The organism is Neolewinella persica DSM 23188 (assembly GCF_000373105.1).
GTDB lineage: Bacteria > Bacteroidota > Bacteroidia > Chitinophagales > Saprospiraceae > Neolewinella > Neolewinella persica.
The window spans coordinates 57,672-115,342 of sequence record NZ_KB890497.1; the positions used below are offsets into that span (position 1 = coordinate 57,672).

Annotated in this window: 54 protein-coding genes (2 of these 54 cut by a window edge); 35 read left to right on the plus strand and 19 right to left on the minus strand. The window is 51.5% G+C overall.

Annotation, left to right across the window (positions count from 1 at the left end; genetic code table 11):
• Positions 1-936: the 5' portion of a S8 family serine peptidase gene (locus tag B036_RS0126895; protein ID WP_020571827.1), read on the minus strand. The gene continues 462 nt to the left of window position 1, outside the view; 936 of the gene's 1,398 nt are visible here — the first part of the coding sequence; its start codon is at positions 934-936; its stop codon lies off the left edge, out of view.
• Positions 937-1,130: 194 nt separating this feature from the next.
• Positions 1,131-1,604: a shikimate kinase gene (locus B036_RS31335; protein WP_020571828.1), complete on the minus strand. Its 474-nt coding sequence runs from the start codon at positions 1,602-1,604 to the stop codon at positions 1,131-1,133.
• A gap of 190 nt (positions 1,605-1,794) precedes the next feature.
• Between B036_RS31335 and B036_RS31340 the strand changes: the two genes are divergently transcribed.
• From B036_RS31340 to B036_RS0126920, 4 genes are all read left to right on the plus strand, one after another.
• Positions 1,795-2,520, plus strand: coding sequence for an inorganic pyrophosphatase (locus B036_RS31340; RefSeq protein ID WP_020571829.1), 726 nt, complete (start codon positions 1,795-1,797; stop codon positions 2,518-2,520).
• 554 nt (positions 2,521-3,074) lie between these two features.
• Entirely contained in the window at positions 3,075-3,572 is a 498-nt protein-coding gene (locus B036_RS0126910; RefSeq protein ID WP_020571830.1) for a DUF1573 domain-containing protein, read from the plus strand.
• Positions 3,573-3,574: 2 nt separating this feature from the next.
• Complete coding sequence (gene yajC / locus B036_RS0126915) at positions 3,575-3,889, plus strand: preprotein translocase subunit YajC (RefSeq protein ID WP_026232385.1); 315 nt, start codon at positions 3,575-3,577, stop codon at positions 3,887-3,889.
• Positions 3,858-4,826 carry a YbbR-like domain-containing protein gene (locus B036_RS0126920; RefSeq protein WP_157472500.1) on the plus strand — a complete coding sequence of 323 codons (969 nt, stop codon included), beginning with the start codon at positions 3,858-3,860 and terminating at the stop codon, positions 4,824-4,826. Before yajC ends, B036_RS0126920 begins: the two co-directional genes overlap by 32 nt.
• Positions 4,827-4,931: 105 nt before the next feature.
• Here the strand turns inward: B036_RS0126920 and B036_RS0126925 are convergent, their stop codons facing one another.
• Positions 4,932-6,599: a caspase family protein gene (locus tag B036_RS0126925; protein ID WP_020571833.1), complete on the minus strand. Its 1,668-nt coding sequence runs from the start codon at positions 6,597-6,599 to the stop codon at positions 4,932-4,934.
• Between the two features lie 643 nt (positions 6,600-7,242).
• Here B036_RS0126925 and B036_RS31345 point away from each other — a divergent pair.
• From B036_RS31345 to B036_RS0126960, 7 genes are all read left to right on the plus strand, one after another.
• Positions 7,243-8,082 carry an ABC transporter ATP-binding protein gene (locus B036_RS31345; RefSeq protein ID WP_020571834.1) on the plus strand — a complete coding sequence of 280 codons (840 nt, stop codon included), beginning with the start codon at positions 7,243-7,245 and terminating at the stop codon, positions 8,080-8,082.
• 4 nt (positions 8,083-8,086) lie between these two features.
• A complete protein-coding gene (locus B036_RS0126935) occupies positions 8,087-8,902 on the plus strand; it encodes a hypothetical protein (RefSeq protein ID WP_026232386.1) in 816 nt (271 codons plus the stop codon).
• 3 nt (positions 8,903-8,905) lie between these two features.
• Positions 8,906-9,280: a GntR family transcriptional regulator gene (locus B036_RS0126940; RefSeq protein WP_020571836.1), complete on the plus strand. Its 375-nt coding sequence runs from the start codon at positions 8,906-8,908 to the stop codon at positions 9,278-9,280.
• Entirely contained in the window at positions 9,277-9,981 is a 705-nt protein-coding gene (locus B036_RS0126945; protein WP_020571837.1) for a hypothetical protein, read from the plus strand. The genes B036_RS0126940 and B036_RS0126945 overlap by 4 nt, the downstream gene beginning before the upstream one ends.
• Before the next feature lie 273 nt (positions 9,982-10,254).
• The gene (locus B036_RS0126950; RefSeq protein WP_020571838.1) at positions 10,255-11,880 is read left to right on the plus strand and encodes a serine hydrolase domain-containing protein; all 1,626 of its coding nucleotides are present in this window, start codon (positions 10,255-10,257) and stop codon (positions 11,878-11,880) included.
• 213 nt (positions 11,881-12,093) lie between these two features.
• Positions 12,094-13,332: a DEAD/DEAH box helicase gene (locus B036_RS0126955; RefSeq protein ID WP_026232387.1), complete on the plus strand. Its 1,239-nt coding sequence runs from the start codon at positions 12,094-12,096 to the stop codon at positions 13,330-13,332.
• Positions 13,333-13,376: 44 nt separating this feature from the next.
• Positions 13,377-15,377, plus strand: coding sequence for an FG-GAP-like repeat-containing protein (locus tag B036_RS0126960; protein WP_026232388.1), 2,001 nt, complete (start codon positions 13,377-13,379; stop codon positions 15,375-15,377).
• A gap of 30 nt (positions 15,378-15,407) precedes the next feature.
• Here the strand turns inward: B036_RS0126960 and B036_RS0126965 are convergent, their stop codons facing one another.
• The 5 genes from B036_RS0126965 to B036_RS0126985 all read right to left on the minus strand — a co-directional run bounded on the left by B036_RS0126965 (position 15,408) and on the right by B036_RS0126985 (position 21,119).
• Entirely contained in the window at positions 15,408-16,751 is a 1,344-nt protein-coding gene (locus B036_RS0126965) for an MFS transporter (RefSeq protein ID WP_026232389.1), read from the minus strand.
• A gap of 44 nt (positions 16,752-16,795) precedes the next feature.
• On the minus strand, positions 16,796-18,514 hold the full coding sequence (locus B036_RS0126970; protein ID WP_020571842.1) for a UvrD-helicase domain-containing protein: 1,719 nt from the start codon (positions 18,512-18,514) through the stop codon (positions 16,796-16,798).
• A gap of 326 nt (positions 18,515-18,840) precedes the next feature.
• On the minus strand, positions 18,841-19,500 hold the full coding sequence (locus tag B036_RS31350) for a DUF6624 domain-containing protein (protein WP_020571843.1): 660 nt from the start codon (positions 19,498-19,500) through the stop codon (positions 18,841-18,843).
• A gap of 78 nt (positions 19,501-19,578) precedes the next feature.
• Complete coding sequence (locus B036_RS0126980; RefSeq protein WP_020571844.1) at positions 19,579-20,451, minus strand: DUF4846 domain-containing protein; 873 nt, start codon at positions 20,449-20,451, stop codon at positions 19,579-19,581.
• 89 nt (positions 20,452-20,540) lie between these two features.
• Positions 20,541-21,119 carry a Uma2 family endonuclease gene (locus B036_RS0126985; protein WP_020571845.1) on the minus strand — a complete coding sequence of 193 codons (579 nt, stop codon included), beginning with the start codon at positions 21,117-21,119 and terminating at the stop codon, positions 20,541-20,543.
• 57 nt (positions 21,120-21,176) lie between these two features.
• On the opposite strand from B036_RS0126985, the gene B036_RS0126990 reads away from it, so the two are divergent.
• The 4 genes from B036_RS0126990 to B036_RS31365 all read left to right on the plus strand — a co-directional run bounded on the left by B036_RS0126990 (position 21,177) and on the right by B036_RS31365 (position 26,075).
• Entirely contained in the window at positions 21,177-22,334 is a 1,158-nt protein-coding gene (locus B036_RS0126990; protein ID WP_020571846.1) for an LLM class flavin-dependent oxidoreductase, read from the plus strand.
• Positions 22,335-22,767: 433 nt separating this feature from the next.
• Positions 22,768-24,045, plus strand: a complete 1,278-nt coding sequence (locus B036_RS31355) for a S28 family serine protease (RefSeq protein ID WP_020571847.1) — start codon at positions 22,768-22,770, stop codon at positions 24,043-24,045.
• 185 nt (positions 24,046-24,230) lie between these two features.
• Positions 24,231-24,863 carry a hypothetical protein gene (locus B036_RS32760; RefSeq protein WP_020571849.1) on the plus strand — a complete coding sequence of 211 codons (633 nt, stop codon included), beginning with the start codon at positions 24,231-24,233 and terminating at the stop codon, positions 24,861-24,863.
• 321 nt (positions 24,864-25,184) lie between these two features.
• Complete coding sequence (locus B036_RS31365) at positions 25,185-26,075, plus strand: hypothetical protein (protein WP_020571850.1); 891 nt, start codon at positions 25,185-25,187, stop codon at positions 26,073-26,075.
• Between the two features lie 44 nt (positions 26,076-26,119).
• Here the strand turns inward: B036_RS31365 and B036_RS0127010 are convergent, their stop codons facing one another.
• Together B036_RS0127010 and trxA are read right to left on the minus strand one after the other, a co-directional pair.
• Positions 26,120-27,232: a hypothetical protein gene (locus B036_RS0127010; RefSeq protein ID WP_020571851.1), complete on the minus strand. Its 1,113-nt coding sequence runs from the start codon at positions 27,230-27,232 to the stop codon at positions 26,120-26,122.
• 380 nt (positions 27,233-27,612) lie between these two features.
• Positions 27,613-27,939: a thioredoxin gene (gene trxA, locus B036_RS34055; RefSeq protein ID WP_020571852.1), complete on the minus strand. Its 327-nt coding sequence runs from the start codon at positions 27,937-27,939 to the stop codon at positions 27,613-27,615.
• 156 nt (positions 27,940-28,095) lie between these two features.
• Between trxA and B036_RS0127020 the strand changes: the two genes are divergently transcribed.
• The 12 genes from B036_RS0127020 to B036_RS0127075 all read left to right on the plus strand — a co-directional run bounded on the left by B036_RS0127020 (position 28,096) and on the right by B036_RS0127075 (position 37,043).
• On the plus strand, positions 28,096-29,139 hold the full coding sequence (locus B036_RS0127020) for a DUF3810 family protein (protein WP_245557521.1): 1,044 nt from the start codon (positions 28,096-28,098) through the stop codon (positions 29,137-29,139).
• Between the two features lie 135 nt (positions 29,140-29,274).
• Positions 29,275-29,652 (plus strand): DoxX-like family protein, encoded by a 378-nt coding sequence (locus B036_RS0127025; RefSeq protein WP_020571854.1) that lies wholly within the window; start codon positions 29,275-29,277, stop codon positions 29,650-29,652.
• Positions 29,639-30,415 (plus strand): DUF2071 domain-containing protein, encoded by a 777-nt coding sequence (locus B036_RS0127030; protein WP_020571855.1) that lies wholly within the window; start codon positions 29,639-29,641, stop codon positions 30,413-30,415. The genes B036_RS0127025 and B036_RS0127030 overlap by 14 nt, the downstream gene beginning before the upstream one ends.
• Positions 30,412-31,161, plus strand: a complete 750-nt coding sequence (locus B036_RS0127035) for a class I SAM-dependent methyltransferase (RefSeq protein WP_020571856.1) — start codon at positions 30,412-30,414, stop codon at positions 31,159-31,161. Before B036_RS0127030 ends, B036_RS0127035 begins: the two co-directional genes overlap by 4 nt.
• Positions 31,145-31,546, plus strand: coding sequence for a hypothetical protein (locus tag B036_RS0127040; RefSeq protein WP_020571857.1), 402 nt, complete (start codon positions 31,145-31,147; stop codon positions 31,544-31,546). Before B036_RS0127035 ends, B036_RS0127040 begins: the two co-directional genes overlap by 17 nt.
• A gap of 160 nt (positions 31,547-31,706) precedes the next feature.
• Positions 31,707-32,273 (plus strand): hypothetical protein, encoded by a 567-nt coding sequence (locus B036_RS0127045; RefSeq protein WP_026232393.1) that lies wholly within the window; start codon positions 31,707-31,709, stop codon positions 32,271-32,273.
• A 174-nt stretch (positions 32,274-32,447) separates the two neighbouring features.
• Positions 32,448-33,011 (plus strand): hypothetical protein, encoded by a 564-nt coding sequence (locus B036_RS0127050; protein ID WP_020571859.1) that lies wholly within the window; start codon positions 32,448-32,450, stop codon positions 33,009-33,011.
• A gap of 189 nt (positions 33,012-33,200) precedes the next feature.
• Positions 33,201-33,632: a Dabb family protein gene (locus B036_RS31370; protein WP_052334011.1), complete on the plus strand. Its 432-nt coding sequence runs from the start codon at positions 33,201-33,203 to the stop codon at positions 33,630-33,632.
• A gap of 169 nt (positions 33,633-33,801) precedes the next feature.
• Positions 33,802-34,578 carry a sulfite exporter TauE/SafE family protein gene (locus B036_RS0127060; protein ID WP_026232394.1) on the plus strand — a complete coding sequence of 259 codons (777 nt, stop codon included), beginning with the start codon at positions 33,802-33,804 and terminating at the stop codon, positions 34,576-34,578.
• 215 nt (positions 34,579-34,793) lie between these two features.
• Entirely contained in the window at positions 34,794-35,483 is a 690-nt protein-coding gene (rpsP, locus tag B036_RS34680) for a 30S ribosomal protein S16 (RefSeq protein ID WP_020571862.1), read from the plus strand.
• A gap of 275 nt (positions 35,484-35,758) precedes the next feature.
• Positions 35,759-36,664, plus strand: a complete 906-nt coding sequence (locus tag B036_RS0127070) for a histone deacetylase family protein (RefSeq protein WP_020571863.1) — start codon at positions 35,759-35,761, stop codon at positions 36,662-36,664.
• A gap of 88 nt (positions 36,665-36,752) precedes the next feature.
• On the plus strand, positions 36,753-37,043 hold the full coding sequence (locus B036_RS0127075) for a hypothetical protein (protein WP_157472503.1): 291 nt from the start codon (positions 36,753-36,755) through the stop codon (positions 37,041-37,043).
• A 91-nt stretch (positions 37,044-37,134) separates the two neighbouring features.
• On the opposite strand, the gene B036_RS0127080 is transcribed toward B036_RS0127075, so the two are convergent.
• The 3 genes from B036_RS0127080 to B036_RS0127090 all read right to left on the minus strand — a co-directional run bounded on the left by B036_RS0127080 (position 37,135) and on the right by B036_RS0127090 (position 39,628).
• Positions 37,135-37,824: a hypothetical protein gene (locus B036_RS0127080; protein WP_020571865.1), complete on the minus strand. Its 690-nt coding sequence runs from the start codon at positions 37,822-37,824 to the stop codon at positions 37,135-37,137.
• 49 nt (positions 37,825-37,873) lie between these two features.
• Entirely contained in the window at positions 37,874-38,521 is a 648-nt protein-coding gene (locus B036_RS0127085; protein ID WP_020571866.1) for a hypothetical protein, read from the minus strand.
• 357 nt (positions 38,522-38,878) lie between these two features.
• Entirely contained in the window at positions 38,879-39,628 is a 750-nt protein-coding gene (locus B036_RS0127090; RefSeq protein ID WP_020571867.1) for a LytR/AlgR family response regulator transcription factor, read from the minus strand.
• A 199-nt stretch (positions 39,629-39,827) separates the two neighbouring features.
• Between B036_RS0127090 and B036_RS0127095 the strand changes: the two genes are divergently transcribed.
• From B036_RS0127095 to B036_RS33835, 4 genes are all read left to right on the plus strand, one after another.
• A complete protein-coding gene (locus B036_RS0127095) occupies positions 39,828-40,187 on the plus strand; it encodes a BlaI/MecI/CopY family transcriptional regulator (RefSeq protein ID WP_020571868.1) in 360 nt (119 codons plus the stop codon).
• A 104-nt stretch (positions 40,188-40,291) separates the two neighbouring features.
• On the plus strand, positions 40,292-42,265 hold the full coding sequence (locus tag B036_RS0127100) for a M56 family metallopeptidase (RefSeq protein WP_020571869.1): 1,974 nt from the start codon (positions 40,292-40,294) through the stop codon (positions 42,263-42,265).
• A gap of 150 nt (positions 42,266-42,415) precedes the next feature.
• On the plus strand, positions 42,416-44,986 hold the full coding sequence (locus B036_RS0127105; protein ID WP_020571870.1) for a M56 family metallopeptidase: 2,571 nt from the start codon (positions 42,416-42,418) through the stop codon (positions 44,984-44,986).
• Between the two features lie 35 nt (positions 44,987-45,021).
• A complete protein-coding gene (locus tag B036_RS33835; RefSeq protein WP_026232396.1) occupies positions 45,022-45,306 on the plus strand; it encodes a hypothetical protein in 285 nt (94 codons plus the stop codon).
• Positions 45,307-45,570: 264 nt separating this feature from the next.
• On the opposite strand, the gene B036_RS0127115 is transcribed toward B036_RS33835, so the two are convergent.
• From B036_RS0127115 to B036_RS0127130, 4 genes are all read right to left on the minus strand, one after another.
• Positions 45,571-46,932 (minus strand): gluconate:H+ symporter, encoded by a 1,362-nt coding sequence (locus B036_RS0127115; protein WP_020571872.1) that lies wholly within the window; start codon positions 46,930-46,932, stop codon positions 45,571-45,573.
• 90 nt (positions 46,933-47,022) lie between these two features.
• Positions 47,023-47,337 (minus strand): DUF4286 family protein, encoded by a 315-nt coding sequence (locus B036_RS0127120; protein ID WP_020571873.1) that lies wholly within the window; start codon positions 47,335-47,337, stop codon positions 47,023-47,025.
• Positions 47,338-47,445: 108 nt separating this feature from the next.
• The gene (gene murA / locus B036_RS0127125; RefSeq protein ID WP_026232397.1) at positions 47,446-48,759 is read right to left on the minus strand and encodes a UDP-N-acetylglucosamine 1-carboxyvinyltransferase; all 1,314 of its coding nucleotides are present in this window, start codon (positions 48,757-48,759) and stop codon (positions 47,446-47,448) included.
• Between the two features lie 136 nt (positions 48,760-48,895).
• Positions 48,896-49,615 (minus strand): SH3 domain-containing protein, encoded by a 720-nt coding sequence (locus B036_RS0127130; RefSeq protein WP_020571875.1) that lies wholly within the window; start codon positions 49,613-49,615, stop codon positions 48,896-48,898.
• 269 nt (positions 49,616-49,884) lie between these two features.
• On the opposite strand from B036_RS0127130, the gene B036_RS32765 reads away from it, so the two are divergent.
• The 4 genes from B036_RS32765 to B036_RS0127150 all read left to right on the plus strand — a co-directional run bounded on the left by B036_RS32765 (position 49,885) and on the right by B036_RS0127150 (position 53,276).
• Positions 49,885-50,574 carry a DUF6304 family protein gene (locus B036_RS32765; RefSeq protein ID WP_020571876.1) on the plus strand — a complete coding sequence of 230 codons (690 nt, stop codon included), beginning with the start codon at positions 49,885-49,887 and terminating at the stop codon, positions 50,572-50,574.
• A 354-nt stretch (positions 50,575-50,928) separates the two neighbouring features.
• Positions 50,929-51,462: an RNA polymerase sigma factor gene (locus B036_RS0127140; protein ID WP_020571877.1), complete on the plus strand. Its 534-nt coding sequence runs from the start codon at positions 50,929-50,931 to the stop codon at positions 51,460-51,462.
• On the plus strand, positions 51,455-51,997 hold the full coding sequence (locus B036_RS0127145; protein ID WP_020571878.1) for a hypothetical protein: 543 nt from the start codon (positions 51,455-51,457) through the stop codon (positions 51,995-51,997). The genes B036_RS0127140 and B036_RS0127145 overlap by 8 nt, the downstream gene beginning before the upstream one ends.
• Positions 51,966-53,276 (plus strand): hypothetical protein, encoded by a 1,311-nt coding sequence (locus B036_RS0127150; RefSeq protein ID WP_026232398.1) that lies wholly within the window; start codon positions 51,966-51,968, stop codon positions 53,274-53,276. The genes B036_RS0127145 and B036_RS0127150 overlap by 32 nt, the downstream gene beginning before the upstream one ends.
• Before the next feature lie 66 nt (positions 53,277-53,342).
• Here B036_RS0127150 and B036_RS31390 read toward each other — a convergent pair whose 3' ends face one another.
• Together B036_RS31390 and B036_RS32770 are read right to left on the minus strand one after the other, a co-directional pair.
• Complete coding sequence (locus tag B036_RS31390; protein WP_020571880.1) at positions 53,343-56,756, minus strand: ThuA domain-containing protein; 3,414 nt, start codon at positions 56,754-56,756, stop codon at positions 53,343-53,345.
• A 394-nt stretch (positions 56,757-57,150) separates the two neighbouring features.
• Positions 57,151-57,671, minus strand: partial view of an RlpA-like double-psi beta-barrel domain-containing protein gene (locus tag B036_RS32770; protein WP_020571881.1) — the end only. It continues 814 nt past the right edge of the window; the window shows 521 of its 1,335 coding nt (coding positions 815-1,335); its start codon lies off the right edge, out of view; it ends in the stop codon at positions 57,151-57,153.

The following is a 57,671-nucleotide window of genomic DNA, read 5'->3' on the forward strand; positions in this document are numbered from 1 at the left end:
ACTTGCCGGGCTGGTCTTGCCATCCAGGTCTTCATATTTGTAGTTCATGTCCTTCGAACTGAAGGTGGTATAACCCAGCGAGGAATTCACCACGTCAACGCCAATGCTGTCGGCTAGTTCGAGCGCGACGGCGTAATTGATCTCTTCCAACCGATGTTCCCCCCGGCCATTTTCCGTTTTGAATAAGACGTAACGCGCTTCGGGGGCGGTACCAATGAAAAAGAAAGGGTGATGCGCTGCCATTGTGCTGAGCACTGTGGCACCGTGGGTGGAGCCGTCTAACGCAGTGTCATCCTGTTCTACTAAGTCGTAATTTGCGGGTATGGCTGCTTTGTCGTCGTAGCCGAGAAAGTCTTTATAGCTTACGTTGGGGAAACCTCCGTCGAAAACAGCGACTAAAACGCCCTTACCCCGGAAGCCCCAACCGTGCAGGCTGTCTCCTTTCATGCCCGAAATGTTGCCCCAGGCATTACCGTAGAATCTTTCAGATATGGGAACCGACTCAACCACGGGCGCTGGCCGTTCCAGATTCGGGATGATGGGTTTTAGCGATGCCCGATCATACTGAACCGGGGCGACAAGTTTTACCTCCGTGACAGAATTGAGCTTGCGAAGTGCTTTCACTTGCTGGCCCGCGGCGGAGACGACTACACCGTTCATCCATTTGCTTTTAAGCCAGAGTTTCGCCCCGGTACCGTTAACCTCATTGAGGTAAGCAGGGCTAAGCGGCAGGTCAAGTTCGGTAATCGGGCTGTTGTGCGCAGCGCGGCGAAGCAGCGCGCGTTCACTCAGAAAAGCAGCCGGATCTTCGATGGAGTAAGGGGTGTCCTTTTTGTCCTTGAAGGTGACCAGGTACATGCCCGTTTCTTCCGTGTTCTTTTGGGCGTTAGAGGTGGCCAGCGGTAGCAGGAAGACTAGTAGAAGTAAGTAACGCATAGTTTTCAGGAGGTCAATTTGAGTAGGTAGTCATCAGGCGAGCCGTAAAATGACTGTTGCGGGGATTCAACGACGAATTGGGAAGGTTAGTTTTTGGGGGCGTGGGATTTAGCGGGATTTTATGCGGGGCGGGGCCGCAGGTGCAGCGAATTGATGAAAGGCAGGGTAGGGCACTCGCGAAATAATTTTTAGGACTAAAACCTATTGACCAAAGTACACGCCACGTCTCCGTCAGCCTCCGGGCCATGGAGATGAATAGCCGCTTGTTCATAAATCGGTCGGCGGTCGGCCAGCTTGTCGACCACCAGTTTCCGGAGCGCCGTGCCGGATTGCAGGAGAGGGCGATGGTCCCGACCGGCTTCGAGGCGGTCGAGTAGGACTTCCAGGTCGGGATCGAGGAAGACGGTGGTGCCGTTGGCGTTCATCCAGGCCATGTTGTCGTGGAAGCAGGGGGCTCCGCCCCCGGTGGCCAGTACGAAGGCGGGGAGGGCGGCGGTGGCGCGCAGCGCCTCGGTCTCCAGCCGGCGGAACGCAGCTTCGCCGGCTTCTGCGAAAATGGCCGAGATGGATTTACCGGCGGTACCTTCGATCTCTGCGTCGAGGTCGATGAAGGGCACACCAAGTTCGATGGCCAGGCGGCTGCCGACGTAGGATTTGCCGCAGCCCATGAAGCCGGTCAGGTAGATCTTTTTGATGAGGCTAAGGTAGTACTTAGTCTTTAGTTAACAGACAATAGTGGTCTACGATAGATTTACGGCCTAACAAGAGCACGTTAATATTCAAACTTAGTCTAATAAGTGCTGGAATCCCCACCCCGGAAGGCGTAATTTTGCGGCCGAATCCCAAAACCAGATTAACATGGCTCACGAAGCTTACGATAAACTATGGAAACTCATCGGACTGCGTTACAAATCGCACCCCTGGCACGGTATCGAGATTGGCAGCCGTACACCGGAAGTAGTTACTTCCTTTATTGAGGTTATTCCCTCCGATACGGTAAAATACGAGGTGGACAAGAAGACTGGCTACCTCAAGATCGATCGGCCACAGAAGTTCTCCAACATCGTCCCGGCCCTCTACGGCTTTATTCCCCGGACGTATTGCAAAGAAAGAGTGGCCGCTTATTGCATGGAGCAAACTGGGCGTAAGGACATCGTTGGTGACGATGACCCGCTGGATATCTGCGTCCTGACGGAGCGGGAAGTCACGCACGGAAACATCATCGTTAAAGCCAAGGTCATCGGTGGGTTTAGGATGCTGGACGGCGGCGAAGCCGACGATAAGATCATTGCCGTACTGGACAACGACGAAGTGTACAGTGCCTGGGACGACGTGAAGGAGTTGCCCCCGAGCATTGTACGCAGGTTACAGCACTATTTTCTGACCTATAAGTCTTTACCGGACGAGACGGCGAAATGTGAGATCACCGACGTCTACGGCCGGGAAGAAGCATACGAAGTTATTCGCCGCAGCCAAGAAGATTATGCCGCAGCGTACGGTAACCTGGAGGAGGTGATGTCGGTCACGCTGATGGAAGCGATGGACTTTAGTACGCGGCGGACGGAGATTCTTAAGGATTTATAGTTCATAGTTCAGTAGTCTGTAGTTCAATAGCCTGAAGCAAGGGCTCCATATCCATGAACTATAGAGTATGAACTATTGAACTACTAACGCGAATCAAGAGCTAAAACCAGAAAATTGGACGCTTGGAGGTAGGGTATACAAAATTTCGTCTAGAACCTCTAAAAGTCGCCTCTCCCCCAGCCCCTCTCCCCCGGAGAGGGGTGACCCAAGCATCAGTGTTTTCAGGCGAAATGGAGGAAGGATTCACGCTCAAAACTCAAGTAAATACAACCATCTAAGCTGCTTGAGACGATACAGCAAGGCAGTAGCCGCAGCGTAGTTTAGTTCCCCTCTCCGGGGGAGAGGGGTTAGGGGAGAGGCGACTTCGCACAGGGTTAAGTCTCTAAATATCGGACACCCTTGCTCGGAGGTTACTACCGACAAAATTGCTGCGCAATTCCGTCGATCGCAACGCTCCGAGCGTCTGCACTTGGCCTTTTAGCCTTTGATTCGCGTTACTAGACTAGCAACTAATTACCTACATTTGCCCTTCGGCGAAAAACCTCCCGCTACGTATGAAATTGATCTTTCAGGTTCTACTCCCTGCTTTTCTTCTTTCCCTGCTCCTAAGTTGTGAGTCTGGACCCGCGTCCGCGCCGGATAATGGAACAGATGTGTCGGAACTCGGCCCGAATGCTGCCTTGATTCGTAACCCGGTAGATGCCGGGGTGGACAATATCGATACGGTAAACGTGGCGAAATTATCCTTTGCTGAAGCCAACAAATTTACTTTTGGAAGTGTAAAAGAGGGGGAAGTCGTCAACCATGATTTTACCTTTACCAATACTGGTAAGGTGCCGTTGTTGATTACAAAAGCCCGATCTACCTGTGGCTGCACGGTCCCTGCTTATCCCGAGCAACCCGTTGCTCCGGGAGAGGGAGGGGTCATCTCGGTGGCCTTCGACACAAAAAACAAATACGGACAGCAAACCAAAGCCGTCACGATTACTGCAAATACTTATCCTGCCTCCACTGTTGTGTACATTGATGGCACCGTAATAAAAGAAAAATAACCATGGAATCTCTCTTTCTTCAAGCTTCAGGCAGTCCACTCACGGGTTTGCTGCCAATGTTTTTGATGCTCGGTGTCATCGTCGTTTTCATGGTACTGCCACAACGTAAAAAGGCCAAGGAACAAAAAAACTTCGAGGAGGCGCTGGATAAGGGCAATGAGGTGGTTACCGCCAGCGGTATGCTGGGGCGGATCGACAAAATCGAAGGGGCCATCGTTACCCTCAACGTGGGGAATAAGACGTACATTCGGGTAACAAAAAATTCTATCTCAAAGGGGCTTACTGATGCCGTTCACGCTAAAGACACTGACAAGTAAGAATCCGCTGGGGCAAATGACACCGGAAGACCGGAATATTTTGCTCATTTGCCTGGGTGCTGCGCTGGTTTTTTGGCTGATCCTGAATTTATCCCGCGATTATGACATCAACCGTAGTGTTGAGGTCAACTATCTGGTGGACCCCGAGCGGGTGCTGGTAGGGAGAATGCCCGAGCAGCTCGAAGCAAAAGTTAATGGAAACGGCTGGAACCTGATCTGGGAAAGTATGCGGCCCGGTAACCTTCCGGTCGAAATTGACGTACGTAACCGGGACAACCTCCGGCTCACCAGCACCGATCTTTTGCGGCAAATCAGCCGGAAGCTCTCCAGCTCTAAACTCACGCCCGAACTCCCCGGCTTTGAATCGATTCCCATCCTGACCACCCCGAAAGAGGGTAAGCGGGTACCCATTGTCAGTAAAGTTAAGTTGCAGTTTGCAGAAGGTCATATGGCCCTGGAAGCTCCAGTCATCACGCCCGACAGTATCACGATAACCGGCGCAACGGATGCGCTGGAAGGTGTTGAGGAATGGCCAACTTTAGGTCTTATTTTGAAAGACGTAAACGAAGACATCGATAACATTGTAGGCCTTGAACCCTCCGAGGAAGGGATTACCTTATCCCGTCAGGAGGTGCGCGTTCAACTCAATGTAGAAGCTTTTATCCAGGAAAAAATCACCGTTCCCGTCACCGTTGAAAATGCTCCGGTAGACCAGGCCTTCGAGTATTCCCCAAAGGAGGTCCAATTAGTCATCAGCCTGCCGCAACGTGCGTTCGGCAGCTTTCGGCCCAGTGATTTTTTGTTGGTTGCTGACCTTTCCGGACATGCTTCCGGAACCAGCTATAATACCGTACCGCTAACTTTGGTACGGAAGCCCGGTACGGTTGTCGGGGCTCGGTTTTCGCCTCGGGTGGTGGAGTATTATCTGGTGGAGTAGGTGTGGGTGTACTTTACTCATGACGCGGCAGAGAACCATTAAGGCACTAAGGGCTACACCAAGGGAAGGCTGGCTACCAAGAAAACGAGCGCAGCGAGATTTAGTCTATCTCCGCGAGCGAATCACCGAAACTGGCATTAGTTCATCATAAGTTCCCGTCAGCGTAGGCGTCTGGATGTTACCGGTATAACGGCGGACTTCGCGGTGAACAAAGTTGAACAGTTCCTGGATGGAAACGAGCTTATCGCCATTGCTGTCGGCTTCTCCCTGCATACCCCGGATGAGGTAGTGGCTGAAGATACCGGACCGGAGCCCACCGTCTTCTAGGCTGATCTCTTCGCCCTTGCTGGAGAGCAGAAGCGCGGTGGAGGCCTGGGCATTGTTCAGCGCGTCGTAGTAAGCATTCAGGGTGGCATCAACACCGCCGCCTCCGATACCACCTCCTTTAGCATTGTCCCTACCGCCAAGGCTGCCACTGTGGCAAGCATCGGCGATGACGAGTTTGTGGCGTGCACGGCTCGCCATCAAAGCGTCGCGCAATTGGTAGTGTTCGAGGCGATTGACGAATCCGTCGTAGTCGACGGGTAGGAAGGATCCCTTTAAACCGTGACCGCTGAAATAAAAGAGGATGACATCGTTTTCATCGGCACGTCGGTAAGTTTCCCGCATGGCCATGATGATGTTGCGGTGGGTGGCGTCCTCGTCAATAAGCACTTTTACCTGCTCGTTGGGCAGGGCCCCTCCTTCCACACTGCGGAGGAAACCGGCAAGTTGGTAAGCGTCATCGTCGGTGTACTTGAGGGTCCGCATATGGGTGTACCGGGCTGCACCCACGACGACAGCCCATACTTTCACCGTTGGGTCGAAATCGGGGGTTATATTCTGAGCCGGGCGGCCCATGGCGGAAAATATTTTTCGGTAGAGCGCGCCGTTACGCCATATGCCTCCGTGCATTTCGCCGTCGGCGTAATACATAATGCCTAATCCTTCCGGCTGGTGGTTATTGAATCCACCGTGGTAGGTATTGCCGTTTGTGTAAGCCACCGTTCCGTTTCCAGCGGGTAGGCTGGAATTCACCTTGCCGTAGAAGGTGGTGCCATTGGGGTAGCGATACTTGCCCCGGTTGTTGTCTCCACAACCTCCATTACAATCAGGAGCGGCAGCAAGGTCACCCTGGAAACCAAGGGAGGACCAGTCGGCGTGGAAATTGTCACCTTCCCAGTCTCCGGAGAGTTCGGTTCCGTCTTCGAAGATCATTTTGCCCCGTCCGTCCCGCTGATTATTTTTCCATTGCCCGATGTACTTGTCGCCATTAGCGTACTGCATGGTGCCATTACCCGTAAGATTAGTGCCGTCAGTTTCCCCTTCGTAATAGTCGTTATTAGCAAAAGTGAAAGCGACTTCTCCTTTCAATCGGTCGAAGGCCCAGGTGGCTTTCATTTCATTCTTATTGGCGAAGGTTATGGTGCCTTCTCCATGACGTTTGCCCTGGTGGAAACCACCTACGTAGCTGGTGCCATCAGCTTCAGTCATCCGGCCTTCACCTTCCTGCAGAGAGTTCCGCCAATGGCCCACATAGCGTGCACCGCCGGGGTAGGTAAGCATGCCAAGGCCATGAAATTCTGCTTTTCTAAAAGGACCTTCGTAGGTAGCGCCATCGGGAAAACGCATTTTTCCATTGCCACTCAGGCAATCTCCCCGCAGGCAGGTACCTTGAGCGGAAAGTGTGAAACAGGCACTGCAAAGGCAGGCCAAAATGAAAAGGCGAATCATGTTTTGGGAATTTAAGGCAGGTAAAAAAGCTTTCTGTAAATCGGTTATCTATTTAGCCTTCAAAAGTGAGTAAAAATTGTGGGCTTAAGTGTTAAGGTCAGCATAGCATGAGGGAACGGTAGGTTTGGGCGCAGACGCGGGTGCAAAATTCCCCGGTTGCGCCGCTGGCGCAGCCCCGAAGGGCGGGGGTAGAGGAGCAGAGTGGTGGAGGAGGGGAGGAGAGCACTAAGGGACAAGGTTTTTCACTAAGTATGACCGAAAGGCTGTGGGCGAAAGGTCAGGCTCAAAACCTGGCTACTCCTCTCCCCAACTTTGCACCTGCGTCTGCGCCCTGAAATGCACATACCTGCACCTATAGCACATCTTTGGTCTATGCCCGATATTCCCGTTAGTATAGCTCTTATTGCCTGAGTGTCTTAGTGGTTATCTATCCCGAGCAGCCCCAAACATACTGTAGGCTTACCGTCAAAATCTTGTTCTTCTTCACCGAGACCTCTTCAGTTGTCAGCAACCTCAGGGCCAACGGCAGTGAAACACTCGTAGACTTTCCAGCAACGTTCATCGATTTTAGACGGCAATGCTTGATTCCTGTAGAAATCTCCCGTACTATTGCACTGTATTACATAACTAATACACTCAAGCAATGATAATTCAAGCCAATAACCTGAAGCATTCCTACGGTAGCCTAAAGGTGCTGGACGGGGTGAATTTTTCGATACAAGAGGCTGGTATAACCGGTCTGTGTGCTCCGAACGGGGAGGGTAAAACGACACTGCTTAAGCTGATTGCCGGCCTGCAATTTCCAGGTTCCGGAACCATTACTGCGCTGGATCAAATCCCTCAGGACCGTCCGCTTGATTTGCTCCAACGGCTTTACTTCCTGCCGAGTGAACCTTACTTTCCCAAGTGGTCACCTCGCAGGATAGCGAAGTATTACGCGCCCTTTTACCCCAACTTCAACCATGAGCTTTTCGAGGAGACGCTCAAAGAGTTTCGGGTGGAGGCCAACAAGCCATTGAACAGGGTTTCCTTTGGCCAGAAGCGACGGGCGCAGCTCGCTTTTGCCCTCGCCACCCGAACCCAGGTATTACTGCTTGATGAACCCACCATTGGGCTCGATATTCAGGGCAAGGACCAATTTCGCCGCTCCCTGATTGCCGGCACCGAGGCTGGGCAGACGATCATCATTGCAACCCATCTGCTCAGTGAAATTGAACCGGTGCTCGACCACGTCATATTGTTGAACGGTGGACGAATCGATGCACACCTTGCCATCGACGTCGCGCAGCGATTTTACAGCTTTAACCTAAGTACGAAACCATTGCCCTACGGCGATAAAGGCTACGCCCGCAGGGTACCTGGCGGTTGGCTCACCGTACACGCCGACGGTCGCCCGGGAACCGCGACCTTCGACCTTGAAACCCTTTACCTGGCCCTTACCGACGGCGGCTTGCCCCGCCCGATTGATGCCGAAAAAAGATAAGACCATGAATAGTTTTCAAAGAGTACTATTGGCTTCTCGTGCAGCCATCAGAGAAATGCCGGGGGTATATTATTTGCTCTCGTCGGGCATTGTGCTTACTGTGTTATTCTTTATCGGTTTGATAGGAAAGGACGATGATGCAACGAGCGGGTTACTGTACAATCAATACACTGTTTTTGATGCCGACATAATGATGGGCATCATCATTATTGTTGGGTGGCTTTCCGCCACGATTATTTGCGGCGCTGCCTTTTTTAAGGACTTTAAGGAAGAGGATCGGGGAGTAAGGTACTTTTCACTTCCGGTGAGCAATAAGGAAAGGTTGGCCAGCTTGTTGTTGGTAAATTGGGGCTTCGTTTCCCTCATCTCTTTTGTGCCGCCCTTGCTATTAGCTGGTTTTAGTTGGTTAGTTGCCCCGGATTTTATCCTCTTTCCTTCACCACAGTATTTGTTGCCAGTGTTGTTTGTTGGTCCGCTGGTTCATTTAATCTCTTCTTCCTACTGGATGTTCTCTTCGATCGCTTACCCGAAGCTTAGCGCCATATTCATCCTTGGCTTTTTGGGTCTGGCAGCTTTGTACCTTTCTCAGACCCGAAATCTGTATTCAGACCGAATTGACATCGAACATACAACTACCGCATTTGATGCGACTAATGTGGTGGGAATGATGGATGATGGATTCCTTATTAAGGAGTCTGCGTCGTCACCGATCCCGTACTATTTGGAGGAGTGGAATACACTGGCAATCTGCCTGATGGGAGTATGCTTGCTGTTTATGCTGATGTCAATGGGAATGGCCCTAAACCGAAAAACTACCTGATTTATGGATATTCAAGAAACCAGTCAGGGAATTTACCGACAAATCGCAGAATTCGGCATTGAGCAGGTCTTGAGCGGTGTTTGGGCCGGGGGGGAGCGTATTCCTTCTGTACGCCAACTAGCTGCTGAAGTGGGGGTTAACCCCAATACTGTGATGCACGCCTACGACTATTTGAAATCGCTGGAGATCATTGAAACGCAGCGAGGTAAAGGCTTCTTCGTTACCGAAGCCGGTCGTAATGCTGCGGTCCAACTGCGCCGGCAAACTTTCCTGGAGGAGGAGTTGCCCCGACTCAGGAAGAACCTTGAGTTACTCGAAATCGATGCCAAGGAATTACACGAACTTCTTTTCCCACCCTCCATCACCAATCAATTATGAAAATCCCACTTCTAATTTTCGTCGGTAGTGTATTGGCACTTTTTGCCAGTGATTTTTTCCTGACCGTACTACCCAGGATTGAACAGCAAAAGCTGGGGGAGGAACATCCGGAGGTTAAGGCATTTATTGCCAGTATCGACAACGTAGTAGATGCTACGGGTGGGCCGGTCCTGGAAAAACGATTTGCTGTCGGTCTGCTTAACCGGGTGACGGTAAATCCTGGATTCAGGGTTATTCACAACCCGGAAATGGGGCGTGAGGTGATCGCTTCTGGCCCGCAAGCAGCGTTGGAACAACTGGAGATCAGCCACAAGACGGGGCGGATCGTTCCGGACTTTAAAAGGCCGGTTCGCCTGACAAAGCTGGTGGAAATACGGTTAAATCTGCACGCTCATGGTTCACGGGAAATGCGGATCAGTTTAGCCAGAGTACCGGTAGAAAGCACCATCCTGCAACCGGACTTCGTCACCCAGGGGGCGTTGAATTTCCAAATGCTGCGCATCGCCAACTTTCCCGATCATCCGCTACAAATTGCGAGTCGGGACCTGATGGTTTACTCTTTGGACGACCTGTCTAACCTGCATGGATCTGTTGATCGCCTGGAGATTATGTACGATGAGCCCGGCGATGCACGGAACCTGGCCACGGCGCCAAATTTGAAGTTTAGAAAGCTACTGCGGACTAAAATGGGGCGGGATTAATTCTTTGGACCTGCTCAGGTTTAGGGGGCGGGGGCGCAGGTGCACAGAGGGGGTTTTGAGCAAGGGCTACTGAACTTACAATATTTCGTGATCGCCTAACGAAAACGAGGGGCTGCACTTGATCCTGCGGATCTACGCTGACCCCTCGCTACGAGAGACGGCCCTCCGGGCCTTTGCGACACATCGAATGAACTGGTCAACGCTGTACTTACGGCGCTAGCTGTAGCTACTGTCCACATTCAACCATTCTCTAATTCACTAACTCAACACCCCATGTTACGTTACCTACCCCTTCTCCTGCTATGTTTCTCCTGTGGAGAACCGGCACCAGAACTTGTCCTGAACGAAGGCGAAATTTATGATGACAGCCACCGTACCAACGTCGGTAAAATTGTCTTTATGACCGATTGGATCAGCTATGAAGACTTCAGGGAGGCCGATCATCTGACCACCGTGGACCTGAATACCACCACCGAACTCAACGGCCGGATGTTCCTCGACAAAACCATCACCGCCCACCTGCATGACCTGGCCCCCGGTCTTTCCGTGCGTGAATTATGTGATGCCGGTAGTTTTCAATTCACCTTTTTAGTCGACGGTGCAGTAGTGTACGTGAACAACCTGCAAACGGGCGCCGGTTCCTGCGAAGACAAAAACGAGGTGACCGTTTTTGGAATTCCACTGCGCGGAGCCGAAGAACAAGACCATTGGGGGCGTTTCCTTTGGATGAAATTCATGAAACTCGGTGGAGGAGAAACGGCGCTTGATGGCGGTAACCACCTTTTGGAAATTGAAGTCCGGCCTTACCTGGACAAGGGCGAAGTGGTTACCGGTCCATTGATAGCAAAGGGAGGAATTAGGGTGAACACTACCGAACGGGAGGTTGACCCGGCAAAGGTCGTGGTACAAGCCATCGCTCCTACTGACCGGTTTCCCACAACTGAAGATGTACTCGACTCAGACCGGATTGAGGCCATGAACCGAAAGATTGCTACCGGCCAGTTTGAAGATATAACCAGTGTCGTTGTACTCAAAAACGGGGCCCTTGTCCTGGAGGAATACTTTAATGGTGCAGACCGTACCACCATTCATGATACCCGTTCTGTGGGAAAATCGTTTGCCGGAGCCTTACTTGGGCAAGCAATTAAAGCGGGTCACCTAAAAAGTATTGATCAACCCTTAGCCGGATTCTATGACCTCAACAAATTTGGGCATCCTTCATCTTTTAAAGCGAAAACAACCCTCCGCCAACTCCTTACCATGACCGCAGGTTTTGCCAGCGATGATGCAGATCCGGATTCCCCCGGCCAGGAAGAGAAAATGTACCCTACCAGGGACTGGGTTCGGTTTACCCTCGATCTGCCCGCTCGTGAAAAGACGGACTGGCAGTACTCCAGTGCTGGCGTAGTGGTGCTGGGAGACATTGTGCACCGATTGGTGCCCGGAGGGTTGGAAGCGTTCGCTGCCAGGCAGTTGTTCTCCCCACTTGGTATTACTGATCAGCAATGGCAACGTACGCCAACGGGGGTGGGCAATACCGCAGGAAGCCTCCAAATGTCATCTCTTTCCCTTGCGGCTTTCGGGCAGTTGTACCTCGATGGCGGGCGGGATTTACTCCCCGCTGGCTGGGCCGAAGAAAGTCTATCTCCCCTTGTTGCCCGAAACGATGATAAGGACGGGCATTACGGTTACCTTTTCTGGCACGACGTCCTCACGGTAAACGGAGCAACTTATCCAGTAGCCTATGCAAGTGGGAATGGTGGAAATAAGGTGATGATGATTCCAGGGTTAGAGGTTGTTGTTGTTATTACCGGAACAGCTTACGGAATGCCATATGCCCATCTACAGACTGAAGAGATGGTGGAGAATTATTTGCTGGAGGCAATTTTGGTTAAGTAAGCAAAGGTGAATGAGCTAGGCTTCAAGGGCGAGCGGGTTATGCCCCGATGGGGTCTGGTTTTAATCAGGGCTGACATCCCACTCGCCCCAAAACCTTCCCATGCACCTGCGGCCGCGCCTCCTGAGAAACTAGGAACCAGGAACCAGTTCCCCAGCTCCTGCTCTCCTGCTTTTAGCTCCTGGTTCCTGGTTTCTAATCCCTACCTTCGCACTGTGAAATTTACAGACTATCCCCTCGCTTCCGAAATCATTCGTAGTATCGGTAAACTCGGTTGGAAACGCCCGACGGACATCCAGTATAAGGCCATCCGGCACATATTGGCCGGTGAGGACGTTATGGGCATTGCCCAGACAGGAACGGGGAAGACTGCCGCTTTCGCCATCCCTGTCGTACAATTAATCCATACAGGAAAAGAGAATGCGCGCCGTAAGGACGGAATCAAATGTCTGGTCATGGTCCCCACCCGGGAACTGGCGATGCAGTTGCATTCCGTTTTTGATGACTTGGCTAAGGGGACGCGTGTAAACGTATTTGCCCTGACCGGTGGGGTAGAACAAGATCCACAGATTCAACAATTACAGGAAGGTGTGGACATCCTGATCGCCACGCCAGGTCGTATGTTCGACCTCCTTAACCAAAAGGTCTTACGCCTGGAACGGGTAAATATTCTGGTGTTGGACGAGGCAGACTTGATGCTAGATCTCGGGTTCATTGAAGATATTCGGGGCGTACTCGGACACCTGAAAATGCGCCGGCAAACCTTATTCTTCTCCGCAACGATCAATGAAAAGATCAAAAAACTGGCGTATACGCTGGTGAAAAAACCGATCAGGATTCAGATCAGCCCTAAGGATCCAATTTCCAAAAACGTGGACCATTCCGTGGTTTTCATCGATATGGACGACAAACGGTTCTTTCTGGAACGGTTCATGAAAGAAAATCCAGAGGCTAAAATCCTCGCTTTCGTACGAACAAGAGTACGCGCTGAGCGGGTGAGCAAAGCGATGGCCCGGGTGAAAATTCCTTCTTTGGTCCTGCACGGAGAATTGAGCCAGGAGGACAGAAATATAGCGTTGGAAGCATTTCGTGAGAACGAGCAACGACTGATGGTTGCTACCGACGTTAGTGCACGTGGCATCGACATCCCCGATGTAACCCACGTGATCAATTACGATTTACCTGACCAGGCCGATAATTACGTTCACCGGGTTGGGCGGACTGGCCGTGGTACGCGCCGTGGCTTTGCCTATTCCTTCTGTGCACCCGAAGAACACGACAAGCTGCGGGCGGTGGAGGCCTACACGGGTACGGAAATCAAGGTGGTAGAATTGGACCGGAGCAAGTACCGGGAAACCATCGCCTTTAGCCGCGAAGACGGTATGAATCTCGAAGAATTGATGAAGGAAGTTGAGGAAACGCTCAAGCGGAAAAAGAAAAAAAAGGGCAAGTGATAAGTTTCCGATATTACGGCTGAACCAATAACCTAATATTGTCGATGCGTAACCTACTCTTTTTTGTATTTTCCTTCTTTTTGTCAGCCGCGCTATCGGCACAACCCATGTTTTCAAACCAGTCTGGTTTGCTCTCCACCGGCAATACTCACAGTGGCGTTGCCATGGCCGTTGTGGATGTGAATAAGGATGGCCTGGATGACATCATACGAATAGGTGACGGTAGGAATATTCGTATTGAATTTCAGCATGTGGGCGGTAGTTTTTCCGCCTACCTGTTTCCTACGGCTCTTTCCACCCGGACCTGGGGAATAACCGTGGCCGATGTCGATGGTAATGGCGTTAGGGATATTGCCGTGGGCGGGACCAATAACAGCACGGAAATTTGGTTTGCGGAAGATCCTTTGAACCCATTAGGTTTTAGCAGTACTCCCTTGCCTGAAGTCTTTTTCCTGCAAGGCGCTAACTTTATTGATATTAACAATGATGGGCTCGTCGAATTTTTCGCTTGTGATGATGTAGACATATCAAAGCCCTACCGCTACAGCGGAGGCCAATCTATGACTTACGACCTTAACCTTTTATCGGCCTATTCTACTGTCCCGTCGGATAATTCAGGAAATTACGCTTCCGTTTGGACAGATTACGATGACGACGGTGACCTGGATATGTATTTAAGTAAATGTAAACTGGGGGTCGGGGATCCTACAGATGGCCGGCGTTTAAACCAGTTGTTTAGAAATAACGGTGACGGAAGTTTTACCGATGTAGCCGAGGCTGCTGGTTTGTTGCCATTAGCCCAGAGCTGGTCTGCTGATTTTGCGGATATTGATAACGATGGAGATATGGACTGCTTTGTAGTCAATCACGACAAAAGTGGCGCACTTTACCGAAACGACGGTAATAATGTATTCACTGATGTAACCGTTGCTACGGGAATAGCGGCCTCCCTCCCCGTTACCTCCAGTGGGATTCAGTGTAATTTTGAAGACTTCAATAATGACGGATGGATTGATCTCTTACTCACCCATGGACAGGGGATTCCGCTAATCATTTATCAGAATAATGCCGGGACCGGTATGGTGCAACTCATTGGCAGCCAGCTTATCGGACCGCTCAATGAACAAGCACCTCAAAGCGTAGCTACAGGCGACCTGAATAATGATGGATATATTGATTTCTACGGAGGATATGCCTCTGGCTATAATCTCCCCAGTACTTCGGAGCCAGACGTAATGATGATCAATACCAGGAGTGGTGCTAACCACCTGAAATTTCGGCTGCAAGGGGTAGCTTCCAATTTTGATGCTATAGGCACCAAGATTAAAGTGTACGATTCGGATTTCGGTGTCCAGGTACGGGAAGTCCGTTCAGGAGAAGGCTACGGCATCATGAATTCGCTTACGCAGCACTTCGGTTTGGGGGCTACGACCATGGTGGACAGTGTCGTTATCCGCTGGCCGAGCGGGTTGACGGAAATCGCTTTCAACGTTTTGGCCAACCAGACCCTGGCTGTCGAGGAGGGCTCCTTTGATCAATCGCTACCCCTGGAATGGCAATCGTTTACTGCCATAACCGCAGGAAAGGAGGTGCAACTTGACTGGTCAACGAGTCAGGAACGGGGAACGAGTCATTTCATCATCGAACGTAGTACTAATCTGACGCACTGGACAGAAGCTGGCAGGGAAGCTGCGCGGAATGAATCTGGTGCCCAAGCCTACCTGGCCTTCGATGAAAGCCCACTCCCGGGTACGTCGTATTACCGGTTACGGCAGGTGGACGTAGACGGCGCATTTACTTATAGCTCAATTGCGACCGTCAGTTTCGCAGTTGCTGCCTTCGAAATATTTCCTAATCCGGCCGGAGAATGGGTCAATGTGCGGAACGAAAGTAGTGCCGCCCTTTACAGCATCGAGTCTATTGATGGCCGGGTTCTTAGCCAGCCCGAAGTTGCGCGCGGTAACCGCTTGTCGTTATTGGGGCTGGCTCCTGGCGTTTACCTTATCCGGTCAGGTGGAGAGGCACGCAAACTCGTGGTTCGTTAGGCTATTTAATTGCATCAAAGCAAAAGGAGATTAATGACTAGTGTTCGTCACCAAAGCCTCCTCTGCATTGCCGCGCTCCTTAACGAACAACCAAAGCACGGCCGAAATCCCCAAGGTAATCGCCGAAATCCAGAAGATGGAACTTTTGTCTGCTGAATGCTCGATGTAGCCGCCCAACCGGGAAGCGACGATCTGCGGCAACACCACCGATAGATTGAACAGCCCCATCATCAGCCCCATCCGGCGCTGGTCTACCACTTCAGACATAATGGCAAAAGGCAAGCTCACGATCGCCGCCCAGCCAATACCAACTACCGCCATCAGGGTGTAGAAGGCCGCCAGGGAACTACCGTAGGCCACGATCAGTCCGTAACCAATAGCACTGATGGCAATGGCTAAAGCGTGAGTTTTTACCCGCCCAATATGTCGGGCTACAGGCTCCAGGACGAGGGCCGGTAACAAGAAGCCAACGGTGTTCAGGATAGCGAATGATAAGCCTATGCTTGCCCCGATGGCATCGTTCTGGTCTCCGGTAAGTTTAGCTGCCGTGTCAAAACCCATGATCACTTCTTTGATGTAACCGAAGGTGTAGATAAACATCGTTTGTACGCCTACCCAGGTGAAAGCGTGCGCCAGGCAAATCATTAAGAATGCTGGCCAGTTGGTGCCGCCAATCCGGACGGAGCTGGCGGTATTCACCTCGTCCGCTGCGTCTACGAATACGTCTGCCGCAGAAGCAACCCCGTCATCAAGGTCGTTGCCGGCCAGTTCCCGGGGTTCTTTGATGAAGAAAGGCGGGAAGACTGAGAATAGGAAAACAATGACTACCCCGACGTAGATCACGTTGTAATTATTGGTGAAATACCCGATCAGGTAGGCGGCGACGCCGAAGGCACCGGAGATGGTTTGCATCCAGGTGTAGCCCTTTGTCCGGGCGTCTCCACTGGGGGTGACGTCAGCAATGACTGACCGTGCGGGGTTGAAACTTACGTTAATGGCTAAATCCAGCATTAATGCCACCGTTAGCGCAACGCCAATGACACTTTCAAGGCCAAGGGCATTTTGGATAATGCCGAGGTAGGGCAGGGCAAAGATCATGGCCGCAGCAAGGGCGCCGCCAATGACGATAAATGGCCGCCTCCGGCCGCCCATGAACCAGACGTTATCACTGATGACCCCCACGATCACCTGGCCCAAAATACCGGCCAGGGGGCCGGCTAGCCAAACATTGCCGATCTCCTCGAGATTAAGGCCATACTGCGTATTCAGGATCCAGCTTAATGCCGCAATTTGAACGCAGAGTGCAAAGCCCATCGCAGTTGCGGGCAATGACAACAGGGCATACGATGCCCGGGTAGGGGTGGTTTTTTTCACTTCTTTTCGAGTTTACATGAACGACTAGAGGGGGAAGGTAAGGATTAGTCCCTACTTGCCCCGAACGGCAGATCATCAAACAAACTCCCCTCTTCCTCCAACTCCTCGATATCTTCGCTTTCTACAAGGAATAAGGTGTTCTTGGCCCGGGTGATAGCAACGTATTTCAAATTGGTCTCCTGTACCTTCTCCCAGTCTTTTTGTTGTTGCCTGGCCCAGGGTAATTTATCGTAGTCAATGATGAAGACCCGGTCTTCTTCCAGGCCTTTGGCCCGGTGTATGGTAGACAATTTAATGGCATTCTCCTTGGCCGAAACCTGGTCCTTGATCCGCTCCAATATCTTGGTTACCGAAGTACACTTCTTCTGCCATAACTCGTAGCGCTTGTGCAGAAATTCCAGCCTTTTTTCCAGATAATCAGTCTCCTCCTGCAGGAATAACTCCCGCTCAGTGGCCTTAGGTATTTTTCCTGCGTTCTGGCGAATGACCCACATATTCCGATGGAATACCGTTTGCTTCAACGCCTCGAAGGTCTTGTATCGCCGTTTGACGGAGGCCTGTAGTTCATCCTGCTTAAAGAGCGTTTTTAGCTCGCCGATGAACTCCCTCGCTTCATCTTCAGAAACCTGGATCTTCGTTCCTCGTTCAATAAAATCGAAGACCAATACCAGCAGAGGCGCTCGTAGCCGGCTGATGACGAGATCACCCGGACGGGCAAGCTCAACCACCTGTTCAATTAAAATGGGTTCAACGTTGCCGACTTCAGTTTTGGCCCCAACGATGTCTTCGCGAATCTCGCGGGCAAGGTCAATTATCGTGGTAGGGCACCGAAAGCAGGTCGTCAGCGGAAGTGCCGTGGCGCGGGTCATCCGCGCTACCCGGCTGAAGGATTCCACATCAGCGCCAGTAAAGCCATAAATGGATTGCCGGGGATCCCCAACGGCCAGTACCCGGCTGCCCTGCTTGCCGTACTTGGCCGCTACGGCAAACTGTGCTTTGGAGAGGTCCTGGCATTCATCGATGAAAATCCAATCAAATTTTGTAGCTGCGTTGAGTTTCCAGACGAAGGGCAGGTAGATCATGTCCGTGAAATCAATGATGAAGCTTCGGGCAGCCAGATCGTTTCCGGCGGTGAGCAGCAATCGGTGTGCGGCATAGTACACCTCCAGCTCCTCATGAAAGGTCTTACTTTTTTCTTCCGTAGGCGTGAAAACACCAAAGTGCTCAATCAACGAGGTGAAATCTTCAAAACTCGGCCCGTTCAAGGTAGCCCGGTGCTTTTGGTTGATGTTCAGTAACCGACTGCGAATGCGGTACATCAGGTTCTTGATGGCAAACTTCTGTCGGCTGTCGCCACTTTTTGCTGCTTCGGGATTGAGGTTGTTTAGTTCACAGAGCGCCTTAAAATGCGGGGAAAGCTTGGTCTGCATGTCCTCGCCCTGAAACAGCGTGGTGTATTTGTACTCTCTGAGTTGCAGGCGCGATCCATAGTCGCTATTCTCCCGCAATATCCTTAATCCGAGGGAATGGATGGTTTGTACCGTCACCTCCGGCATACCCCGATCTTTGAACTTCCGGCGGATTTCCTTGGCAATGCTGTTGTTGAAAGCACAGAACAATACCTTGGCTGGATCCCTGGCGTAGCTGGTACACTCCATGATGGTCGTCGTCTTCCCCGCGCCAGCCACGGCGTCTATGATGCCATGACCCTTGCCGGTGCGGACGAAGTCGAAGATGTGTTCCTGCTCGGGGGTAAAGGTCACTGGTGGAGTTGCTGCTGGGCGGGCAAGATATGGATTAACTTACAATTTGTGGTTTAAAATTTTCAAATCGTTGTTGTGTTGGTAGTTTTAAGTCGACTTATTATAAGTGTTTAGGGCTGCTACGCAGCTAGTTGCTTTCACAGAGGGCAGCGCGGAGGGAGGCACGGAGGTGGCACAGAGTTCCCGTCAATGGAAGGGGATTGGTAGGGCTTTCGTATAAAGACATGGGCTCTTTGTTGCTCAAAGCGATGTCCTCTCTCAGTTAAACCAGGAATCAAGCAGCTCCACCACCTAAGTCGTAAACCAAAGTCTTCAGCCCACACCTCCTACTTCTCCTCGTAGTGGTAAGGAGTGGTTCGTCCCAGGCTGGCATAGAAAGCTTTGTTCATCCTAAAGTGAAGCTCCATTGTTTTATTCAGATAGGCCTCCACGGAACCCAGGCCGATGGCTGCTCTGCGCACATTGACCGTCAGGCTGTCCGCCAATGGTTGGGGTACGGCCATCATATTATCGAGGTAGTCGAGTTGGGTGCCATACCACTGCTTTTCCCCTTTCGCTAGCCGGACCCGGTCGGTGAGGTAGGCAAAGTCGACAGCACTGACTGCCTGACGATCCACCAACGGGCGCATTGCTACCAATACCTCCTCCTGAAATGTCGGATCATAGTCCATATGCTGCACCAGTAACCAGAATTGATGTTGCCCTTCCGGGCCAACAAGCGTGGTATCTGGATAGCCCTGCATTTTAAATATTTCCTTGACCAACTCGCCGTTATGGCGGAAAACGCTGTCCCGCAAAAAATCCCGCCGTTCCAACGGTAAGCTGTCCTGGGCGGTATAAAAGAATTGCTGTATTTCCTGGTCGACCTTCACCATGTCCGCCAACCGTTGCTGAAGGGCTGGGTCAGGAACGGTAGGTTCTGGTTGAGGCGCTGAGTTGCACGCCAATAGGAACATAAGCAGCAAGAAGGAGAAAGTTAGTTTCATGTCGATGATAAATGAAGTACGCTGAACGGAGCGTGTGAATGAAAAAATTAGCTGATTAATTTTCTTGGGCCCTTACCCTTAGAAGCTCCGCAAAGCATTCCCGTCAAAACCATACTCGGCCGTCTGGATCCAATCCCCAAAATCCTTAGTCACTGAATACCAGGGGTTGCCGTCTCTGTGGGCAGGGTTAACCAGCACGTGTATGTCTTGCGCCGGCATATAGCTCTGGGCCAGTAAGACCAGGACTTCGCCGGTGGTTTCATTTACGGCTTTGTCGACCACAATGACGGCGTGGCCCGGGCTGCCTCCTTTGATCAGGACATCACCGGCATCGATGTAGGCTTTGTCCTTCGGTTTTAACTCATGTACGAGCGAAGCGGTTCCAGCGTAACTGAAGACCATAGTGAGGTACTTCCGGAAGGATTTATAGTCGGGGGTAGCGCCGCTACCGGGGGTCCAGTCAACGCGGTTGCCCTTTACCCGGATGCGTTGGCCCTTGCGCCAACGGGCGTATTCGGCGTTGAAGCCACTGACGAAGTTGAAGTGGATATCAGCAAACCGTTCCTGTTCATATAGGTATTCGGCCCGCAGGCGCATCACGGCGTCGGCGCATTGCTGGAGGTCCCGGTTTCCCACGTCTACGTCGAGGACGGCGGCGTGAGCCCTTTGGTTCCCCTTTTCGACGCCGTTGAACAGCAGGACTTTAGTACCGTGTGGTTTCAGCGGTTGGTGGCGAAGGTAGTGGCCGAAAGCATCTTCGATATAAGCAGTTCGGGTGTAGCCATCCGGTGTTGGGAAGCGAGTGGGGATGGTGGTGCCGGCTGGGTTGACAAAACTGATCGTTACGGGAATGGTCGGTACAGTGTCTTTGGCGGTGTAAGGAAGCGATGGAGCCTCGGAATTACCGCAGGCGAACAAGCTGAAGGAAAGTAAAAGAATTATTAGGCGCATAAGGGGTTAAGGGAGGATTCAGGAACTTAACGTTGTCAGCACCTTGCTTCTTGTTCTCCTTATTGCACCTGCGGCCGCGCCTGAAAAAGTTACTCTTCGCCAAGGTCTACTCCTTGATAAATAACGGACATTGGGACAGAGATGCCAAGCGTATTGATTTCCACTTGCTGGTCTAACCGATAGTAATTACCAATTTGCCAATCGCCCCGGTCTTTTCGGTAGTAGGCATGGATTTGAAAGCTCTTACTATCAATCAGAATGTATTCTTTGAAGCTTGGAAGTGTTTTGTAAGCGTCGAACTTCTCGCCCCGGTCTTTTCGCTCTGTACTCAACGACAGTACTTCAATCAACAGGCTTGGGTTTTTCAATCGGGTAATCCCTCCTGGCTCGAATTCGGGTTCTTCACAAGTAGCGCTGATGTCCGGAAAGTAATGTGCTCCGGTCGCCTGAATGCTTACCGCCATATCACTTGATTTAATGTAGCAGCCGCTTTTGCCCGTACGCAGCGCGACGAATGTATTGTCGGCGATGTCGCTATGGGCTCTATTACCACCGGAGATCATCGTGATTTTTCCACCAGAATACTCCAGTCTTACGTCGCTGTTGGCGAGCAACTCTAAATGTTCAGCAATTGAATATTGACGATCTTCTATTTCGCCGGCTTTCATGACTAAATAACGTGGAAAAGATGAGTAATGTTAAATTTACGTCCAATCTCACAAAGTATGCCTCCTCCCTACGTTCGTTCCGCCCACCTCGATGCCGCCGAAGTTTCCTGGTTTGCCCCCATCTGCAACGGCGATGATCGCTACCTGGGCGTCCGCGACCCTTTCTATAAAAGCAGCTACCGGAATGCTGCACAGATTGCGCGCACGGCGGACGAACTCGGCTACCGGAATATGCTGTTGCCGAGCAGCTACCAGGTAGGGCAGGATACCCTGACCTTTGCCGCCGCGCTGGCGCCACAACTCCGGCAAATGAACCTGCTCACCGCCATCCGCTGCGGCGAGGTGCACCCACCGATGCTGGCCCGGGCGCTGGCTACACTTGACCATATGCTGTTGGGCAAACTGACCGTCAACATCATCAGCAGCGACTTGCCCGGGACCACCGTGGACAGCCCGACTCGGTACCGGAAAAGCCGGGAAGTGATTGAGATATTGAAGCAGTGCTGGACGCAGGATCACTTGTTGTTCAAGGGCGAATTCTATAACCTCGACTTGCCAACGGCACCGGTCAGGCCCTATCAGCAAAACGGTGGACCGTTGCTCTATTTCGGCGGATACAGCCCCGACGGCGTGGAACTATGTGCCGAGCATTGCGACGTGTACCTGATGTGGCCGGAAACGGAGGCGAAGATTCAGGCACTGATGGACAATGTGGGCGCGGCCGCAGGTGCAAAGTTTGGCAGGAAGGTCGACTTCGGTCTCCGGGTGCACGTCATCGTCCGGGAAACCGAGGCGGAGGCCATCGCTGCCAGCCAATCGCTGATGCAAAACATTGACGCGGAAGCAGCAGAAGAACTGAAAAATCGGGCCCTGGACGCTAAGTCCTACGGCGTGAGCCGGCAGGCAGAGCTCCGCCAGAGCGCCGACAAAGACGGCTTCGCCGAAGAGCATCTGTGGACGGGCATCGGCCGGGCACGCTCTGGCTGCGGAGCAGCCATTGTTGGTAACCCCGACCAGGTGTACGAAAAACTGATGCGCTACCACGCAATGGGCATTCGGTCCTTCATCCTGTCGGGATACCCACACCTGGAGGAGTGTGAATTGTTTGCCCGGTACGTGTTGCCCAGGCTGAAGACTTGTTCTTTACCGGAGGTGCTCGGGCGGTGGCCGGTAGGGATTCCTGATACGCCTTTGGGTGGGGGCTTGCGGGTGTAGATGGGGAATTAACCACTAAGGCACTAAGGGCATTGAGTACTACACTAAGAAGAGGCATACTAGGCAGGATGGGGAATAACCACTAAGGCACTAAGGACATTGAGTACTACACTAAGAATAGGCATGCTAGGCAGGAGGTGGAATAACCATTTAGGCACTAAGGACATTGAGTACTACACTTAAAATAGGCATACTGGGCGGGAGGTGGAATAACCACTAAGGCACTAAGGACATTGAGTTGTACACTAAGATTGTGTGCGGAGCAGTCGCGTAGCGACAAAGCCATATTTGCCTGGGACAAGGAGGTACGACGCAATCCCTGGTAAAAAAGTCGCCCACTTCCTAGCGCGGCGCTCCGCAAAGAACATCGCGACCCCCTCAGATTTATCGCCAGGAATACCTCCGGATTTACCCAAATTCAATAGCTTACAGCATGAAAACGAAAGCCCTTCTATTCCTTGCTCTTTTGTTCCTGGTTGGCACCGGCGTCCGCGCCCAAACCTCCTTCGAACAGCAACTTTTAGGGCTCCCCGATCTTCAAACGGCCAGGAAGGTTGCCGGTCAAAATGGGGAGATGGTCTATGAGCTATTCTTCCGCCAACCGCTGGATCATGGCGATACAACCCAAGGCTTCTTCCAACAAAAGGTATTTCTGACCCACCGGGGTACGAATCAACCCACCGTCATTGTAACGGAAGGCTATACCGCCCCGAGGCCGGCCTACTATGAACTCTCGGACCTGCTGGGCGCCAACCAACTCCGGGTAGAGCATCGGTACTTTGGCGACAGCCAACCTGAGGGCGATGGTTTCGATTACCTGAACCTCAAACAAGCCACCGCCGACTACCACCACCTCCGGGAGATCTTTGCTGATCTCTACCCCGGAAATTGGGTCAGTACCGGCATCAGCAAAGGCGGCGCTACCACCGTCTTCTACCGTTACTTCTTCCCGCAGGATGTCTCCGTCAGCGTCCCCTACGTAGCCCCCATTAACCGGGAGTACGAAGAGCAGCGCATCTATGACTTTCTCGACAATGTGGGTACGCCTGAATGCCGTGCCAGGATCAAAGCACTGCAAACCAGACTGCTCGCTAATGAGGCAGAAGTTCTTTCCTTACTCCGATTCTATAACCTGGGGAAGGGAGACAACTACACTTATAAATACTATGGTGAAGCCTTCGAACTCGGCGTGCTCGAATATCCCTTCGCCTTCTGGCAGTGGGGCGGCGACTGTGATGCCATACCCGATGAAAGAACTTCATTGGAAGGTGCACTGGAGTATTTCCTGGAGGTCGCAGGCATCGACCTTTTCAGTGATCAGCTGATCGATTTTTATGCTGCCCACTACTACCAGGCTGCCACCGAAATGGGGTACTATGGCTACCGGACCAGCAGGTTCAAAGAATTGCTCAAATTTCTACCCACCGACAAGAACGTCATGGCCATTCTTTCCCCCAAACCACTGGAAGCCAAATTTGATGGTAAGTTGCTAAAGGAGGTAGACCGGTGGCTGAAAAAGGAAGGTAATCAGATCGCCTACATCTATGGTGCCAACGATACCTGGACGGCAACGGCAGTACAACCCAACGAAAAGGTGGACGCCGAGTGGTTCATCATGGAAGGGAAGTCTCATGGGGATGCGCGGATCAAAAATATGACGGAGGCGGACCGGGTTAGGTTGCTGGCGGCGCTGGAACGGTGGTTGGAGTAGATGGGGGGAAGAAAAGATCTCCTTAATAACCAAGGTCCCGGATCTCCGGGTCGGGTCATGAAAAATGGACCAGAAGGTTTGGTGCCTGAATTGATGAACGATCAGCCTGGTTTCAAAACTTTCAGAAAAAAATGAAAGTTTAATTATTTTCCCCTAACTTTGTCGTGTCACCAACCCCTAATGACATGGCTACCCACACTTTTCTTTTCGACGATGCCTGCCCGATGTGCAAAGGTTACACGGGTGTTTTTACCGGTTTAAACTGGAGTGAACGAAGGGCCTTCAGTAAGCTAAAAGCTGGAGATATCCCTAACCTGGACCTGGATCGTGGTCGCCACGAAATTCCGCTGTATAACGCCGAAACCGGAGAGGTTCGCTACGGCCTGGAGGCGATGACCACCGTTATTGGCAATGCTTTGCCGCACCTGAAACCCCTGATTCGCAGTCGCTTTTTCATTACTGCGCTGAAACCCCTTTACTGGTTGATTACTTACAACCGCCGCGTTATTGCGGGCACGAAACCTCCAAAGGAGGGCTTTGATTGCGCGCCAGATTATCACGTTGGTTGGCGGTTGGCTTACCTGTGCCTGATGACCTCCGCCATTCTTCTGCTGGGGCTTCCTGATGTTCCGTTATTGATTGGCTTTGGTCTGGCTTTGGTTGCAGGTCTGCTGCTTCACCGGGATCGGCTGACTTTTCTTGGTCATTTTGTTACGGTCGTTTTTATGGCCACCATTTTGCTGGCAGTGGTACCCGGAGTGGGTGCGGTAGTCCTTGCTTATGGCGTGTCTTTAATTGAGGGATGGCGTAGACTTTAAATCTCCAGTGCTTTGTCTAGCTTGAGGTTGGCACAATCTGCGGCAGCTTTTTCCAACTGACTGCGTTGCTTGGATTCTCAGTTCACTGCGTAACTGCTTCGCAGTAGCTACGGCTAAACTCCGTTCAAGCTCTTTTTTATCTGAAAAAACCCACCTGCACCTTGCACGCAAAATCAAACTTGACAAAGCGCTAGCCGTCCGACAAACTTTTGTCCGGCTGCGCCAGACCAAAAGAATTTGTCGGACGGCAGCCCGTCTTATGGATAATGGTAGACCCCGAATGCGAAAACTTAAACCCCTTTCTTAAGTACTTCCTTTCTAATGAAAAACCTAACCAAATACGGTTGGCTATTCTCCGCCGTAACCCTAATTGCCGGATTTCTATGCCTTCATTTTGGCCTGGTCAATTACGGCACGACCTTCTTCGTCATTTTCCCTTTAGCGGTAGGTTTCTCCATCGGAACGCACGATACACCAGCCCAACGTGGATGGATCTCCCTGGTGTTGGCACTGCTCATCTTCTTCGGTTTTTTGTTGGCCGGTGCGCTGGAAGGTCTGATCTGCGTAGCGATGGCGCTCCCTATTTATCTGATCGCCATGGGCATTGGTTATTTGATTCAGCGTAGTCGTAAGCGTCGTAAGCCTCTGGATATTTCGGACCACCTGATCAATTCTCTGAGCCCGTTGGTTGTTCTGCTGGTGCTTAACCCGGTAGAGCAGGCGCTGATGCCGGAGCCTGGTTTGGTGGAGATAGAAACCTCGGTATTGCTGCCTTACGAAGCTGACCTTGTCTTCGATCAGGTTAAGCAAATGGATAAACTCGACGCGGAGAAGCCCTGGGGCATCTGGCTTGGCCTCCCTGCACCGTATCGTTGCATCCTGGAGGCAGATACCATTGGTGCTAAACGCCACTGTCTTTTCGACAATGGTTCCATCATCGCCGAGATCACCCGCTACGAGAAAGGTAAAGTGCTGGAAATGGATGTGGTGGATTATAGCCTGACCGGTCGGGAGTGGTTCCATTTTGTAGATGCCACCTACACCTTTGAGCGCCAGGAAGGGCAGACGAAGATTACCCGTACGAGTTCCTATAAATCGGTACTATATCCCCGGCTTTACTGGAAGCCGCTGGAAGGGTGGGGGATTGCGCAGGAACATAAGTTTGTGTTGGCCAGCTTGCGTAAGAATCTGGAAGAAATGTCGGCCGATTAAAGACCTTGCTACTTAATCCCATTTCCTTGCACCCGCGGCCCCGCCTAATCATCTAAATAGAAATCAAACGTAGCCAGGCGGCTCTTCAATTCTGTCTTTTTATAATTGGCGAAAACGGTAATTTCAACGAGGGCAGATATCCGTAGGTGATCCGGAGTAAACTGATCAATGTGCCAATAAGCCGTTGGTTCGCAGCCACCATTAAGTTCCAGCCACCGCTTATCTGCCGATATTTTATACAACCCATGCCGGATGATCCGTTCACCGGCGAAGAGTGAAAAGCGGTAGTTCGGTTCAAAGTTCAGCCCCAACTGGCCCAGGTCTTCTGGCAAAAAATAGGCCCTGTTGGCCATCGCTTCATTTTCAACGATGATGGTGTAATCCTGCAAACTATCTTCCCGGCTCATAATCAGGTCAACGTAAACCTGAAGGCTATCGGCATCTGCCGGAGACCAGGGCTTCGTTAGCTGGTACCGCAGCTCTCCTTCATTAATCAGTTGGAAAAACCGATCGCTTTCAGCGGTTGAAAAAGCACGCTCCGGAACGATCAGTCGTTCTGATTTCCAGACGTCATCCGGCGTAGTGGTGGAAAACTGCCTTCCGTAAAGATGTTGGTTTTTTACGGAGTCAACCAAAGTGATCAACCCAAAACCTCCTTGCCAAAATTGCAAAATAGGTTGTCCAAACCGCCGGCACACTGCCCAGCCATCCTGGTTGTGCTGTAGCCTGATGTCATTCTTCGTAGCTCCTTCACCAAAGCACCGCACTTTAAAGTAATTCTGGTTGATGAATTCTTCAATAACCGTGGCCCCTAAATAAACTTCCTGGTGTGGCCCTTCTGCTTGCTCCAGTAAAGTCCGGCCGATGAGCATCTCATCGACCAGGATGTTATCGGTTACCCGCATGGGGATTGCCCGAATGGGAGCTTTTGCACCGGGGCGTTGAAAAGACCACAATTGATCCGTTTTTACGTAGAGGAAAGTGTCTTGACCAATGTATAAAGTGTCTTTTTTTACCCGAATGAAGGAAACGGTGGAGCGGGTATACCCTGGCTCGAAAATCTCCAGGGAATCCCCGACCGACCGAAGGACAGTTCCTTTGCTGAAAACTAGAGACGGTTCTCCGGAGATAATTATCCATTCTGCAGTTGTTCCCAAATTTGTGTGTTCGTGTTCGCAACCTAAAATGATGCACGATAACAGCAACAACAAAAATCTTGAGACGGGCGACATACTTAGAAAGGGTAGGTGAACGAAAAGGTATAAGAACGAAATAGCTACACAACGCGTGCGTTACCCGCTACCCCGGCCCCTCTCCTCGGGAGGTGCAGTTTGCCCACAATTTCCCCGTTTCAAGTGTTCGGACCGATTGATGTGGGCAAACTACACCCTTGGTAGATAGGAGACGTTTCCAGTGGCTCATCTATCGAATTACCGGGAAGAATGGTTAAGATACTCCGACAACCCGATAACTTGACCAAAAAAAGCCCCGCCACAAAAAGTGACGGGGCTTTCTTTTTATCAAACAATGGTCGTGCTTAAGCAGCGGCCATCTGTGCTTCGATCTTGTCGATCAGTGCCTGCTTGGTGGTTACACCAACGTGCTTGTCAACAATTTCGCCATCCTTCAAAATAAGAATGGTGGGGATAGAACGAACGCCGAACTTCGCGCTGAGCTCAGAGTTTTCGTCTACGTCCACTTTAGCAATGAGTGCTTTACCGTCGTATTCGGTGGCCAATTCTTCGATGATGGGACCGATCATGCGGCAGGGACCACACCATTCTGCCCAGAAATCGACAACAGCGACGCCTTTTTTATCAAGTACGTTTTCCTGGAAGTTTGCATCAGTGAGCTCGAAAGCCATAGTTGTAATATTTTGTTTTTTGTGCAATGTGCACGGGAATACAACATCGGGTCGCAATCTTGGTTGAATTGCCAGACAAAATCCCTTTATAAATTGACGCGAAACGACATCAAGCCTTACAAAAGTATCTCTTTTTTATCCTGGTGGCCATTGCTTGTGCTGTCTATTTTGTTGGTAATCAGGTTGTTATTGCCAGCGGCGACTATCGAGGCTGTTTATAGCAGGGGCATCTTTGTCGGAGTCCGGAATTTATGGGATTTTTTCCTTCCCCGCTTGCCAGTACCGCTTTTCTACCTGTTTTGGGCAGGGGTAATTTGGTGGATTTGGGCGACGGCGCGCAGGTGCAGGAAATGGTTTAAAGAAGCAGGGAGCTGGTCGGCCTGGGGTAAACTCGGTCGGCGAATTCTTAATTCGGTCGCCCTTTTGATCTCAATTTTCTTGCTGGGGTGGGGCTTCAACTACGGTAGGGTAGAGGTGAGCGAGAAGATTGGCTTCGAACTCTATCAACCTACGCTCGATGAGCTCCGCGAGCGGGTTTACACTGAAGCCCGGGAGTTAGCCGCGCTTCGGAGACAGATCTCCAACGATACCGTCGCGCTTACGGCAGCTGCGTTGCCCGCCAATCTTGAAAACGCCGTTCGGCCATTATTGATCGCTGCCCTGCAAAAGCATGGGTACCCCACGCCTGGTCATCCGCGCGCCCGGCAGCTGAAGCCAAAAGGTGTCTTACTTCGGCTGGGCACCGCTGGTGTCTATTGGCCCTGGGCGGGAGAAGGAAACATCGATGCAGGCTTGCACCCTCTGCAAAAACCCGCCGTCATGGCCCACGAACTGTCCCACGCCTATGGCTTTGGCGACGAAGGCACCTGCACGTTCTGGGCCTGGCTCGCCGGCCAGGAAACCAACGACCCGGTGCTGACTTACGCCTTCAAACTGGCGTACTGGCGGCGCATTGCCGGCCGGCTCCGGCAGCAGGAACCCGACGCCTACTGGGCCTGGAGGGCCGAATCCCTCGCCCCCGGTATTCGCAACGACCTGCAGGCCATCTACGATAACTCCGAAATGTATAAGGACATCGCTCCCGTGATTCGTGACGTTACCTACGACACTTACCTGAAAGCACAGGGGATTCATGAAGGGCTGTTGAATTATGGCAAGGTGGTGCGAATGGTGGAAGGGTATTTGGTGGATTCCCGGTAAAAGACTTTTAGTCCGACGGCGAACGGCGCCGAAGGCTCCCGGAGCGTATGTTTTTATTAGCTTTGGGGAGTAGCATCGGCCAAAGTCGCTGCGCTCCCTTGTCCGACTCGGACTGAAAGTCCCCGACCATAGAATATGCTCCGCGCTAACCTCCTAACTCTTTTTATCGCCCTGGTCTGGCTAGCCAACGGCCTCTTTGCCAAAGTCCTCAACCTGGTGCCCCGCCATACCGAAATTGTGGCCAGTATCCTGGGAGAGGCATACGCCCGCCCGCTGACGATACTGATCGGCTGCTCAGAAATGGCTATGGCCATTTGGATTTGGCTTGATCGGCAGCGAAGACCTACTGCAGTTTTACAGATGGCCATTATCCTGACCATGAATACGTTGGAAAGCCTGCTGGTGCCTGATCTTTTACTTTGGGGTTACTTCAATCCAGTGTTTGCGGTGTTATTTTGCGGACTGATCTGGTACCATGGTTTCCGGGTTAAAGAATTGTATGAACCTGCTTAAATGTCACCCTTTCGCGGTAGAAACCTTTTTCCGGCAATCGCTGGTCCTGACCTTCGCGCTGCCAGTGGAGCAGCTGGCGGCTTTGTTGCCGCCGCCATTCACTCCCGATGTTTTTGAGGATCGCTACGCTTTCGTTGCCGTGGCGATGGTGCAAACGGAGAAGCTTCGCCCAAAAGGCTTTCCACGCTTCCTGGGCAACGATTTTTTTCTGAGTGGCTACCGGATTTTCTCCCGCTATACCAATCAGGCGGGGAAGCGACTACGAGGATTGTACATCCTGGAGTCTCAAACGGATAGCCGGAAGATGCAATTTATGGGGAACCTGATGACGCACTACAACTACTCGCTGATTGAGGTAGCGCAGCATCGCTCGGGGGAATTACTTGCGGAAGATGATGCCAAGGAGGGGGAGGAAGTTCCCTTTTACGAAGTTTCTAGCCCGACTGCCGGGTTCGACGTCAGAGTCAGGTACGAAGACCAACCGGCCTTGCCCGCCGGTTCTCCTTTTGCCGACTGGAAGCAGGCCCGTCGTTTTGCGGGGCCGTTGCCCTTTACGCTTACCTACGACGCGGCTGCCGGGCAGGTGCTCATCGTTCAGGGAGTACGACAAAACTGGAAGCCACGGCCGGTGGCCGTAGAGAAATTGGTCTTGCCCTGGCTGGAGCAACGCGGCTTCGGGAACGCGGTATTAGCCAGTGCCTTTGTGGTTGAGAACATTCCGTATTACTGGAAAAAGGGCATCATAGAAAATTGGCAACCATGAGGCAACCATTTCAGGGAGTAAGCAACATTGTCAGATTCAACTGGCACTTTTACCTCATTGCAGTGGTGGGCGTTTCCCTCGGTCTGTGGTTTGCGTCCTGGCTGGGTGGCTGGTGGTTCGTGGCTGGCCTTTGTCTGGCCTTTGGGGCGGTAGCTACCATGGTTATCTCACTGATTGTTTCGTGGTACATCTATGACCGGTCAGACCTCTATCGGCTGACCTGGTTGCCTGACCTGCAACCAGGCTCCCAAATTGTCAACATCCATGCGGGATTTGACGAAACCAGTGGTTTACTCACTAAGCGCTATCCTGAAGCGAGCCTACAGGTGTTTGATTTCTATGATCCGGAGCTTCATACCGAGATCTCCATCAAGCGGGCACGCGAAGCTTATGCGCCACACCCTGGTACGATGGCCGTTTCCACTACGGATATGCCATTAAAGGATGGTTCCGTTGACGTAATCTTTTTGCTACTGGCTGCCCATGAGATCAGAAATGCTGCCGAGCGGACGCAGTTCTTTGCCCTGCTGCGCCAGGCGCTGAAACCGGGTGGACGAATCATCGTCACCGAACACCTGCGGGACCCGGCCAACTTTTTGGCTTACACCGTCGGCGCTTTTCACTTCCTTGCCCACGAGGATTGGCGGCGAACCTTCGAGGGCGCTGCTTTGGCTGTTGTTGAAGAAAAAAAGCTAACGCCTTTTCTGACGACTTTTACCCTAGTTGCGTATGCTGATCCATCTTAATCTTATTGGAGCTCTTTTGGCAGTGCTCTCCGTCTTACACGCTTTCATTCCCGGTTATCTTAACTGGAAGCGAGACTTGCAGCCCCTGAGTCTGATGAACCGGCAAATGATGCAGACGCACATGATCTTTATCGCCATCACCGTTTTTGGGATCGGTCTGCTTTGCCTCACTTCAGCGCCGGAGCTTATCGGTACGCCACTGGGGCGCAAAATCGCGCTGGGGCTCTCTGTTTTTTGGGCGCTCCGACTGATCTTCCAGTTCTTTGTCTACTCCTCAGAACTATGGAAAGGGAAGAAATTTGAAACTTTCATTCACGTCATCGCCGTTGGGTTCTGGATTTACATGATGGTGGTGTTTGGGATGGTGGGGTTAGCGCTAAACTAGAATTGGAGTTAGGGTGATGAGCGTTTCGTCAGTATCAGAATTTACAATGTACAATTCAAGGTGTACCATTTGTAATTGCCTTGTAGCATGTGTGGGCTGCTTGGCGGGAAATCCTGAATTGTACATCGTAAATTCAGACCCCGCCAAATCTGAGCATATTATGAAAGAAATTATATTGATGCGTTTCTTTCTTCTCGTCGCGATATTGCTTCTGATTGGATGCAATGATAGAGTAGATGACAGTGAAGTTTTCGAAGAGGAAGAAGTCATCCCTAGTACTATTCACCGCACCGATCAACCCGTCGAGGTTGGCATGCCGCAAATCTCACAAGTAGCGGTACCCGCCCAGGCCGAACCTCCTGTACTCGGTAAAATATTGGTTGGTGACTTCAATGGAGATCAGCTGAATGATACCCTTCTGAGTGTAAGTCGAGGAAGACTCGCTGGTTATTTGACGATACTGTCAGGGAATAAAGTATCAGACACCTTAGGCTTAGGAAGGGAATATGGCTCGTTGTTCAATGATTTTAGCTGGGTAGATTCCTCTAGAATTGTTAGCCCAGGTATTTTCGAGGAAGTGACCTTCTCTGAAGATGGTGATGTTTTAGGCAGTAGGAAAGTTGAGGTGCAGTTTGATGCAATAGAACTCCTTGCTAGCGAGATTGGAGGGGGGATTCTTGCTTGGGAAAGTGATCGTGGGTGGTACTGGATTCATCAGGCAGACTGATAATGGGCCTCCGGCCGAAGGGCGCTCCGCGCACGAGCGGAAGCGCCTGCTTCGGCAACGCGACTGGGTCGCGGCCGGAAGAACCATGGGCCAATTATTGGCCTCCTTCGTCGAAACTATTTTGCATTGGTTAAGGATAGGGTTAACTTCTTTACCACACCAATACCCTAAAAGATGATACACGGCCCTTCTCGCATTTCCGGCCATTCTGGTACGGATAAAAAACACAAGAAAGCATTTACAAAATGGCGTAAATGGCAACGTGAAGACTCAATGACTTACGAAGGCGGCCGCGAAACTGCCCAGCGATCGGGTAGATACGTTAGTGAACATAAAAGGTCAGCTTCGGAGAGAAATTGGCTGATCATACTTGGGCTTCCAATTGTCCTTATTGCGTTGATCGGTGGTGCTTGGTTGCTTTATCATGCAGCAGGTGGTGTGTTATCTTCGATCGATCAGCCTGAAATATTGACGTTGCCTCCTCAGAATGATGTGCAACGACTACAGGCCTACCGATCCTATCAGAGGACGGCAAACAATAACCTTCAGAAAGGCGACTACGAGGAAGCCCGGGATAACTTTTACCTTGCACTGGAAATGGCACCCTTTAGCCAGACTGCTCGGAAAGGATTAGTCGAAGTCGTGGAGTACATCTGCGAAAAAGACCTGAATTACTGCGAGGAAGCATTGACGCAGCGTGACTACCTGAACAAAACAGTGCGGAGAAAGGAGCCTTAGGTAACCTCCCCTGCTCCTTAATACTTCTCCTCGCACCTGCGACCGCGCCAGAAAAGCATCTTATCAGTAGCCCGTAAAAGCCTTCGGCGTAAAATCTCCCATTAGCTATGCTGCTGCCTGCGGCGGTCCCTGATTCTCTCCTTCTCCATTTATTACCAACCAAGCCCTAAATTGTCCCCCAAAACCACCATGCTAAGATTACTACTCCCCCTGCTTTGTTGCTGCTTACTCACCTACTCCTGCCAGGAGAAAAGAGAAGTGGTTGAAGAAGTCAACATCGAAAAGGTCGTAGACGGAGACGCGGAACCCGGGCTGATGCACACGGTCTATTTCTGGTTGAACGATGACGTAGACGAAGCCTCCGCCGAAACCTTCGAAGCCGGGGTATGGAACCTGGAAGGCATTCCTTCCGTAAAACGGATGTTCTTCGGCCCGGCAGCGGGAACCCCCAGCCGGGATGTCACTGACAACTCCTTCGATTATGCGCTGATTCTTTGGTTCGACGATGTGGCTGGCCACGATGAATACCAAACGCACGCTATACACACCAAATTTGTCGAAGAGCAAGGCGCAAAATTTAAGAAAGTCCGGGTTCGCGATAACTTGTTGAGTGAGCGGTAAATAATAGTTGAAGCTTAATCTCAGGTAATTTTGACGGGATGTTAAGTGAAGAAACCAGGAAGGTATTATACCTGAATACTGCGCCCTGAATGCTTAACGCTGATCGCTGAAAACTGAGCCTTGGATACTTAATGCTGATCACTGAAAACTGACTTCAAAATACTGACCCCTGGCTGCTGACTTCCTATTTCTTCTTCCAGTCTTCTTCTTCATCGCGCTGTTCTACGCCATGGCGGGCTTTGGCGGTGGTTCCAGCTATTTGGCGGTGTTGGCACTGGCTACCTTACCCACGACCGAGATGCGGGCCATTGCGTTAGTCTGCAACATCATTGTAGCCGGAGGGGGCGTTTTCCATTTTGTCAGAGCTGGTGAAATGCCCTGGCGAAGAGCTTTGCCACTGGTGTTGTGCAGTGTGCCGGCAGCTTTTCTTGGCGGGAGGATAGCGTTGCCGCGCGAGCAATTTCTGGGGCTGCTCGGTGTCGTATTGCTGCTGGCCGGACTGGCGATGTGGTGGCGGACGGGAGTGGCAGCTACTAAGCCGGAGGAACAATCCGTGGAGCCAGAGAAGAAACAAGTAATCGGGAAGGAGGTTTCCTCAGGGCTGCTGGGTACCGTCCTGGGCTTCCTGGCGGGGCTGGTTAGCATCGGCGGCGGGATTTTCCTCAGCCCGGTACTCTTCCTGCAGCGCTGGGCCGCTGCCAGAGAAATTGCTGCGGTCACCAGTCTGTTCATTTTTGTGAATTCTGTGGCTGGGCTGGCCGGTCAATTTAGTAAAGGCATTGAGGTGACCTGGCAACTAATGGCTGCTTTGGCAATTACGGTTCTTATCGGAGGGCAGATCGGGACGCGGCTCACGCTGAGAAGACTATCGCCAACGGCGATCCGCAGGGTCGCAGCCGTATTGATCATCGTGGTAGGGCTACGATTGCTGGTACAGGTGTTTTGAGGTCGGCTGTCGCCGTCTTGTAAGTGCTACCTGCCAACGAAGTTGAGGTTGCCGGGGTTACGGACTTAGTGCCTATTAGCTACTTTATTAAACACAACTGATCTTTTTTCTGTCTATAAATAAAAAGCGTCTTATCTTTGCACGCTCTAAGACAAAACCGGTCGTCCCTTCCCGGGAGGAAACCGGTACTTAACTAATAAAGATAATTTGTCATTATGCCAGTACGTATTCGCCTCCAGCGCCACGGTCGTCGCAAGCGTCCCTTTTACCACATCGTAGCAGCTGATGCTCGCGCACCCCGCGACGGTAAGTTCATCGAGAAGCTCGGTACCTATAACCCAATGACGGTTCCTGCCACCATTGAGTTAGACCACATGGCTTCTTACAAGTGGATTATGAAAGGCGCCCAGCCTTCTGATACCGTTCGTGCCATCCTCCGTTTTAAAGGAGTAATGTACTTCAAGCACCTCATGCGCGGTGTTGAAAAAGGTGCCCTCACGCAAGAGGAAGCCAGCAAGAAGTTCCAGGAATGGATCGACGCAAAGGAAGGCAAAGTTGCCACCCGCCGCGAAGCAGAAGCTAAGAAGCAGGATGACCTCCTCGCGAAGATCTCCGGTACCGTTCCGGTCGTCAAAGCTCCAGCGCCCGTAGAGGTGGAAACGCCAGCAGCAGAAGCTGCTGCTGAAGAAGCCGCTCCCGTTGTAACGCCTACAAGCGCGCTCGATGCTGCCATCGCTGAAGCCGCAGGTGATACTGCCGCAGTAACGGAAGAAACCAAAAAAGCTGCCGCTAACGTGGCAGGTGAAGCCAAAGCCTCAGCCGAAGCCACGGAAGCTGCCGGTGAAGCCCTTGAGGCCGCCAGTGAAGCTACCGATGACGCTTCTGACGTTGTTGTAGACGCATAAGCCGTCCCGCTCCGGATTTCCGGAAACAACCTAACGATTACAAAGCCCCGCTTGCCATCTGGTAAGCGGGGCTTTTGTTTCAAGTCCTCAGTTTATCCAGTTGTCGAGTTATCTGGTTGTCCAGTTATCACAGGTTATCAGGTTATCGAGTTGTCGAATCGAGTTGTCCAGTTATCCAGGTTATCGGGCTTTGTCCGAAACATTTAGCCGCACTTTATAATTAGAAGTACCCGACAACCCGGTTTGACAACCCGACAACCTGACTCGATAACTCGATGTTGAAAATCGCCTTCTCTCCAATCTACCGTTACGACCTCCCGGCGAAACATCGCTTCCCAATGGACAAATACACTTTGCTACCTGAGCAACTGCTGTATGAAGGTACGATCACCGAGGATAATTTCTTCGCTCCGCAGCCACTGGCTGAGGAAGCTATCCTTCGGACGCATACACCGGAATATTGGGAGAAGCTAAAGACCAATTCCCTTAGCGTTAAAGAAGCCAGGGCTATCGGTTTCCCCATGCGGGAGGCACTGATCTCCCGTGGAAGGGTAATCGCACAAGGGACCCTCGACTGTGCCCGCCTGGCGCTTAACGGAGCGGGGGTAGCGCTCAATATCGCTGGCGGTACACATCACAGCTTTGCCGACCGGGGGGAGGGGTTCTGCGTCTTCAATGACATTGCCATCGCCGCCAACGAACTACTGTTTACCGGTGAAATACAAAAGGTGATGGTGATTGACCTGGACGTACACCAGGGTAACGGAACAGCCCACATCTTTGCAAATGAACCGCGGGTCTTTACGCTGAGTTTTCATGGCGCGAAAAACTACCCTAACCGTAAGCCACCGTCGGACCTCGACGTAGGTTTCCCAGACGGAACCACCGACAAAGATTACCTGGAAACCCTCTACAAAATGCTGCCCGATCTTTTGGATGCGGAGCTACCGGACCTGGTGTTTTTCCTGAGCGGTGTGGACATCCTGGCGTCAGATAAGCTGGGTCGACTGGCCGTTAGCCTTGCCGGTTGCCGGGAGCGGGATCGCTTCGTCTTCCAGTGCTGCAAGGATCGCGGCCTCCCCGTTGCCGTCTGTATGGGCGGTGGTTACAGCGAACGCCTGGCGACCATCATTGAGGCACACGCCAACACCTTCCGAATGGCCGATGCCGTTTTCTACTAAGCACCAGTGATCCATCGTATCTTGCACCTACAACTCCTCAATAGCGTTAATAGTCCAACAGACCAATAGCCTAAGCATGACCATAAGCATGACCAAACATACCCTGAAAAAACTGGAAACCCTGGCTAAGGAGCTGGGGTACAAGGTCAGGTACGAGAAAGGGAATTTTCAATCTGGCTATTGCCTGGTGGAGCATCAACGGGTAGCCATCGTCAACAAATTCTTTGACACAGAAGGAAGGATCAATGTGCTCTTAGATATTCTAAGCCAGTACCGGACCAGCGAGGGGGAAAGAAAGCCGGTGCTGGATGATACGTCTACAAAATTATGGAAAGACTTAAGGCCTTTCCTGGGGATTAAAGAGGATGAGGAAGAGTAGAACTTAGTTGATACTTGCCGGACGTTAATCAAAAAGCCGGCTTCCCCCAAGTGGGAGAAGCCGGCAAAGCAGTATAATTCAGACAAATTTCTTATTGATCGTCCAGACGTGGATCGAAGAATCGGACACTTGTCCATGGGACGTCCAATTGCTTAGATTTTTTCCATTTTCTGTTGCGGTCGTTCAGCAAAAAAGCATGGCGTTTCATGGCGGTTTCACCGCTCCTTCGCATGGTCCGGCTGATTTGTATCAGCTCCAGATTGGTATCAGCATTAAGGTTGGTCAGGTAGCTATCGAGTTGATCACATTTACCATTCAGGCATTTGCGGTAAGCGAGTGTCTTCAGGTGTTTGATCTTGTTTCCTCGAATGGCGAACATCTCCACCCGGCCGCTGGTCTGTCCCTCCATTCGTAGGATGTAAAGAGACTCATCAATACCCTTTACGGCCATGCTTCCGTAAAGTTTGGCATTCATTTTGTCTGCCATCCGCTGAAACTTGGCAGGGAGCAATGCTTTAGTCGTGCTACTTATGGGGGTCCCTCGCATCAGGTAGACTTCATCCGGGGCGATGTCAGGATCGACGTATACGTGGAGAAAGCCTACATTTTCTCCCGGGAAGCTGGCGTCAAATTCCTGAAGAGCCGGATTTTGGGGCCGGTTAGTTATGGGGTAAGCCTGGGTGGGATCAGCGGCCCGGTTGGGTGCCGGCTTGGCGTCCTGAGCAAAAGAAGATAGGCTGGCTAACAGTAGAATAAGTAGTGGGGTGATGTACTTGAACATGGTTATTTGATTTTCTATTAAAACGCAAGTGCCCCATGAGTAAGTTCGATCACTCTGTTAATTGACGTAATATAGATCGTTGATAACCAGATACTTTGTAGGAATTGACCGCAGGGATGTCTTCTCCGTCGTGTTTTGTCTCACCGGTTGTACGGACAGGCGCCTCTTTTCCGCTGAAGATAGCATAGACCAGGTGATCTCCCCGGTGCTCAACGCTGGACATCAGATAGGTGCCACCGATGGTGAATACACTTTGGTAAGTACTGCCCAGGTAGTAGCCATCGAGCAGGATGGTGTTCTTTTCGTCGCAAATCCAGTGATGTGGCCCATCAGGGCCTTGCACGATGTAGTAGTCGCGTTTGCCGGCAACTTTATCTTCTCCATAGATGATGGTATAGGTGTAGCTGGTGTCGGTAATTGGTAAAATGTGGAGCTCCATCGGGACAGTTTGACGAACGCCAGAAGGGCCGAAAATCTGTAGTTCCCCAGCCCATTTTCCGGTAAAATCCTGGGGGAAGGTGGGGAGTTTATCCGTTTGCGCATAGCAAAAGCAGGGAAGGATAAGTAACAGAAGGCTAAATAGGTGGCGCGGCCGCAGGTGCATGGAGGTGGTCTTTTGAGGAGCAAAGATAGGGAGGGTTGTTGCATTGGTTTCCCGGCTGTCTTGCTTGTTATAGAGTATTATTTCGTTAGTCAACGTAGGGAAAGTCAAAAAAGGGTGGGGTTTAGGAAAGATGGTTGTTCGAGGTTGAAATTGGGGATTCTGGTAGTAACTATTTAACCCAACCCGTACTTCTACGGAAGTACATTTTTTAGGATAGTGAAGTGGCTCAATCAACCCGTACTTCTACGGAAGTACATCTTTTAGGATAGTGTAGTGGCTCAATCAACCCGTACTTCTACGGAAGTACATTTCTGTAGTGAAGGGTGATGGCCTGGACCTTTCTTTATGACGACGGCAGTAATCCACCCGTTTCTATTCTTCCAAACTAAAAGACTTTGCTTTGAAGCACGTAGCCTGCCTGGCCCACGCCCAAGGCGCACGCAACTGAAACTATCGTACAAAGTACCGCATAAACTCCGCCTTCCTTCGCCTGCTTACGTCCAGGTGGTCACCGTTGGAGAGAATAACCACTCCGCCCTCACCTCTCTGGTAGGAGGTGACGTGGGAGATATTTACGAGGAAGGATTGGTGAATCCGGCAAAAGCCATTCCCGCTCAATAAGCGTTCGTATTCCTTCAGTGTTTTACTACTGAGCAACTCGGTCTTGTCTTCCAGGAAAAAGCGGGTGTAATTGATCTCTCCCCGCAGGTAAATGATGCTCGGTAGGGTAAGTACCCGAAACCCATTCACATCGGGCACCACCATACGGTTTTCCTCTCCCTGCCGGTTGGTCATGAAGGTTCGCAGTCGTTGATCCGCTGCCGGCCGGTTAGACTGCCGATCAAAAAAGCGGCGCAGTGTATCCCGTAAGTCGCTGATGCGAAGTGGCTTGAGCAAGTACCCCAGAGCCGCAAAATCGAATGCCCGAATGGCGTACTGGTTGTAAGCCGTAACAAAAATCACCTCGCCGGCGATGTTTGGTAGCCGGGCCAGAATGTCGAACCCAGTACCACTCTTCAGCTGAATGTCAAGAAAGATCAGGTCTGGTTGTAGTTGGCTGATCAACTTCGCACCGGCGTCTACGTCGTCCGCCTCTCCGACGATGTCGAAGGGATAAGGTTGCTCGCCCAACAGCTTTCGCATTAGGTCGCGGGCGTTGGATTCGTCGTCGATGATGACGGTACTGAAGGAGGAGATCAAGGGCGGAAGGTTGATGCGGTAAAAGGATATTCACTTTAGAAGAGTAGTAAGGCGGACCCACAAGAACGGAAAGATCCTTCCTAAAATCAAGCCAGAATGATTAATTGGCAGGGTCTGTTGATTACCCGGCATCTGTTAAAATAGACGTTCATCTAAAAAAATAGTTGTACATCTAAATATTTAGGCATAGCTTTGAGGCATGGAACCATTAACCCGAAAAGAAGAAGAAGTGCTCCGTATCCTTTTTAAGCTGGAACGTGCTTTCGTGAAGGACATCATTGCCGAGATGCCAGGAAAGAAGCCAGCCTATAGTACGGTCTCGACTTTCATTACCAACCTGATGAAGAAAGGCTACGTTGGCCATGAGGATTTTGGTAGCACGCACCGCTACTTTCCCCTGATTTCCAAAGAGCAGTTTTTTCAGAAAGACCTCAAGCGGGTCGTCTCTGATTTCTTTGGTGATAGCCACAAGGCCCTGGTCTCCCACTTCGCCCGCAACAAGAAACTAAGTCGTGAGGACCTGGAGGACATCCTCCGGATGATCGACGAGCAGGAATGACCTTCTTTCAGCTGCCTTTAGGCAGCTGTACCTCAACCATCAGGTTGAGCAGTTATGGTCTACAGTAAAAATAAGTACCTAAGTCTTTACCTAAATCACACCAAATGTCTACTTTATTAACCGCCTCCATCCTCCTCCTGCTCCTCTGGCCCGCCTACGCGGTCTTACTGCGGTACTCCGACCGCTATGCCCTCAACCGCTTCCTGTTGGTGCTGGCGATGGTAGCCGTTTGTGCTTTGCCATTTGTATCTCTGGAGAGTCCGGCTCCGGCCATTACACAAAGTCTGCAAGGAACGATTGAGTACGTTGAGCAGACTACCTACCAGTCGCCGACGGTTGTGCCAAATGAGGAGATGTTGACCGTTAGTACTGATTTAGCCAAGCCCGACAGTATAGTGGAACGGTCAGTAGAAAGGGGCGAGATTACGACCTTTATCTATCTGGGTGGGGTAGGGCTACTGCTGTTACTGCTGGGCGTGCGCCTGCTATTTCTACTTTCTCTGCACCTGCGTTCTCGCCAAAGTAGTAATGGCCAATACCGACTGTTGCACGATGGAGTAACTTCCGGACAGGCTTTTACCTTCGGGAAATTCCTTTACTTCAGCGCTGATGTGGTCAGTGGTCCGGACTTTGACCATGTGCTCGCCCACGAGCGGGTACATGCCCGGCAGGGGCACTCCCTGGACATCTTCCTGAGCGAACTATTTCTGTGCATATTTTGGTTCCATCCCACCGCCTGGTGGCTGCGCGCCAAAATGCGTGCTAACCTGGAATTCCTGGTCGACAATGCCGTCATCTCCGCCGGCGCCGATCGGAGAGACTACCAGCTGGCGCTAGTGCGCCAGAGCCAGGCCACCCACGGCCTTGCCCTCACGCTTCCCTTTTCCGAACCAAGCCTTAAGAGCCGGATCACACGGATGACGGGAATGTCCGAATATCGCATAATAAGCTTAATTGCTACGGTAGCACTCCTGTTTTGGTTGGGGGTAGCCGCGATGGTGGTGAAAGGGAGCGAGGCTGAAACCAAGTACAACACTTTCCAGTTTGATGACGTCACGCTCAAAGGTCAAAGCAGTCCCATCTCCGCGACGGAATTCCTGTACACTACCTACTTTACGGAATCCATTCCCGAGGAGATCAACAGTTTCGAGCTCTACTTCCGGCGACTCCCCACGCCAGATGAGTACCTGCAGATCAAATCTATTCTACAACGGATTCCGCATACCAATTTCAGTATTTACGAACCGTGCAACGGTGCGCCCGGGACTTACCTGATGCAACTGAGTCATTACCTGAAACAGGAGGCTGTCTTCCGCAACCCGCTGCGGGAAGGAGATTTGTTACCGCACCACTTCCTCTTTTCGCTGACAAAACGGATTACTACCCAACCAATTCCGGCTGACCTGCCATTGGAATCCTTCGGATATTATAATCCGGCAGTTGTCAGTACAGCTTTTGAGATCAAAGAAACTGATAACGGCATGGAGTACTTCGATGGTGTCAGGACTTTACCGGTCACGAATGGTAGTCCTGCGGAGGGGAAACAGTACTATGCACAAACCGCGACTGCTGAATTAGCTGAGGAAGAACTGGCAGTGTTCATCAACGGCGAACGGTTTAATCTTCTGCCTAAGCCGGAAGTGAAATTTGAGGACGGTATGCAGTTTGCCGGTTACGCCGCTAAGAATATGTGGATGGGAGTGGAAGGTAATGCAACCGACCCGAATGCTTTGCCGAGTAGCCTTGGGCAAATGCCAGTACGAACGGTTATGCCTCCCAATGCGCGTATGGCTTGTTTGCTGGGGATGGAAGGCAGTCCGAAAGGGATGGTACGCAGAATTGTAGACCTTGGTCTCCGTAGCCCCGGAGATTATGCCCGGGCATTTGTTGAGAGTATGGCTAAAGTAAATTATATGGCTAATGCTCCGGTGGACAGAACCGAAGTGTACCTCAATGACGAACTGATCAGTTTAACCAGACTATCGGAAATGGACTTTCCGGAAGGAACTTTTGTCCAGACCGGCTGGAACGAAAATGTAAATAACGGGCCTTATGTGATTCAAGTTATCACTGATTAGAAGCCGCGTTGAACAAGGTGACTTAGCTATCAATCAAAGTCAGCAACCGAATTCTTTTCACAACCTGCGCTACCTGTCTTGAAAAGTTCGTCTGCCGACTTTAACAGAAACCCGGTCCGGAATTATCTACCACAAACCTTATTAACACCAATGAATCACCTTCTCTCCGCCACCATCCTCTTGTTTGCCGTTTGGCCAGCCTACTATCTATTGCTCCGTTACTCCGATCGGTATTCGCTCAACCGATTACTGCTGTTGCTGGTCATGGTGGCAGTAGTCACCTTGCCCTTTGTTAACTTTTCCAGCCCCGCGCCAGTGGTGACCCAAAGCATTCAGGGGACGATTTCTTACCTGGAGGAAGGCGTGATTACTGGTGGTGGCTCCATCGACCCCGTTCCTAAGGAAATTCGTTATGATGAAAACGGCGGAGAAATACTTATTGCTAATCGGACAGCTGTTACCTTTTTTATGTTGCCCAAAATGTACTATTTCGGCCTGAAGTTGCTGATAGTGGTTCTGGGCTTTCGCCTGCTTTTTATCCTGATACTGCACCTGCGTTCGCGCCTGAACGGAGATGGAACTTACCGGTTGCTACACCCCAGTGCCAAACCTGGCCAGGCTTACACTTTTGGTCGTAACCTTTACTTCAGCACCGATGTGCCCGACGACAGAGATTTTAATCATATCCTGGCCCACGAGCGTATTCACGCCCGGCAGCTTCATAGTCTGGATATTCTCCTAAGCGAAGTTTTCCTCTGCATCTTTTGGTTTCACCCAGCGGCCTGGTGGCTGCGTGCTAAAATGCGCGCAAACCTGGAATTTCTGGTCGATCAGGCAGTCATCTCCAGTGGTGCTGACCGGCGCGACTACCAGCTGGCCCTGGTGCGCCAGAGCCAGGGCGCCTACGGCCTCGCCCTTGCCCTGCCATTCTCTGAACCTACGCTAAAAAGCCGGATCTTCCGCATGACCGGGATACCCGAATACCGAGTTATAGCAGTTGTCGCGGCAGTAGTTCTGGTCTTCTGGCTGGGTGTCTCCCTACTCGTCATCAACGGAAACCTTTTCGACGATGCACCACATGGTCGTGAGTACCTCGAAGCCGCCGCTCACCCCGGCGACCCGTATTATGAATATTACCAAAATACGCTGCCCGAAGAACTCACCACTTTGGAAATTTACACCAACCGGATGGTGACAGTGGATGAGTACCTGCAGCTGCGGGCGATATTGGGTAAGGTGCCGGGGGCTAAGCTGTTCGTTTTTAAGAATGCTTTTGATGAAGGTTATTCACTTGAATTGAGTCACGGTAAGCAGGAGGCCGGGGCAATACACAAACTGACTGTGGTCCCTTCCAATCAGTACGTTTCTATGCTTGGGATAGAAAAAATTGGAGACTACTTTCCGATTGCTATAAACATGGATTTCAATTCTGGTATGCCTTCAGGGGAGGCAGGTTTTTCGATATATGGACTCACAAAGGTTCAATCAGACTACACCTCCAATCATTCACTGTTGATGCCCGAAACAATGGCTGACAACTTAATGGTGTACGTCAACCAGAAACGGATTGAGCTCGTAGAAAACGATAAGGAGCCAGCAAGGCTGAACGGCGTCGATATCTCGGAATTCGATGCTGCGGACTGGCCCAAGGTCCTGGTGGAAGGACGCACCCAGTTATCTCCCATAAAACGGATAGAAAAGCTGCTGAATGTTAAACCCGGCGCCATCAGGTCTTTCTCACAAGTAAGTACCAGCTCGGTGGAAGGTACCTACCGCGAGTGGTACGATGCTCTAGGTTTTCTGAAAGACCAACCCATGCTTACCTATTATAATGACCGCCCCGTCACGCTGGACTTCCTGCTGGATACCGATTTTGGCAAAAATGCAATGATTCAGCACGCCGTAAATTATGATACCCCCATGGGGATTTATGCGCTGCAGGTACTTGACGATTATCCCGACGTGGAAGTGGTACGCAGCGGAAGAGTCATTAAGGTCGACTTGTCCGGGGGCGAGGCTACTCCCCCTACGGAGGTCAATCTCTACTTCCGCCGCCTGCCCACACCGCAGGAGGTTGCGCAAATTCGGCCCTATCTCGCTGCCTTCCCTGATCACGGCCTCCGGGTTTTTCAGGATTGCAAACATTTGGAAGGGGACTACACGCTGTACTTCGGCGATGACTTTGGCGCTAAGATCACCGGCTTTTCCCAACTTGCCGTTGGGGAAGTTTACGACGGTCCACTCCGTTTTCAGTTGAAGCGGGAAGCCTCGGGAGAGGTGACTGGCACTACGCATAAACCCGGCCCCAAACCGGAGAATGCCCCCAATACCGAAGTCTTCCTGATGATCGATGGCGTCTACGTCAATATCTACTCCGACAACCCCACCCCCTACAGTAAATTGACCCTCGACCCCGCCCCTGATGCGGTGGCGATAGGTTGTAAAATAAACGCAATTGAGCGACCATTAATGGACGTATGGCGGGGGAAGTCCCCTTGGGTCTACACTTATAAAGCAGTTCATGCTGGAATGGTAGAAGGCTTTGAAGCTATGCTAATGGAGAGGGGGCTTGGAGATCGCCCACGCCAGTTTTACGTCAACGATTTAGAGGTGACCCGAGAGTTCTTTACCAGCTATCAAGGAGGTAAATATGCTTATGTGCGAATCGGAGGATGGTCGGGAAGAGAAAACACTCCCGTGATTCTTGAGATTGTGGATTAAGGTATCCTTTCTAACAGGCAAAACACCATAAATCTATGAAATGTCTAGGCTTACTTTTCTTCTGCACAGCCTTGTTCACCTGTTCCTCCAACCAGAAGTTCGAGACAACGGCTCAGTACAGCGACAGCATCCCCGTAACCCTCGATCAGGTTATCGCACGGGACCAGGGTGTTCGGACCGGAGACATCCCGGGTAGCATGCAGGACATTGGACCAGCCGCTAGCGGTACACGTCGTCAGGTCATAATGGCGCTTTCCTTACCTGGGATTGCGTCGAGCCTACTTGTCTTAAGCAACGATGATTGGGGAACTACGAGATAGCTCTGTTGGCAACTGGCCGCGATTTTACCCCCTGTTTGGTACTTCCTCCTTAGTGTAGTCCTTAATGCCTGAATGACCTGAATGGTTATTCCTTCCCCTGCCGTTCGGTGCCTGCTCCTTAGTGTAGTCCTTAATTCCTTAGTGGCCTTAATGGTTATTCCTTCCCCTGCTTTTTGGCGCCTGCTCCTCAGTATATTCCTCAAAGCCTTAGTGACTTTAATGGTTACCCCTCCACTTGTCCCCCTGACCTCCTTCATAGTAGGACTACACCAAATAACTAAGCCCCAAGCACCCCACTAACCCGATCAGGCTAACCACGGTCTCCATCACCGTCCAGCTACGCAGGGTCTGCGTAACCGTCAGCCCGAAGTACTCCTTGAATAGCCAGAAGCCGGTATCATTAACGTGACTGGCGGTCAGGGAACCGGCACCGGTAGCCAGCACCAGTAGTTCCGGACTGGCAGCGCCGCTCTGCGCCAGCGGCAAGACAATCCCCGCGGCCGTAATCGCGGCTACGGTAGCCGAACCAAGTGTAACCCGCAGCGCTGCTGCGATCAGCCACGCGATAAGGATGGGGTGGGCGTTGAAGCCCTGGAGCACGTCAACGATGTATTCACTGGTTCCACTGTCGACAAGCACCTGCTTGAAGGCACCACCCGCAGCGATGATGAGCAAAACGGCGGCCATTGGCGCGAGTTGTTTGCTTACACGGGACATCAGGCTAGCCACGGGGATTGCTGACTGTCGGCCAAGAACAAACATCGCAATCAGTACACCCACCAGCAGGGCGATGGTGGCGTCGGTCAAGAGACCCGAGTTGACGAGCTCTGCGAAGAAACCCTGATTGCCAGCATTGGCAGTAATACCCCCGACAGCCTCTTCTGCTCCTCCAACCAAATATTGCACCAGCGTCCCCGCCGCCAAAAGCAATACGGGCAACAACGCGCACAGCACACTGGCACCAAATGATGGCAGTTTATCCGGAAGATTAGTCTCTTCGAAAGTCAATGCTCCCTTGGTGAACGGCATATTACGCAAGGTGCGGGCGAACAACGGCCCCGCTAAAATCACCGCTGGAATGCCCAGCAGGATTCCGTACAATAAGACCTTGCCCACGTCCGCTCCATAGGTGTCGGAAATGAGCATTGGCGCAGGGTGTGGCGGTAAAAAACCATGGGTGACCGATAGGGAAGCAACTGCAGCCACCGCCACCATCGCCAGCGGTAACTTAGCCTTCTCCGCAGCGCTCATGATGATCGGTGCCATCATCACGAAGGCCACGGAATAGAACAGCGGTATTCCGATCAGAAATCCGACGGCACACAAACCCCAGAGGATCGACATGCCTTCACGGCCCGCTACCAACTTATCGGTGATCACTTTCGCCGCTCCCGTTTCGGCGATTATGCCGCCCAGTACGGAGCCCAGTCCCAGGATCAGCGCCAACCCGCCCAGCGTTCCGCCAACACCGCTGGTTACTGCCGTCATCGTTCCCGCCGGACCCATGCCAAGCGCAAGTCCCGCACCGATAGCGACGAGTACTAAAGCAATAAAGGGATGCCATTTAAGGCCGATGATGAGGGCGAGTAGAGCGAGTACCGCCAGGAGCGTGATAAGTATTGGCATAGTGTTGGTGCTATTGGTCTGTTAGTGCTATTGAGGCTAAAGTACCAAAGAACCAACTGACCAATAGCACCAACAGACCAATACGACCGATTATTCCCCTTGCAATACCACATCCAGCATGCTGGGAAAACTAAGTACGGCATCTCCCCACTTATCCTTAATCGCCTTCTGGTGGTTCAAAGCGTGTTTCTCCTGATAAATGTCGAAGACCAAACGAGATTTGAAGGTCAGCAACAGGGCATAGGTTGGGCCGTCGGACTCATCAACACCCAGTAGGCGAGTAAGGTGGTACCGCTCAACGGTGCCCGATTCCATTACGGCCGGAAGGTAGGCGCGTTCCATCCAGCTGAGCCAGGGGGCGTGTTGGCGATGGTCGACTTTGGAGGTAACGTTGTAGATGATCATGGGCGAAAAACATGCATTTGTCGATGGGTGATATTTGATAGGCGATTTGCGCGATCTCGTGCGGTAGCCAATCAGATATCAGATATCGCCAATCGCATATCGCATATTTTACTCCCTTATTATAGAGGCACCCAGCGCATTCAATCGCTCGTCAATCCGCTGGTACCCCCGGTCAATCTGGTTGATGTTATCTATCCGGCTGGTGCCTTCGGCCGACATGGCGGCGATGAGCAGGGAAACCCCGGCCCGGATGTCGGGAGAACTCATCTTGATGCCGCGCAGTGGTGCCCGCTTGTCGAGGCCGATAACCGTAGCACGGTGCGGATCACAGAGGATGATCTGCGCGCCCATGTCGATCAGTTTGTCGACAAAGAAAAGCCGGCTCTCGAACATCTTTTGGTGGATGAGTACGGAGCCACGGGCCTGAATGGCCGTAACCAGAGCGATACTCATCAAGTCGGGGGTGAAGCCGGGCCAGGGGGCATCGTAGAGGGTCATCAGACCGCCTTCGATGAAGGAACCGATTTCATAATGATCCTGGGCGGGAATATGGATGTCGTCTCCGGGGAAATTCATCTTTATGCCCAGCCGCTGGAAAGTAGACGGGATGATGCCCAGCTGATCCCTGCGCACGTCTTTGATGGTGATGTCGGATCCGGTCATGGCGGCCATACCAATGAAGGAGCCGATTTCGATCATGTCGGGTAGCATACGGTGTTCGGTGCCGCCCAAAGAGTCGACGCCCTGGATGCGGAGCAGATTGGAGCCGATGCCTTCGATCTTGGCACCCATACGGACGAGCATTTTACAGAGCTGCTGAAGGTAGGGCTCACAGGCAGCGTTGTAAATGGTGGTTTCGCCTTTGGCGAGGACGGCGGCCATCACGACGTTGGCAGTGCCGGTCACGCTGATCTCCTCCATGTGGAGGTAGGTACCAACCAGGCCGTCGGTGCTGAAAGTGTAGATGTGGCGGTCGGCGTCGTATTTGAAGTCAGCACCAAGAGCCTGAAGGCCCAGAAGGTGCGTATCGAGCCGACGACGGCCAATCTTATCCCCACCGGGCTTAGGCAGGCTGGCGCGTCCGTAACGGTTGAGCAGCGGCGCAATCAGCATCACGGAACCACGAATTTTCTGGGCATCGCGGACGTAATCTTCGCTCAGCACGTAATCGATGTTGATGTCTTTGGCGGTCACCCGGACGCTCTCGCGGGTAAGGCGTTCCACCTTCGCGCCGAGGCCTTCCACGAGGTCGAGCAGCTTATTAATGTCGAGGATGTCGGGCAGGTTCTCGATCAACACCGGCTCTGAAGTGAGCAGGGTGGCGGAGATGATCTGCAGCGCTTCGTTCTTGGCGCCCTGGGGGATGATTTCGCCGGAGAGCTTGTGGCCTCCTTCTACGATGAATGTTCCGTTGTCGGTCATGGGCGCGAAGGTACCTTTGGATTCTCGATTCTCAATTCTCGATTCCGGATTTTTGATTGAAGGGTGCATTTTTATTGATTTTGAGTGAATAGTGGGCGGGGCCGCAGGTGCAAGGGGAGGATTTTAAAGAGCAGGGTTAGCAGGCGACGCTGTAAAGAATGATGACTACTCCGAAGTATTCTTTGATAATGACTTCCTCCAGGTCCCTTTTAAAGGTTAGCGAGTCAGGTGTTTTATTGATCAGGTAAGCATTTTTCCACGCCATTCCGTTTGGGTTGTAATTATTAAGTTGGAACCATTTGGCGGCCAGGAGATAGCCCGCAGCCAAGGTGGCATTGGGCACCACGATTGTCTCTCCAGCACCGACCTTATCCCAGAAACTGCTGATCGTGATTCCATTATCGTACAGCAGGCTGAGTTCTCCGTGCGTACTTTCTGCCGAAGACGGTAGAAAATGTAGCGTATCTACTATCGCTACTCCGGGCTTTCCGCCACTAGCAAGGAAATTTACTGAAAGGGGCTTAGGATCGTAATTACTGATGTAGCCGTTAAAAGCATAGCCCTTCAGCTCACCGTACCGGACACCGACGAACTGCCCCAACATTTCCCAGCCAGGCAGTTCTTCTCCGTCCAGCTGGCGTACCGGGATGATGTCAATACTGAGGTCTTCTCCCCATTCGCCGGTCAGTTGGACGGTGGCGCCGTAGGGAATAACCGCCAGCTTTTTGCCTTGTGGATTGCCTTCGGCGCGCAGCACCAGGCCAGATGTTGCCCAAACGTATTTGTCGTTGGAGGTTGCCTGGTGTTGAGAAAGGAGGGTAGAGGAACAAAGTAAAAATAATGTGAGGTAACGCATGGTGTGCTTGATTTGTTACCCCAAAGTTCGGTGGGTGGCGGGCAGGATTTGGGGCCGATTAGAATTCGTGGGGGTTGGGCCAGGATTCGCTTAGTGACCCTGGGCGAGGGGCGCTTCCGCTCGCTGCCAGAGGCAGCTTCGACCGGGGGGCATTCCTGACAACTGCGGCAGGATCCGGATTTTGCTCCTCAATCTTTAAAGGCTACGTTAAATATTATGGGGACTAAATTTGCTCCTAATTAGGATCAATCCAAGAACCCTTGTTTACAATGAAGCAACCAATCATCTACAGAGGCAAAGCCGGAACGATCAATGGAACCTTAGTCAATAGATTCGTTCCAGAATGTGAGGTCCAGCCGTACCCGCTCCTAATTACCCTTGATGGCCTGGACTTTGAGGGCAACACCTTCACCGGCCTTTCCCCAGTTACTGAGCACGACGCAGCAAAAGCATTGGGGAAGTTTGAGTTTGTAGAATACGGGAACCAACACCCTTCTACAGCCTACGTTGAGTTAATGAATTACCAACTAGAGTTTGACTTAAGGATATTAATTGTAGATAAAAACAAGGCGCAGGATTTAGAAGTTGATGGCACCTGTACGGTCGATAAGGGAATTGAGGCTGATTTAATCAAGTTTGAATTTACCTTATATGGCGATGGTCACGAAGTTTCCAATTGCGATTTTGACGGGCTTTTTGATTTCCTAAAGGAGAAAATCGGACCAGAATACTGCCTGAAAAACTGTCATGGTTGCGCCTATTCTGACTACAGTCCATACGGCAATGATACTTTTGGTACTATGATGTGCTTCAGAAATTGCAAAAGCGAATATTCTAAAGTGAAAAGCAAGGCGGACTTTTTCGAGGTGCTTAATCTGAACCAGGATATTACGGTTCAGGAAACCTACCTGTGCGATCAATTTGAGGCAAGGAAGAAGGGGACAGGTTATAGAGGATGACTTGATTTGCGCTGAGCTATCCGGCTAAGGCCGGAGCTACACGTGTATTATCCGCCCGTCCGACGGATCCTTTTTCGCGGGGCGACGAAGGAGCCAACCGCGAAAAAGTCCGTCTGACGGGTTGGGGTAACCTTCCAATGCCGTCTTATGAATTAGGGAACCTTCCCCAAAGCCGACAGACAAACTTTTCGTCCGGCTGCGCCAGGCCGAAAAGGATTTGTCGGACGGCCGGACACTGTGCTCCTCTAACGAACTCTGCACCTGCGGCCGCGCCCTGAAAATAAATTCCCCCCAAATTCCAACCTTTTACTTCCCCTTCCCATCAAATGAGCAAATGACCGCTTACCCGCCCGTATGAGGACCCCTGAAAAAGATACGTTGATTGATCGTTGCCTGCGCGGAAACCGCGATGCGCAAAACGAGCTCTATCGGCGGGAAGTCCATGGCGTTTTTCACCTGGTGATACGCCTGGTGGCCAACCGGATGGATGCGGAAGACCTCACTCAGGAGTGCTTCATCAAAGTATTTCAGCGTCTGCCACAGTTCCGTGGTGAAGCGTCGGTACGGACGTGGATAAAACGAATTGCCATCAACCTCAGCCTGGAGCACCTGCGACGGCAGCAACTACTTTTGGTACCCGTTGACGACGAGGTCCTGATTGAGGAACCACCGCTGCCTCAGGTGGATATGACTCAGGTGCATCATGCGATTAAAGACCTGCCGAAAGGCTGTCGGGTGGTACTGACTCTGTACCTCCTGGAAGGTTACCGGCATGCGGAGATAGCGGATATCCTGGCAGTTTCTGTTTCCACCGTAAAATCACAGTATTGGCGGGCCAAACACTTATTGCGGCTCGCTTTAACCCAAAAGATCACGCAACATGAATGAATTCGAACGACAGATTCAGCAGCGACGATCGGAACTGGATCGGGTCGAAGATGTCCCGGTTCCAAAACTCTGGACTGGCATCGAGGAGCAAATGGCCGGACAGAAGTCTGGCGCCCGGGAACGAAAGTATCAACGTTGGTTGCTCGCAGCATCAGTACTCGTAGTAGTGTCTTTGGGTATAGCGTTTTTCGGCCAGCAGTCTTCGGTACCAGCTCCGATGGTGATGAGCGACCTTTCTCCGGAACTGGCCAAACAGGAAGCAGCTTTCTTGAGGACCATCGCACAAAAAGAGGCGGCATTGAAACTCAACGAACTGGACCGAGCTGCTTACGCGCCGTTTTTTGAAGAAATATCCTTACTCGATTCCTTTAAAACCGAATCCCAAAAAGAATTGCCGAATTACGGCGCCAATGACCGCCTGCTTAGCACCATCATAAGGTACTACGAACTGAAAATATTACTTCTCGAACAGCTGGAAAATGATCTGGCCAAACAACAATATTATGGTACACCATATCAAGCCCTTGAAATTTAGTGCCCTGCTGGCCACTTTGCTCCTTTTCTCCTGTTTGACCGCCCAGGACGCGGCCAAAACTTATGATGAATCCTTTTCCAATCCTGGTGATGTCGGCATTACCCAAAGTCGCGGCCCGCTTACGATACTCCCTGCAACTGACGGTAAAATCAGGGTGGTTACGGAAATGAGTGTTGAGGGGAAAAACGGAACGGATGCCGCCGCTTTTCTCATAAAGCTACAAACGGAGGTCAAGGAAATGGGGGGACGCTTACTGGTGGAAACCGGTTTGAGGAATGTCCGTAGCTGGAATCAGAATAATAATTCGATGAAGATTGTCTTTCAGGACGGCACAAAATTTTCTGGTATCCGTAATTTTGAACTTAGTACCACCGTCTACCTCCCCGAAACCCAAAGGCTGAAGATCGAGACCCGGTTCGAGCGGGTAGATGTTGATCCGACGGTGAAAATTGGAAATCTTGAGCTCGTGCTCAATAATTCAAAATACAGAGGAGGTAGTATTTCGGGAAGTCTGAAGCTAAGTGTTCGCTTCGGAGAACTTGAAATTGGGGACATAGGAGGTAACCTGACCGGAACGATGCACAACGTCAGAACAGAGTTCGGTAACGTTGGTGATGTGCGGCTTGATACCCGATTTTGCCGCCAGCGCATGGGGACGGTGAAGACATTGGAATTGACTTCCCATAACGACCACCTGGAAGTGAAATCAGTGCTGGGGGAAGTAGAAATTGATGATCGTTTCGGTACCTATACAATAGGAAGTACTGGCAACGGAAGAATCAGCACCCACAACGGTACTTTCGAAATAGAGAGTGGGGGAGAATATAAAGTTATGGGCCGCTTTGGCAACTTTGACTTTGACCGTATTGACGTATTGGAACTCAGGGATAACCACAACAGCGATTATGACGTCAAAGAACTCGGTTCCGTTAGTGGTGATGGCCGTTTCACGAATGTTGTGGCAGACCATCTCGGCCAAAGTGCAGACCTGAATCTGGAAAACGGTAAACTCCGTGTCGATGAAGTCGCTCCCGGTTTCCGTGGAATATCCGTAGAAGGCCGATTTTTCGAAGTAGATATTAATTTCCGCAAGCCCACCAATTACCGGGTATTTGCCAACCTTCGTTTTGGTGACCTCAGGGTTCCCGACAACCTGGTGACGGTTAAGAAGATCAAGGATCATTCAGATTTGGAGGTGGAACTCAAAACGTCAAATGCCTCTAACAACAGTGCGATGATTAAAGTGAAAGGGCAGAATGCAAAGCTGTTTATTGATTAGCCTTAATACTTGAATCAAGCGCTAAAGTAGAGAGACCCACTTTAGCGCTTGATTCGCGTTTAATGGTTATTTGCTAACTGCTCCCCGCAAAAACTCCAGGGAAATCACTGCACCCATCACCGCCTCGGCCTCATCAGAGTCAGCTTTAAAACGGAAGAATAAGGGCTGAGCGCCAGCAGAAGCATCTTTAACCGGAAGCATTAATTCATTCAGGCCGTAGGTGGATAGGCCCTGTTTTATGCTTGCCTCGGCGACTACCTTACCCGTTACGGGATGACCCGCCAGGACGGTGATGGTCCCCCCGGAAGTAATCTTTGGTGCCAGGGCGATGTCTACTTTAATATTCTTTATCCCGTCCAGGTCGATGTCGCCATAGCTGGCCCAGCCACCACCGGTGGCGACCAGCACGTCCGCATCGTCGTCACCCATTGGGTTGTCTTTCGCTTCTACGTGGTAGGCCATCACCTTGTTGCCCTTGGTAAATTTGTCAGCACGCAATCTCGAAGATCTCAATACCACCACTTTTTTGGTCGTTAGCCTGGGGAGGCCATCTCCGGCACCCTTGTCAGTATAACTGGCCTGCAGATAATACCTGCCGGGCGTTCCTGCTTTATGCTTATCGAGTTGGACGCTTGCTTTTGCCGGCCGTGTTTCTGCGTAAGGTGCAGGGCCGGCGAGGCTAAGGATATATTCTGCCATTTGCTCTGCATCTCCCGGAGCTAGGTCCGGATGAGCAGCCATGTTCTGTTCTCCCCAGACTCCACCGCCGCCATTGATGACCTTCCCGGCCAGATATTTAGCGGCTTCGGGATCTTTACGGTACCGGTCGGCCACCTTTTGGTAGCTGGGCCCGATACTAGCTTCGTTGAGGGCATGACAGCCCGAACAATCTGCACCGTCGATCAGGCTTTTGCCAATGGCAAAAGCCGTTCCCTTGCCAGCCACCTGATGACCCTGTTCAATCTGGACGAGATCTTCTCCTTCCAGGTAGTCCAGGCTTACGGTGATGGCTGCGGGATCAATGGTCCCATCTTCCGCATCACTTACTTTAATATCGTACTCCAGCGGTTCATCAGGGAAGAAAAAGGAGCTGTTTCCAGCTATAGCGATGGCAACTTCGGGTAGGCTGTTTCCTACAAGGATGGACGTTTCTTTTCGGGCAGTATTTCCCTGGCCGTCATCGACAAGGGCCGCTAGTGTATACTCCCCATTTGTAGTGATCTCGTGGGATATTTTTTCCCCTTTACCGATTTCCTTATCGTTAAGGAGCCAGGTAAAACTAAGGTCGTCTCCATCATAATCGAGGCTGTTCATGGCGTCGGCCTCAAGTTTGAAGGGAGATACGCCGATGGTATGTGCTACTTCCATGGCTGGTACCGGCGCCCGATTGCCAGAATTGTACCGAATACGGAGGAGTCTGGCGTCATTGTTTCGGGAGAACCATTTCCTGCCATATTCAATGATGTACAACTCGCCATCGGGGCTGAACAACATGTCCATTGGGTGGAGTAACTCCTCATTGGGCAAGAAGGGTTCAAACTCAGTCACGTAGCCGGTTTCGTCCAGGTCGGCGGCCATGATGTAGTCCCGCATCCAATCGTAGAAGAAGAATTTACCGTTGTAGTACTCGGGGAACCGTCCGCCATTGTCTGCATAGTCCGCATGGTAGAATACGGGGCCAGCCATAGCGTTACGCCCACCGTTGCCTAATTGAGGGAATTCCTCACTCTGAGCATAGGGGTAATAGATCATGGCGGGCTGTGCCGGTGGGAGCTCACGTGCACCAGTGTTGTAGGCCGATTCATTGATGGGCTTTTTCGGGTCAAAGGATGCTCCTAGTGTACCTGTCTTGAAATCCCGGGCGTGATAGGCTTTATTGTCTCCAACGAATAAAGGCCAGCCAAAGAAACCTGCCTCCCGGGCAACGTTTACTTCATCATGCCCGCGTGGTCCCATGCCGGTACTGTCCTGCCTGGCATCAGGGCCAACGTCCCCCCAGTATACATTCCCATTGTGTTGGTCGACGTGAATCCGGAAAGGGTTCCGCATGCCCATGGCATAGATTTCCGGACGCCCTTCTGCAGGATCGGTAAATAAATTACCCTTCGGAATGGAGTAACTACCGTCTTCTTCAACCTTTATCCGGACAATACCACCCCGGAGATCCATGGTGTTGCCGGAGGACCGACGGGCGTCAAAGTTTTGAATTTCACGACTGTCGTCAATGGGGGCGAAACCGTCAGATTCGAAGGGGTTGGTATTGTCTCCAATCGAAAGGTGCAGCAGGCCAGTGCCACCAAACTCAATACTGCCGCCAGAGTGACAACACTTATTGCGGTCTGTAGGAACATCAAGAATGACCTGCTCACTGTCTTGATCCAATTTGTTGTTGGCGAACCTGAATCGACTAAGTCTGTTAACTGATTCTTCCCCGTTAGGGCTGTAATAGAGGTACATCCAATTATTCTCGGAAAAATCGGGGTCAATGGCAATTCCCATAAGGCCGTCCTCGAACTCTGTCCAGACATCCAGCTGAGCGACTTTGGTTGAAGTTTCAAAGTCCAGATCATAAACGTGGATTTCACCCTGGCGGGTGATCCAGACCGGACGACCATCCGGGAGCAATTCCAATTCCATGGGCTCCTTCATTCCGGTAACCAGGGCTTCTACCTCAAAACGGTTGGTTTCGGGCGTACGTTTTACGCCCGCGTAATTAACCGGCTTACTGTTTTCTCCCCAGAGATATTCCATTCCACCCCAGATGTGGGAAACGAAGTTGGCGTCACGGTAGCTTTCGGGGGTATGTCCGATTCCAGTATAAAATGAGCGCCCGTTTTCGAAATCCCGGTACCAGGCCAGTGGGTGGAAATCTCCGTTTTCGCCACCTTCATAAGTAGATTCATCTGCCCTGAGAATCGTGGTCAAGCCTTCCTGAATATTTTTATAATTGTACCACTCATCAAAGCGTGTCCAGGTTTCATTAAGGTGTTTTGTTGATGGGTGTGTGCGGTCATCGACTAAAATGGTCGCTTCCTGGTGCTTAGGGTGGCTCAGGAACCAAGCGCCGCAGAGCTGATTATACCAGGGCCATTTGTACTCCGTATCGGCAGCGGCATGGATGCCCATCCAGTTGCCTCCGGCCTGCATAAAGCGCCGGAGTTCGATCTGTTGGTCTTCATTTAGGATGTCTCCCGTAGTGCTAAGGAAGACGACGAGGTTATACTTAGACAGGTTTTCCTCTGTAAAAACGGAGGCGTCTTCAGTGGTGTCGACGTTGAAACCTTTTTCTCCCGCAAGTTGCAGGAACATCTCTTTACCATCTTCGATGGAAGCATGTCGGAATCCTGCTGTTTTCGAGAAGACCAATACGTTTCGGTGGTCATTGCCTCCCCCATTGCCACAGCCAAAAGCCAAGAAAATAAGTACAGAGAGGAGGAACAGCAATACTGCTGGCTGTAGTTGTGCTCTTGTTTGGTTCATTTATCACTTTATCTTGCCCAGGAAAAACATTAATCTTTAGCGATGCCAAAATACGTCACACAATGCTATTGCTCAGTCAAACCACGCTTGGCACACCATCTGCAGGGCCCCTTTCCTGACTGGCGGCGTTGGTGAAACACTTTCATAGCTACGGCTATGCAAACGTTTCGCCGTCTTGCCAGCCTAAAAAACACCAGCAATTAATGGTATGCCAGCATTAGTCTGAAAGAGTACCAACGGATCAACTGACGGCTTTTGGTAACGAAAAGTACTACGTTTTAAACGGGTTAAACTAGTTTTCGTTCGGTTGTTCAATAGCTGACCGGGTAAATACAAAGGCGCGAACTCCGTTTCCGGAATTCGCGCCTTTACCTATTTCAAGGTAGCGTCTAAATTATTTCAAAGCGGAGACGATGCCGGCAATCTGGTAATTACCCTGAATCAACTTGGATGCTTGCTGGGCATCGGCCATGGTGGGAAAAGTCCCTGCGTAGACCCGGTTGATGAACTGGCCATCAGGTTTCTGAAAACCACGGTAAAAAACGTTGCTAAGCCCCATTTGCTTTAGTTGACTTACCCGGTTTATTGCGTACAGTTCATTGTTGTAGGCACCAAGCTGGACAACGTAGCCACTTTGCGTAGCGGCGGGAGTTGTAGCGGCGGGAGTCGGTGTTGCAACTCCACGGGCCGTCATGTCTGAAGGAGGGTTATATGGCTGAGGTGTAGCGTAAGTTGCCGGGGCAGGGACCGTACGGGATTCCTGGTACCGCAGCACTGTAGAAGGGGGAGGAGTAGCCTGCTGAACGGGAGATGGCTGCTGCTGTACGGGGGCAGGCTGCTGGTAATATTGTGTTTGACTGCCTGCGGCACGAGGTGCCGGTTGGTAGCTTCGTGGCTGGGTATTGGCTTGCAGGG

Coding starts and splice junctions, on each gene's coding strand:
- B036_RS31335 (WP_020571828.1), bottom strand. CDS start 1,604: ATGGGCTGCGGCAAATCCTACGTCGGCAGCCGCCTGGCCATCGAACTT.
- B036_RS31340 (WP_020571829.1), top strand. CDS start 1,795: ATGGCTCACGAAGCTTACGATAAACTATGGAAACTCATCGGACTGCGT.
- B036_RS0126910 (WP_020571830.1), top strand. CDS start 3,075: ATGAAATTGATCTTTCAGGTTCTACTCCCTGCTTTTCTTCTTTCCCTG.
- yajC (WP_026232385.1), top strand. CDS start 3,575: ATGGAATCTCTCTTTCTTCAAGCTTCAGGCAGTCCACTCACGGGTTTG.
- B036_RS0126920 (WP_157472500.1), top strand. CDS start 3,858: ATGCCGTTCACGCTAAAGACACTGACAAGTAAGAATCCGCTGGGGCAA.
- B036_RS0126925 (WP_020571833.1), bottom strand. CDS start 6,599: ATGATTCGCCTTTTCATTTTGGCCTGCCTTTGCAGTGCCTGTTTCACA.
- B036_RS31345 (WP_020571834.1), top strand. CDS start 7,243: ATGATAATTCAAGCCAATAACCTGAAGCATTCCTACGGTAGCCTAAAG.
- B036_RS0126935 (WP_026232386.1), top strand. CDS start 8,087: ATGAATAGTTTTCAAAGAGTACTATTGGCTTCTCGTGCAGCCATCAGA.
- B036_RS0126940 (WP_020571836.1), top strand. CDS start 8,906: ATGGATATTCAAGAAACCAGTCAGGGAATTTACCGACAAATCGCAGAA.
- B036_RS0126945 (WP_020571837.1), top strand. CDS start 9,277: ATGAAAATCCCACTTCTAATTTTCGTCGGTAGTGTATTGGCACTTTTT.
- B036_RS0126950 (WP_020571838.1), top strand. CDS start 10,255: ATGTTACGTTACCTACCCCTTCTCCTGCTATGTTTCTCCTGTGGAGAA.
- B036_RS0126960 (WP_026232388.1), top strand. CDS start 13,377: ATGCGTAACCTACTCTTTTTTGTATTTTCCTTCTTTTTGTCAGCCGCG.
- B036_RS31350 (WP_020571843.1), bottom strand. CDS start 19,500: ATGAAACTAACTTTCTCCTTCTTGCTGCTTATGTTCCTATTGGCGTGC.
- B036_RS0126980 (WP_020571844.1), bottom strand. CDS start 20,451: ATGCGCCTAATAATTCTTTTACTTTCCTTCAGCTTGTTCGCCTGCGGT.
- B036_RS0126985 (WP_020571845.1), bottom strand. CDS start 21,119: ATGAAAGCCGGCGAAATAGAAGATCGTCAATATTCAATTGCTGAACAT.
- B036_RS0126990 (WP_020571846.1), top strand. CDS start 21,177: ATGCCTCCTCCCTACGTTCGTTCCGCCCACCTCGATGCCGCCGAAGTT.
- B036_RS31355 (WP_020571847.1), top strand. CDS start 22,768: ATGAAAACGAAAGCCCTTCTATTCCTTGCTCTTTTGTTCCTGGTTGGC.
- B036_RS32760 (WP_020571849.1), top strand. CDS start 24,231: ATGGCTACCCACACTTTTCTTTTCGACGATGCCTGCCCGATGTGCAAA.
- B036_RS31365 (WP_020571850.1), top strand. CDS start 25,185: ATGAAAAACCTAACCAAATACGGTTGGCTATTCTCCGCCGTAACCCTA.
- trxA (WP_020571852.1), bottom strand. CDS start 27,939: ATGGCTTTCGAGCTCACTGATGCAAACTTCCAGGAAAACGTACTTGAT.
- B036_RS0127025 (WP_020571854.1), top strand. CDS start 29,275: ATGCTCCGCGCTAACCTCCTAACTCTTTTTATCGCCCTGGTCTGGCTA.
- B036_RS0127030 (WP_020571855.1), top strand. CDS start 29,639: ATGAACCTGCTTAAATGTCACCCTTTCGCGGTAGAAACCTTTTTCCGG.
- B036_RS0127035 (WP_020571856.1), top strand. CDS start 30,412: ATGAGGCAACCATTTCAGGGAGTAAGCAACATTGTCAGATTCAACTGG.
- B036_RS0127040 (WP_020571857.1), top strand. CDS start 31,145: ATGCTGATCCATCTTAATCTTATTGGAGCTCTTTTGGCAGTGCTCTCC.
- B036_RS0127045 (WP_026232393.1), top strand. CDS start 31,707: ATGAAAGAAATTATATTGATGCGTTTCTTTCTTCTCGTCGCGATATTG.
- B036_RS0127050 (WP_020571859.1), top strand. CDS start 32,448: ATGATACACGGCCCTTCTCGCATTTCCGGCCATTCTGGTACGGATAAA.
- B036_RS31370 (WP_052334011.1), top strand. CDS start 33,201: ATGCTAAGATTACTACTCCCCCTGCTTTGTTGCTGCTTACTCACCTAC.
- rpsP (WP_020571862.1), top strand. CDS start 34,794: ATGCCAGTACGTATTCGCCTCCAGCGCCACGGTCGTCGCAAGCGTCCC.
- B036_RS0127070 (WP_020571863.1), top strand. CDS start 35,759: ATGTTGAAAATCGCCTTCTCTCCAATCTACCGTTACGACCTCCCGGCG.
- B036_RS0127075 (WP_157472503.1), top strand. CDS start 36,753: ATGACCAAACATACCCTGAAAAAACTGGAAACCCTGGCTAAGGAGCTG.
- B036_RS0127080 (WP_020571865.1), bottom strand. CDS start 37,824: ATGTTCAAGTACATCACCCCACTACTTATTCTACTGTTAGCCAGCCTA.
- B036_RS0127095 (WP_020571868.1), top strand. CDS start 39,828: ATGGAACCATTAACCCGAAAAGAAGAAGAAGTGCTCCGTATCCTTTTT.
- B036_RS0127100 (WP_020571869.1), top strand. CDS start 40,292: ATGTCTACTTTATTAACCGCCTCCATCCTCCTCCTGCTCCTCTGGCCC.
- B036_RS0127105 (WP_020571870.1), top strand. CDS start 42,416: ATGAATCACCTTCTCTCCGCCACCATCCTCTTGTTTGCCGTTTGGCCA.
- B036_RS33835 (WP_026232396.1), top strand. CDS start 45,022: ATGAAATGTCTAGGCTTACTTTTCTTCTGCACAGCCTTGTTCACCTGT.
- B036_RS0127115 (WP_020571872.1), bottom strand. CDS start 46,932: ATGCCAATACTTATCACGCTCCTGGCGGTACTCGCTCTACTCGCCCTC.
- B036_RS0127120 (WP_020571873.1), bottom strand. CDS start 47,337: ATGATCATCTACAACGTTACCTCCAAAGTCGACCATCGCCAACACGCC.
- murA (WP_026232397.1), bottom strand. CDS start 48,759: ATGACCGACAACGGAACATTCATCGTAGAAGGAGGCCACAAGCTCTCC.
- B036_RS0127130 (WP_020571875.1), bottom strand. CDS start 49,615: ATGCGTTACCTCACATTATTTTTACTTTGTTCCTCTACCCTCCTTTCT.
- B036_RS32765 (WP_020571876.1), top strand. CDS start 49,885: ATGAAGCAACCAATCATCTACAGAGGCAAAGCCGGAACGATCAATGGA.
- B036_RS0127140 (WP_020571877.1), top strand. CDS start 50,929: ATGAGGACCCCTGAAAAAGATACGTTGATTGATCGTTGCCTGCGCGGA.
- B036_RS0127145 (WP_020571878.1), top strand. CDS start 51,455: ATGAATGAATTCGAACGACAGATTCAGCAGCGACGATCGGAACTGGAT.
- B036_RS0127150 (WP_026232398.1), top strand. CDS start 51,966: ATGGTACACCATATCAAGCCCTTGAAATTTAGTGCCCTGCTGGCCACT.
- B036_RS31390 (WP_020571880.1), bottom strand. CDS start 56,756: ATGAACCAAACAAGAGCACAACTACAGCCAGCAGTATTGCTGTTCCTC.